Annotated in this window: 54 protein-coding genes (1 of these 54 only partly in view); 26 read left to right on the forward strand and 28 right to left on the reverse strand. The window is 72.0% G+C overall.

Going from position 1 to position 54,756, the window contains the following annotated elements; genetic code table 11:
• Window positions 1–416 precede the first annotated feature (416 nt).
• Window positions 417–1,067 (reverse strand): DNA-3-methyladenine glycosylase, encoded by a 651-nt coding sequence (locus ABZ490_RS24390; RefSeq protein ID WP_358993506.1) that lies wholly within the window; start codon window positions 1,065–1,067, stop codon window positions 417–419.
• A 150-nt stretch (window positions 1,068–1,217) separates the two neighbouring features.
• Here ABZ490_RS24390 and ABZ490_RS24395 point away from each other — a divergent pair, with 150 nt between their 5' ends.
• From ABZ490_RS24395 to ABZ490_RS24405, 3 genes are all read left to right on the forward strand, one after another.
• Window positions 1,218–2,000: a sporulation protein gene (locus ABZ490_RS24395; protein WP_358993509.1), complete on the forward strand. Its 783-nt coding sequence runs from the start codon at window positions 1,218–1,220 to the stop codon at window positions 1,998–2,000.
• A gap of 45 nt (window positions 2,001–2,045) precedes the next feature.
• The gene (locus ABZ490_RS24400; RefSeq protein WP_358993512.1) at window positions 2,046–2,579 is read left to right on the forward strand and encodes a YbhB/YbcL family Raf kinase inhibitor-like protein; all 534 of its coding nucleotides are present in this window, start codon (window positions 2,046–2,048) and stop codon (window positions 2,577–2,579) included.
• 159 nt (window positions 2,580–2,738) lie between these two features.
• A complete protein-coding gene (locus tag ABZ490_RS24405) occupies window positions 2,739–3,245 on the forward strand; it encodes an HNH endonuclease (RefSeq protein WP_067258807.1) in 507 nt (168 codons plus the stop codon).
• Window positions 3,246–3,362: 117 nt separating this feature from the next.
• Here ABZ490_RS24405 and ABZ490_RS24410 read toward each other — a convergent pair whose 3' ends face one another.
• From ABZ490_RS24410 to ABZ490_RS24420, 3 genes are all read right to left on the reverse strand, one after another.
• The gene (locus ABZ490_RS24410; RefSeq protein ID WP_358993516.1) at window positions 3,363–4,304 is read right to left on the reverse strand and encodes an SPFH domain-containing protein; all 942 of its coding nucleotides are present in this window, start codon (window positions 4,302–4,304) and stop codon (window positions 3,363–3,365) included.
• A 150-nt stretch (window positions 4,305–4,454) separates the two neighbouring features.
• A complete protein-coding gene (locus ABZ490_RS24415) occupies window positions 4,455–4,889 on the reverse strand; it encodes an NfeD family protein (protein WP_358993519.1) in 435 nt (144 codons plus the stop codon).
• Window positions 4,890–4,978: 89 nt separating this feature from the next.
• On the reverse strand, window positions 4,979–5,776 hold the full coding sequence (locus ABZ490_RS24420; RefSeq protein WP_067258801.1) for an ABC transporter ATP-binding protein: 798 nt from the start codon (window positions 5,774–5,776) through the stop codon (window positions 4,979–4,981).
• 152 nt (window positions 5,777–5,928) lie between these two features.
• On the opposite strand from ABZ490_RS24420, the gene ABZ490_RS24425 reads away from it, so the two are divergent.
• Window positions 5,929–6,711, forward strand: a complete 783-nt coding sequence (locus tag ABZ490_RS24425; protein ID WP_358993523.1) for a hypothetical protein — start codon at window positions 5,929–5,931, stop codon at window positions 6,709–6,711.
• A 66-nt stretch (window positions 6,712–6,777) separates the two neighbouring features.
• On the opposite strand, the gene ABZ490_RS24430 is transcribed toward ABZ490_RS24425, so the two are convergent.
• Both ABZ490_RS24430 and ABZ490_RS24435 read right to left on the reverse strand, forming a co-directional pair.
• Window positions 6,778–7,419 (reverse strand): response regulator transcription factor, encoded by a 642-nt coding sequence (locus ABZ490_RS24430; RefSeq protein WP_358993526.1) that lies wholly within the window; start codon window positions 7,417–7,419, stop codon window positions 6,778–6,780.
• On the reverse strand, window positions 7,412–8,557 hold the full coding sequence (locus ABZ490_RS24435) for a GAF domain-containing sensor histidine kinase (protein ID WP_358993529.1): 1,146 nt from the start codon (window positions 8,555–8,557) through the stop codon (window positions 7,412–7,414). Before ABZ490_RS24435 ends, ABZ490_RS24430 begins: the two co-directional genes overlap by 8 nt.
• 240 nt (window positions 8,558–8,797) lie before the next feature.
• On the opposite strand from ABZ490_RS24435, the gene ABZ490_RS24440 reads away from it, so the two are divergent.
• From ABZ490_RS24440 to ABZ490_RS24450, 3 genes are all read left to right on the forward strand, one after another.
• Window positions 8,798–9,496 (forward strand): SDR family oxidoreductase, encoded by a 699-nt coding sequence (locus tag ABZ490_RS24440; RefSeq protein WP_358993532.1) that lies wholly within the window; start codon window positions 8,798–8,800, stop codon window positions 9,494–9,496.
• Window positions 9,493–10,632 (forward strand): S-adenosylmethionine:tRNA ribosyltransferase-isomerase, encoded by a 1,140-nt coding sequence (locus tag ABZ490_RS24445; protein ID WP_358993535.1) that lies wholly within the window; start codon window positions 9,493–9,495, stop codon window positions 10,630–10,632. The genes ABZ490_RS24440 and ABZ490_RS24445 overlap by 4 nt, the downstream gene beginning before the upstream one ends.
• Before the next feature lie 299 nt (window positions 10,633–10,931).
• Entirely contained in the window at window positions 10,932–11,678 is a 747-nt protein-coding gene (locus ABZ490_RS24450) for a transglycosylase SLT domain-containing protein (protein WP_358993538.1), read from the forward strand.
• A 69-nt stretch (window positions 11,679–11,747) separates the two neighbouring features.
• Here the strand turns inward: ABZ490_RS24450 and ABZ490_RS24455 are convergent, their stop codons facing one another.
• The gene (locus ABZ490_RS24455; RefSeq protein WP_358993540.1) at window positions 11,748–14,300 is read right to left on the reverse strand and encodes an FHA domain-containing protein; all 2,553 of its coding nucleotides are present in this window, start codon (window positions 14,298–14,300) and stop codon (window positions 11,748–11,750) included.
• A 233-nt stretch (window positions 14,301–14,533) separates the two neighbouring features.
• On the opposite strand from ABZ490_RS24455, the gene ABZ490_RS24460 reads away from it, so the two are divergent.
• On the forward strand, window positions 14,534–16,573 hold the full coding sequence (locus ABZ490_RS24460; protein ID WP_358993543.1) for a streptophobe family protein: 2,040 nt from the start codon (window positions 14,534–14,536) through the stop codon (window positions 16,571–16,573).
• A 147-nt stretch (window positions 16,574–16,720) separates the two neighbouring features.
• Window positions 16,721–17,941 carry a phosphoserine phosphatase SerB gene (gene serB / locus ABZ490_RS24465; RefSeq protein WP_358993546.1) on the forward strand — a complete coding sequence of 407 codons (1,221 nt, stop codon included), beginning with the start codon at window positions 16,721–16,723 and terminating at the stop codon, window positions 17,939–17,941.
• Window positions 17,942–18,052: 111 nt separating this feature from the next.
• Here the strand turns inward: serB and ABZ490_RS24470 are convergent, their stop codons facing one another.
• The 4 genes from ABZ490_RS24470 to ABZ490_RS24485 form a co-directional block, all read right to left on the reverse strand.
• Window positions 18,053–18,571, reverse strand: coding sequence for a histidine phosphatase family protein (locus tag ABZ490_RS24470; RefSeq protein ID WP_358993549.1), 519 nt, complete (start codon window positions 18,569–18,571; stop codon window positions 18,053–18,055).
• Between the two features lie 100 nt (window positions 18,572–18,671).
• The gene (locus tag ABZ490_RS24475) at window positions 18,672–18,887 is read right to left on the reverse strand and encodes a hypothetical protein (protein WP_358993552.1); all 216 of its coding nucleotides are present in this window, start codon (window positions 18,885–18,887) and stop codon (window positions 18,672–18,674) included.
• A gap of 151 nt (window positions 18,888–19,038) precedes the next feature.
• Complete coding sequence (locus ABZ490_RS24480; protein ID WP_099054046.1) at window positions 19,039–19,152, reverse strand: SGM_5486 family transporter-associated protein; 114 nt, start codon at window positions 19,150–19,152, stop codon at window positions 19,039–19,041.
• A 43-nt stretch (window positions 19,153–19,195) separates the two neighbouring features.
• Window positions 19,196–20,530, reverse strand: a complete 1,335-nt coding sequence (locus ABZ490_RS24485; RefSeq protein ID WP_358993556.1) for an MFS transporter — start codon at window positions 20,528–20,530, stop codon at window positions 19,196–19,198.
• A 56-nt stretch (window positions 20,531–20,586) separates the two neighbouring features.
• On the opposite strand from ABZ490_RS24485, the gene ABZ490_RS24490 reads away from it, so the two are divergent.
• Window positions 20,587–21,279, forward strand: a complete 693-nt coding sequence (locus ABZ490_RS24490; protein ID WP_358993559.1) for a FadR/GntR family transcriptional regulator — start codon at window positions 20,587–20,589, stop codon at window positions 21,277–21,279.
• A gap of 25 nt (window positions 21,280–21,304) precedes the next feature.
• Here ABZ490_RS24490 and ABZ490_RS24495 read toward each other — a convergent pair whose 3' ends face one another.
• The 3 genes from ABZ490_RS24495 to fabG form a co-directional block, all read right to left on the reverse strand.
• Entirely contained in the window at window positions 21,305–21,628 is a 324-nt protein-coding gene (locus ABZ490_RS24495) for a hypothetical protein (protein WP_358993562.1), read from the reverse strand.
• A 125-nt stretch (window positions 21,629–21,753) separates the two neighbouring features.
• Window positions 21,754–22,521 carry an enoyl-ACP reductase FabI gene (gene fabI, locus ABZ490_RS24500; protein WP_358993565.1) on the reverse strand — a complete coding sequence of 256 codons (768 nt, stop codon included), beginning with the start codon at window positions 22,519–22,521 and terminating at the stop codon, window positions 21,754–21,756.
• A 5-nt stretch (window positions 22,522–22,526) separates the two neighbouring features.
• Window positions 22,527–23,246 carry a 3-oxoacyl-[acyl-carrier-protein] reductase gene (gene fabG, locus ABZ490_RS24505; RefSeq protein ID WP_358993567.1) on the reverse strand — a complete coding sequence of 240 codons (720 nt, stop codon included), beginning with the start codon at window positions 23,244–23,246 and terminating at the stop codon, window positions 22,527–22,529.
• A gap of 255 nt (window positions 23,247–23,501) precedes the next feature.
• Between fabG and ABZ490_RS24510 the strand changes: the two genes are divergently transcribed.
• From ABZ490_RS24510 to tyrS, 3 genes are read left to right on the forward strand one after another with little or no spacing between them, the layout of a single operon-like run.
• Window positions 23,502–25,025: a TldD/PmbA family protein gene (locus ABZ490_RS24510; RefSeq protein WP_358993570.1), complete on the forward strand. Its 1,524-nt coding sequence runs from the start codon at window positions 23,502–23,504 to the stop codon at window positions 25,023–25,025.
• Window positions 25,022–26,416 (forward strand): metallopeptidase TldD-related protein, encoded by a 1,395-nt coding sequence (locus tag ABZ490_RS24515; RefSeq protein WP_358993573.1) that lies wholly within the window; start codon window positions 25,022–25,024, stop codon window positions 26,414–26,416. Before ABZ490_RS24510 ends, ABZ490_RS24515 begins: the two co-directional genes overlap by 4 nt.
• Window positions 26,417–26,459: 43 nt before the next feature.
• On the forward strand, window positions 26,460–27,728 hold the full coding sequence (gene tyrS / locus ABZ490_RS24520) for a tyrosine--tRNA ligase (RefSeq protein WP_358993576.1): 1,269 nt from the start codon (window positions 26,460–26,462) through the stop codon (window positions 27,726–27,728).
• Between the two features lie 99 nt (window positions 27,729–27,827).
• Here the strand turns inward: tyrS and ABZ490_RS24525 are convergent, their stop codons facing one another.
• On the reverse strand, window positions 27,828–28,106 hold the full coding sequence (locus ABZ490_RS24525; protein ID WP_358993919.1) for a GlsB/YeaQ/YmgE family stress response membrane protein: 279 nt from the start codon (window positions 28,104–28,106) through the stop codon (window positions 27,828–27,830).
• Between the two features lie 202 nt (window positions 28,107–28,308).
• Here ABZ490_RS24525 and ABZ490_RS24530 point away from each other — a divergent pair, with 202 nt between their 5' ends.
• Window positions 28,309–28,674: a DUF3099 domain-containing protein gene (locus ABZ490_RS24530; protein ID WP_358993579.1), complete on the forward strand. Its 366-nt coding sequence runs from the start codon at window positions 28,309–28,311 to the stop codon at window positions 28,672–28,674.
• Between the two features lie 196 nt (window positions 28,675–28,870).
• A complete protein-coding gene (locus ABZ490_RS24535; RefSeq protein WP_358993582.1) occupies window positions 28,871–29,086 on the forward strand; it encodes a hypothetical protein in 216 nt (71 codons plus the stop codon).
• Window positions 29,087–29,152: 66 nt separating this feature from the next.
• Here ABZ490_RS24535 and moaA read toward each other — a convergent pair whose 3' ends face one another.
• The 3 genes from moaA to ABZ490_RS24550 form a co-directional block, all read right to left on the reverse strand.
• Entirely contained in the window at window positions 29,153–30,142 is a 990-nt protein-coding gene (moaA, locus tag ABZ490_RS24540; protein WP_358993586.1) for a GTP 3',8-cyclase MoaA, read from the reverse strand.
• 147 nt (window positions 30,143–30,289) lie between these two features.
• Complete coding sequence (locus ABZ490_RS24545; protein ID WP_358993588.1) at window positions 30,290–31,930, reverse strand: cation acetate symporter; 1,641 nt, start codon at window positions 31,928–31,930, stop codon at window positions 30,290–30,292.
• Window positions 31,927–32,283, reverse strand: a complete 357-nt coding sequence (locus tag ABZ490_RS24550) for a DUF485 domain-containing protein (RefSeq protein ID WP_358993591.1) — start codon at window positions 32,281–32,283, stop codon at window positions 31,927–31,929. The genes ABZ490_RS24545 and ABZ490_RS24550 overlap by 4 nt, the downstream gene beginning before the upstream one ends.
• Window positions 32,284–32,540: 257 nt before the next feature.
• Here ABZ490_RS24550 and ABZ490_RS24555 point away from each other — a divergent pair, with 257 nt between their 5' ends.
• Entirely contained in the window at window positions 32,541–34,082 is a 1,542-nt protein-coding gene (locus ABZ490_RS24555; protein WP_358993594.1) for a S8 family serine peptidase, read from the forward strand.
• Window positions 34,083–34,170: 88 nt separating this feature from the next.
• Window positions 34,171–35,535 carry a CoA transferase gene (locus tag ABZ490_RS24560; protein WP_358993597.1) on the forward strand — a complete coding sequence of 455 codons (1,365 nt, stop codon included), beginning with the start codon at window positions 34,171–34,173 and terminating at the stop codon, window positions 35,533–35,535.
• Between the two features lie 97 nt (window positions 35,536–35,632).
• On the opposite strand, the gene ABZ490_RS24565 is transcribed toward ABZ490_RS24560, so the two are convergent.
• Genes ABZ490_RS24565 through ABZ490_RS24575 form a run of 3 tightly spaced genes read right to left on the reverse strand, consistent with a single transcriptional unit; the run spans window position 35,633 to window position 38,280 of the window.
• Window positions 35,633–36,676 (reverse strand): zinc-dependent alcohol dehydrogenase family protein, encoded by a 1,044-nt coding sequence (locus ABZ490_RS24565; protein ID WP_358993599.1) that lies wholly within the window; start codon window positions 36,674–36,676, stop codon window positions 35,633–35,635.
• Window positions 36,677–36,712: 36 nt separating this feature from the next.
• Window positions 36,713–37,357, reverse strand: coding sequence for a lysoplasmalogenase (locus ABZ490_RS24570; protein ID WP_358993922.1), 645 nt, complete (start codon window positions 37,355–37,357; stop codon window positions 36,713–36,715).
• 44 nt (window positions 37,358–37,401) lie between these two features.
• Window positions 37,402–38,280 carry a sterol desaturase family protein gene (locus ABZ490_RS24575; RefSeq protein ID WP_358993602.1) on the reverse strand — a complete coding sequence of 293 codons (879 nt, stop codon included), beginning with the start codon at window positions 38,278–38,280 and terminating at the stop codon, window positions 37,402–37,404.
• A 164-nt stretch (window positions 38,281–38,444) separates the two neighbouring features.
• Here ABZ490_RS24575 and ABZ490_RS24580 point away from each other — a divergent pair, with 164 nt between their 5' ends.
• Complete coding sequence (locus ABZ490_RS24580) at window positions 38,445–41,516, forward strand: NACHT domain-containing protein (RefSeq protein WP_358993605.1); 3,072 nt, start codon at window positions 38,445–38,447, stop codon at window positions 41,514–41,516.
• A gap of 7 nt (window positions 41,517–41,523) precedes the next feature.
• Here the strand turns inward: ABZ490_RS24580 and ABZ490_RS24585 are convergent, their stop codons facing one another.
• Window positions 41,524–42,258 (reverse strand): VIT family protein, encoded by a 735-nt coding sequence (locus ABZ490_RS24585; RefSeq protein WP_358993608.1) that lies wholly within the window; start codon window positions 42,256–42,258, stop codon window positions 41,524–41,526.
• Between the two features lie 62 nt (window positions 42,259–42,320).
• Between ABZ490_RS24585 and ABZ490_RS24590 the strand changes: the two genes are divergently transcribed.
• From ABZ490_RS24590 to ABZ490_RS24600, 3 genes are all read left to right on the forward strand, one after another.
• Complete coding sequence (locus tag ABZ490_RS24590; protein WP_358993611.1) at window positions 42,321–43,322, forward strand: DEDDh family exonuclease; 1,002 nt, start codon at window positions 42,321–42,323, stop codon at window positions 43,320–43,322.
• Between the two features lie 80 nt (window positions 43,323–43,402).
• Window positions 43,403–43,636 (forward strand): hypothetical protein, encoded by a 234-nt coding sequence (locus ABZ490_RS24595; RefSeq protein ID WP_079061473.1) that lies wholly within the window; start codon window positions 43,403–43,405, stop codon window positions 43,634–43,636.
• A gap of 70 nt (window positions 43,637–43,706) precedes the next feature.
• Window positions 43,707–44,501 carry an SURF1 family protein gene (locus tag ABZ490_RS24600; RefSeq protein WP_358993615.1) on the forward strand — a complete coding sequence of 265 codons (795 nt, stop codon included), beginning with the start codon at window positions 43,707–43,709 and terminating at the stop codon, window positions 44,499–44,501.
• Between the two features lie 6 nt (window positions 44,502–44,507).
• On the opposite strand, the gene ABZ490_RS24605 is transcribed toward ABZ490_RS24600, so the two are convergent.
• From ABZ490_RS24605 to ABZ490_RS24615, 3 genes are all read right to left on the reverse strand, one after another.
• Window positions 44,508–45,461: a hypothetical protein gene (locus tag ABZ490_RS24605; RefSeq protein WP_358993618.1), complete on the reverse strand. Its 954-nt coding sequence runs from the start codon at window positions 45,459–45,461 to the stop codon at window positions 44,508–44,510.
• Between the two features lie 76 nt (window positions 45,462–45,537).
• Window positions 45,538–45,729: a YbdD/YjiX family protein gene (locus ABZ490_RS24610; RefSeq protein ID WP_358993621.1), complete on the reverse strand. Its 192-nt coding sequence runs from the start codon at window positions 45,727–45,729 to the stop codon at window positions 45,538–45,540.
• The gene (locus ABZ490_RS24615; protein WP_358993623.1) at window positions 45,726–47,879 is read right to left on the reverse strand and encodes a carbon starvation CstA family protein; all 2,154 of its coding nucleotides are present in this window, start codon (window positions 47,877–47,879) and stop codon (window positions 45,726–45,728) included. Before ABZ490_RS24615 ends, ABZ490_RS24610 begins: the two co-directional genes overlap by 4 nt.
• 259 nt (window positions 47,880–48,138) lie before the next feature.
• Between ABZ490_RS24615 and ABZ490_RS24620 the strand changes: the two genes are divergently transcribed.
• The 5 genes from ABZ490_RS24620 (at window position 48,139) to ABZ490_RS24640 (ending at window position 53,230) form a co-directional block, all read left to right on the forward strand.
• Window positions 48,139–49,695, forward strand: coding sequence for a sodium:solute symporter (locus ABZ490_RS24620; protein ID WP_358993626.1), 1,557 nt, complete (start codon window positions 48,139–48,141; stop codon window positions 49,693–49,695).
• Between the two features lie 62 nt (window positions 49,696–49,757).
• The gene (locus ABZ490_RS24625) at window positions 49,758–50,273 is read left to right on the forward strand and encodes a sigma-70 family RNA polymerase sigma factor (RefSeq protein WP_358993925.1); all 516 of its coding nucleotides are present in this window, start codon (window positions 49,758–49,760) and stop codon (window positions 50,271–50,273) included.
• 44 nt (window positions 50,274–50,317) lie between these two features.
• Window positions 50,318–50,647: a hypothetical protein gene (locus tag ABZ490_RS24630; protein WP_358993928.1), complete on the forward strand. Its 330-nt coding sequence runs from the start codon at window positions 50,318–50,320 to the stop codon at window positions 50,645–50,647.
• 34 nt (window positions 50,648–50,681) lie between these two features.
• Complete coding sequence (locus ABZ490_RS24635) at window positions 50,682–52,469, forward strand: glycoside hydrolase family 15 protein (protein WP_358993629.1); 1,788 nt, start codon at window positions 50,682–50,684, stop codon at window positions 52,467–52,469.
• Between the two features lie 5 nt (window positions 52,470–52,474).
• Window positions 52,475–53,230, forward strand: a complete 756-nt coding sequence (locus ABZ490_RS24640) for an SDR family oxidoreductase (protein WP_358993631.1) — start codon at window positions 52,475–52,477, stop codon at window positions 53,228–53,230.
• Window positions 53,231–53,334: 104 nt separating this feature from the next.
• Here the strand turns inward: ABZ490_RS24640 and amaP are convergent, their stop codons facing one another.
• The 3 genes in view from amaP to ABZ490_RS24655 are tightly spaced (at most 5 nt apart) and all read right to left on the reverse strand, a layout consistent with a single transcriptional unit that may run on beyond the window.
• Window positions 53,335–53,913, reverse strand: a complete 579-nt coding sequence (gene amaP, locus ABZ490_RS24645) for an alkaline shock response membrane anchor protein AmaP (protein ID WP_358993634.1) — start codon at window positions 53,911–53,913, stop codon at window positions 53,335–53,337.
• Between the two features lie 5 nt (window positions 53,914–53,918).
• Window positions 53,919–54,557, reverse strand: a complete 639-nt coding sequence (locus ABZ490_RS24650; RefSeq protein ID WP_358993636.1) for a DUF6286 domain-containing protein — start codon at window positions 54,555–54,557, stop codon at window positions 53,919–53,921.
• On the reverse strand, window positions 54,554–54,756 hold the final stretch of the coding sequence (locus ABZ490_RS24655) for a hypothetical protein (RefSeq protein WP_358993639.1). It continues 208 nt past the right edge of the window; the window shows 203 of its 411 coding nt (coding positions 209–411); its start codon lies off the right edge, out of view; its stop codon occupies window positions 54,554–54,556. Before ABZ490_RS24655 ends, ABZ490_RS24650 begins: the two co-directional genes overlap by 4 nt.

The raw sequence follows: 54,756 nt of genomic DNA on the forward strand, positions 1-54,756 counted from the left end.
TCGGCTATCACTGCCGGGGACGGGGTATCAACTAATCTGGCGTTGATTTTTGGCACGCTGTTGAGTTCTCAAGGAACGAAAGCTTCCTTTGTACTCACCCTCTCGGGCTTTCCTCCGGGCTTCCCTTCGGTGTTTCCGACTCTATCAGACCTTTTCGGTGTCCGATTCCCTGTCGGCGGGATTGTCTTCGGGCTTTTGGCTTTCGCCTGTCGGCCTTTCGACATTCACTACGTTAGCCGATTCCCTCGGCAACTCATAATCGAGTTCCTGCGAGTTCGAATTCAGGCATGCAGGCATGCCGAAAGCGATCCCGCTGAGGGATGTCGTAGGTAGTGGGTTGGCCACTTCCGGCTGCTGGCGAATGCCGTACCCGGTTCAAGCGGCTCGGGCTACGTTACGCCCCCGCCAAAGGCGAGTCAACTTCGGCGGCGCCTGGGGACGTGTGCCCGGTAGGGGCTCACCGTCGGGTCGCCGGCCGCCCAGAAGCGCCAGGGGTGGACGTCCCCGTTGCCGCCCTCGCCGGCGACCCCGGTGCGCGGACCATTGCTCACCTGGTCGGAGGGGATCGGGGTGCCGGTCAGCAGTCCGAGGGGGCCGCCCTCCGGGGCGCACGCGTCCATGCCGTCGAGGGTGCGGTCCACGTCCAGGGCCGTGGCCAGGCGGGCGGGGCCTTTGGCCAGTTCTTTGTCATGACGGGCCGAGAGTCGACGTTTACGGGCCAGGTCCGCGCCCTCGATCACCTCGCCGGCGCGGAGCAGGACCGCGCTCGCCCTGCCGTCGGGGCCGCAGACGAGGTTCATGCAGTGCCACATGCCGTAGGTGAAGTAGACGTACACATGTCCGGGGGGACCGAACATCACCTCGTTGCGGGGTGTGCGGCCGCGGTAGGCGTGGGAGCCGGGGTCGTTCGGGCCGTCGTAGGCCTCGACCTCCGTGAGGCGGAGAGTGATCGGACCGTCGGGCGTCGTACGGACGAGGAGGCGGCCGAGGAGATCGGGGGCGACCTCCAGGACAGGGCGGTCGAAGAAGGCCCTGGAGACAGGCGTACGGTCGGGGGTCGCGATCATGCCCTCCGAGCGTAGTGGAGAACCGCGGGTGCGCCGGGGTGGTCAGCGGGCACTGGGCTTGCCAGGGTGTGGGGCGCGGAACCGGCCAGGTCCGGATCGCGTTTCTAGGGATCAAGGGATCCCGTCAGAAGTAGTCGTAGAGGGAGAGTCATGGCGTTCAAGAAGCTGCTCGCGAGTCTCGGGGCCGGCGGGGCTTCGGTCGAGACGGTGCTGACTGAGGTCAACGTCGTCCCGGGCGGTGTGGTCCAGGGCGAGGTGCGGATCCAGGGCGGTTCCGTCAACCAGAACATCGAGGGACTGTCCGTCGGGCTGCAGGCCAAGGTCGAGGTCGAGAGCGGCGACCAGGAGTACAAGCAGGACATCGAGTTCACCAAGCTCCAGCTGGGCGGTGCCTTCGAGCTCCAGGCGGGTGCGGTGCACGCGGTCCCGTTCGGACTGGAGATCCCCTGGGAGACCCCCGTCACGATGATCGACGGGCAGGCGCTGCGCGGGATGCACATCGGTGTCACGACCGAGCTGGCGATCGCCCGCGCGGTGGACTCCGGTGACCTGGACCCCATCAACGTGCACCCGCTGCCGGCGCAGAAGGCGATCCTGGACGCGTTCCTCCAGCTGGGCTTCCGCTTCAAGAACGCGGACATGGAGCGCGGGCACATCCGCGGCACCCGGCAGAAGCTGCCGTTCTACCAGGAGATCGAGTTCTTCCCGCCGTCGCAGTACCGGGGGCTGAACCAGGTCGAGCTGAGCTTCGTCGCCGACGAGCACGCGATGGACGTCGTGCTGGAGATGGACAAGAAGCCGGGGCTGTTCAGTGAGGGCAGCGACACCTTCCGTTCCTTCCAGGTGGGTCTGAACGACTATCACGCGACCGACTGGGCGGCGTACCTCAACCAGTGGCTGTCCGAGGTCGGCAGCAAGCGCAACTGGTTCTAGGCTCGGCGTCACCGAGTCCATCAGCATCGTTCAGGAGGTACCGAGGTGACCGAGCTCAAGCGCCGGCCGCTCCCCCATGACTTCCACCCGCCCGTGCCGTCGTTCACGGTGACGAGCGAGGACGTCGAGGAGGGGGCGACGCTCAAGGCCGCGCAGGTCCACGCGGAGGGGAACACCTCGCCGCAGCTGCGCTGGGAGGGTTTCCCGGCCGAGACCAAGAGCTTCGCCGTGACCTGCTACGACCCGGACGCCCCGACGGGCAGCGGGTTCTGGCACTGGGTCCTGTTCGACGTACCGGCCTCGGTGACCGAGCTGCCGGCGGGGGCGGGCAGCGGCACGTTCGAGGGGCTGCCGGAGGGTGCCGTACAGGCGCGCAACGACTACGGCGGCAAGGACTTCGGCGGTGCCGCGCCGCCGCCCGGGGACGGGCCGCACCGGTACGTCTTCACGGTGTACGCGGTGGATCAGGAGAAGCTCGGTCCGGATGCCGACGCCTCGCCCGCCGTCGTCGGGTTCAACCTGCGGTTCCACGCGATCGCGCGCGCTCAGCTGATCGGTGAGTACGAGAATCCCGCGTAGGGACAATCAGCTCATCGTTCATTGAACGTTTGCCCGCCTCTGGTCTTGGAAGTGATCAGAGGCGGGCATTTTTTATTGCGTTGTCCATCTCGGCGTGCCCGTCCAGAGTTGATCCGAGCCCGCCGGAGGGCGGGCAGATGCAATGGGGAGGTGGGCTGGATGCGTGACACGCTGGTCCTGAACGCGAGCTTCGAGCCGCTGTCTACGGTGACGTTGAACCGCGCTGTCGTCCTGGTGCTCCAGGACAAGGCCGTCGTCGAGCAGGCCCACCCCGAACTGCGTATGCGGGGCGCCGATGTGGACATCCCGGCGCCTCGGGTGATCAGACTGTGCAGGTACGTACGGGTGCCGTTCCGAAGACAAGCGCCATGGTCGCGGAGGGGGGTGCTGGTCAGGGACCGGCACCGGTGCGCGTACTGCGGTCGCCGGGCGACCACGGTGGACCATGTGGTGCCGCGCGCGCAGGGCGGTCAGGACACCTGGCTGAACACGGTGGCGTCCTGCTCGGAGGACAACCACCGCAAGGCGGACCGGACTCCGGACCAGGCGGGGATGCCGTTGCTGCGGGAGCCGTTCGAGCCGACTCCGCAGGACGCGATGCTGTTGGCTCTGGGCCAGGACGACTTGGCCGCGCTGCCGGAGTGGCTGTCCCTGGACGCGGCTTAGCGGTTCGCCGTCGGGGTTCCTGTCCCTCGTCGGCTGCAGGTCCGTTGCGGCCGATCGCGCAGTTCCCCGCGCCCCTGAGAAGCAGGTGGGGTGCGGGGAACTCTGCTGTGAGGGGCCTCAGTCGATCGAGGGCTTCTCTCGGCGTTCCGGGATCTTCTTGTCGTTGGAGCTGGAACCGCCGCCCATCGCGCCGAAGTTGCCCATCGCGCCGGAGAGGCCCTTGAGGGCGTCGCCGATCTCGCTGGGGACGATCCAGAGCTTGTTGGCGTCGCCCTCGGCGATCTTCGGAAGCATCTGGAGGTACTGGTAGCTGAGGAGCTTCTGGTCCGGGTCGCCGGCATGGATGGCCTCGAAGACCGTGCGGACTGCCTGGGCCTCGCCCTCGGCGCGCAGGGCGGCGGCCTTGGCCTCACCCTCGGCGCGCAGGATCTGGGACTGCTTCTCGCCCTCGGCGGTGAGGATCGCGGCCTGGCGCGTACCTTCGGCGGTGAGGATCGCGGCGCGCTTGTCACGGTCGGCACGCATCTGCTTCTCCATCGAGTCCTGGATGGAGGTCGGCGGCTCGATCGCCTTCAGTTCCACGCGGTTGACGCGGATGCCCCACTTGCCGGTGGCCTCGTCGAGGACGCCGCGCAGGGCCGCGTTGATCTCCTCGCGGGAGGTCAGGGTGCGCTCCAGGTCCATGCCGCCGATGATGTTGCGGAGGGTGGTGACGGTGAGCTGCTCGATCGCCTGGATGTAGCTGGCGACCTCGTAGGTCGCGGCACGGGCGTCGGTGACCTGGTAGTAGATGACCGTGTCGATGTTGACGACCAGGTTGTCCTGGGTGATCACCGGCTGCGGCGGGAAGGGGACGACCTGTTCACGCAGGTCGATGCGGTTGCGGATGGTGTCGATGAACGGGACCACGATGTTGAGGCCCGCGTTCAGTGTGCGTGTGTAACGGCCGAAGCGCTCGACGATCGCGGCGCTCGCCTGTGGGATGACCTGGATGGTCTTGATCAAGGCGATGAAGACCAACACCACCAGAATGATCAAGACGATGATGACCGGTTCCATCGTGCGTCCCCGTCCCCTTCTCCGCTTCTCCGCCTCGAGCGCTTTCGGAAGATCCTACGTTTGTGAAGATCTTGCTGGTCGAGTCTGACAGACCGTCGCGTACCTCGGGAGGCCTTCGCCTCACTTGCGTAGTACGGGAGTTGTGCAAGGTCAGATGACGATGGCCGTGGCCCCCTCGATGTCCACGACGTCGACTTGCTCACCGACTTCGTACGCGCGGTCCGTGTCGAGGGAGCGGGCCGACCAGATCTCTCCGGCGAGTTTGATCCGGCCGTTCCCGGAACCGTCGACGCGCTCCAGCACGACCGCCTGTTTGCCCTTCAACGCGTCCACTCCGGTGGCGAGTTGGGGGCGCTGTGCGCTGTGCCGGGCCGCGATGGGGCGCACCACGGCGATGAGGGCGACCGAGACGACGATGAAGAGGAGGACCTGGGCGACCGCGCCGAGGCCGAGACCGGCGCCGATCGCGGCGGCGACCGCGCCCACGGCGAGCATGCCGAACTCCGGCATCGCGGTGACCACGAGCGGGATTCCGAGCGCTGCCGCGCCGACGAGCCACCAGACCCACGCGTCGATGTCGTTCACAGGGTCATGGTAGGACCGTATGTCCCGTTGCGGACAGGGCGCACGGGGTCAGGGACGGGGCAGGGCCGCCGTGGGGTCCTGGGGCGGGGTCAGGACAGCGGCAGGCCCTGGGCCGTCCAGCGGTCGCCGACCTGTTCCACGACGAGCGGGAGGCCGAAGCAGAGGGAGAGGTTGCGGGAGGTGAGTTCGAGTTCGACGGGGCCGGCGGCGAGGACCTTGCCCTGGCGGATCATGAGGACGTGGGTGAAGCCGGGGGCGATCTCCTCGACATGGTGGGTGACCATGATCATCGAGGGGGCGATGGGGTCGCGGGCGAGGCGGCCGAGACGGCGTACGAGGTCCTCGCGGCCGCCGAGGTCGAGGCCGGCGGCGGGCTCGTCGAGGAGGAGCAGTTCGGGGTCGGTCATCAGGGCGCGGGCGATGAGGGTGCGCTTGCGCTCGCCCTCGGAGAGGGAGCCGAACGTGCGGTCGAGGTACTCGCTCATGCCGAGGCGGTCGAGGAAGGCGCGGGCGCGCTGCTCGTCGACGGCCTCGTACTCCTCCTGCCAGGCGGCCGTCATGCCGTAGGCGGCGGTGAGGACGGTCTGCAGGACGGTCTGGCGCTTGGGGAGCTTCTCGGCGAGGGCGATGCCGGCCATGCCGATGCGGGGGCGCAGCTCGAAGACGTCGGTGCCGGGGGCGCCGAGGGTCTCGTCGAGGACGGAGACGGTGCCCGAGCTGGGGAAGAGGTAGGTGGAGGCGATGTTGAGGAGGGTGGTCTTGCCCGCTCCGTTGGGACCGAGGATGACCCAGCGCTCGCCTTCCTTGACGGACCACGAGACCTGGTCGACCAGAGCCCTGCCCTCGCGGACCACCGATACGTCCTGAAGCTCCAGAACATCGCTCATGAGCGCGTTGTCTCCCCTTGCAGTGTGGCCGGTCTCGGTTGTCGCGGGTGCCTGTGGTGGACCGCCGCGCGCGGGTGGGCGCGGCCCCTCGGGAAAATCTACGCCACCGGCCGGGTGGGCCGTTCCATCGGTCCGGTCCTTAGGGTGGGGGGATGTTCTCGGAACCGCGCTCTGGTCGCCTCGCCGCTTGGGGAAATGCCCTGTTGGCCGGACTTGTCTCGCCGGACGACGCCGTCCTCGCCGTCGTCGGGGAGGACGCCGTGCACCGGGTGGAGGGGCTGCCCGGTGAGCCGGCGCCCGTGGGGCTGACGCTGGCGCTGGGCCGGCTGCGGGCCCTGGGGGTGCGGGGTCTGCGGGTGGCGCTGCCCGCGCCGGGGCATCCGCTGGGGCTGAGCGGGCCGCCGGAGTTCAACGCGCGGGCGCTGGAGGCCGAGGAGGCGGTGATCTGCCACGGGGTCGCGCTGGGGCTGGTGCCGGAGGTGTACGAGGCCGGGCCCGCGGGCGACGTCCATGTCGAGGTGGTGTGGCACTGTCTGCCGGTGCGGGAGGCTCCGCCGGCCGATGTGCCGTCGCTGGGTGAGGCCGAGCGGGAGCTGGCGGAGGCGTTGCGGGAGGCCACGGCGGTGCTGTCGCAGCTGGATGTGGCGGGGTCGGGGCCGGCGGCGGAGGCGGCGATCGACGCGTACCGGGCGCGGGCCGAGCGGGGGCGGGAGGTGCTGGCGCCGGGGTATCCGCCGCGGGCGGTGCGGGTGCTGGAGCTGGCGCGGCGGGTGGGGTTGCTGGTGTCGCTGGCGGTGGACCGGGGGCACGGGGGTGCGGTGAGTTCGTCCGAGATGGCGGCGCGGGCGGAGGCCTTGCGGCCGGTGGAGCGGACGGCTCGGCGGGCGCAGGTCGCCGCGTACAACGCGTATGTGGAGGAGCGGGAGCGGGGGTGAGCGTCGGGGACGGCTGAGCGGTGTCGGTGCTCGCGTCTCCGGGGGCGCTGTCCGCGGGCCGGCGGCTCAGCCGGCCATCCCGTGCCGTACGGCCCACAGCGCGGCCTGGGTGCGGTCGGCGAGGTCGAGTTTCATCAGGATGTTCGAGACGTGGGTCTTGACGGTCTTCTCGGAGAGGACCAGGGCGCGGGCGATCTCGCGGTTGGAGCGGCCGTCCGCTATCAGGCCGAGCACCTCGCGCTCCCGTTCCGTGAGGGAACCGCCTCTGCCCTGGCCGGAGTTGGTCTCCTCCTGGGAGAGCAGCGCGCCGGCGACCTCGGGCTGGAGCAGGATGTGGCCGGCGTGGACGGAGCGGATGGCGCCGGCGAGGGCGTCGGGGTCCACGTCCTTGTAGACGTATCCGGCGGCGCCGGCGCGCAGCGCGGGGACCACCGTGCGCTGTTCGGTGAAGCTGGTGACGATCAGCACGCGCGCGGGGTTGTCGAGTCCGCGCAGGCGGCGCAGGGCCTCGACGCCGTCCATGCCGGGCATCTTGACGTCCATGAGGACGACGTCGGGCTGGAGCTCCTGGGCGCGCTGGACTCCCTCGGCGCCGTCGGCGGCCTCGCCGACGACCTCGATGTCGTCCTGGACCTCGAGGAAGGTGCGCAGACCGCGGCGGACGACCTGGTGGTCGTCGACGAGCAGCACCTTGATTGCGTCAGCCACCGGGGGCCTCCATCTCGATCGTGGTGCCCTTGCCGGGCGCCGATTGCACCGTCAGGGCGCCGCCGATCCCGCTCGCCCGGTCCCGCATGGAGACGAGGCCGAGGTGGCGGCCGGCTCTGCGGATCGCCGAGGGGTCGAAGCCGGTGCCGTCGTCGGTGACGCGCAGGACCGTGTCGGGGCCGCGTTTGCGCAGGGTCACGTCGACGTGCCGGGCGCCGGAGTGGCGCAGGGCGTTGTGCAGGGCCTCCTGGGCGACCCGGAGCAGGGCCTCCTCCTGGGCGGCGGGCAGGGCGCGCACGCCGTGGCTGGTGAAGGTGACGCGCGCGGTGTGGGCGCGGTCGAGGACCTGGACCTGGGTGCGCAGGGTGGCGACGAGGCCGTCCTCGTCGAGGGCGGCGGGGCGCAGTTCGACGACGGCGGCGCGCAGTTCGTCGGCGGCCTCGGCGGCGAGGGTGGCGACCTGGTGGAGTTCGCCCTTGGCGCGGGAGGGGTCGCGGTCGACGAGGGCGGCGGCGGCCTGGGCGGTCAGGCGCAGGGAGAACAGTTTCTGGGCGACCGCGTCGTGCAGTTCGTGGGCCAGCCGGGAGCGCTCCTCCGCGATGGTGAGTTCGCGGCTGCGTTCGTAGAGGCGTGCGTTGGTGAGGGCGATGGCCGCGTGCTGGGCGAGGATGGCGAGGAGTTCCTCGTCCTCCTCGGTGAAGCCGCAGCCGCCCTCGGGCTTGCGGCAGTTCTTGTTGGCGAGGAACAGGGCGCCGATGACCTCGTCACCGTCGCGGATGGGCAGGCCCAGGAAGTCGGACATGTCGGGGTGGGCGGAGGGCCAGCCCTCGAAGCGGGGGTCCCTGCGCACGTCGGCGAGGCGCTCGGGGCGGGCCTCCTGGAGCATCGCGGCGAGGATGCCGTGCTGGCGGGGCAGGGGGCCGATGGCCTTCCACTGCTCGTCGGTGACGCCGTCGACGACGAACTGGGCGAAGCCTCCGTGGTCGTCCGGGACGCCCAGGGCGGCGTACTGGGCGTCGAGCAGCTCGCGGGCGGAGGCGACGATCGTCTTGAGGACGTCGCGCACCTCGAGATGCCTGCTCATGGCCAGCAGCGCGGAGCTCACCGCGGCGAGGCCGGACCGGGGACCTTGACTCATGTCCTCACGGTACCGGCGGGGGGTGACAGCCCGGATCCGACCTGTGACGGCCGGGGGTAGGGCGGGGGTCCTAGGCCGCAGGTCCTCGGTACGGCGGCGTAGGGCGCCGGGAGGGGGCGTGCGGGCGTACGTCGAAGGGCCCCGGCGGTCCCGGTCCCGCGTCGGAGGCGGGGGCGTGGGAGCGGTTCCTAGGTTGGGGTCACCGCCGAGCGGAGGCGGGCTGACGAGGGGACGGTTGTCATGCCGGTAGCGATCATCACGGGGGCCTCGAAGGGGCTGGGGCGGGCGCTGGCCGAGGCGCTGGCCGCGCGGGGCTGGGATCTGGTGCTGGACGCCAGGAACGAGGGGGTGCTGAAGGAGACGGCGGACTGGGTGTCGGGGCACGGGACGGGGGTCCGGGCGCTGGCGGGTGATGTCACGGACGCGGCGCACCGGTCGGCGCTGGTGGCGGAGGCCCGGCGGCTGGGCGGGTGCGATCTGGTGGTGAGCAACGCGAGCGCGCTGGGTGCCGAGCCGCTGGTGCGGCTGGACGGGCTGCCGTTGGAGGGGCTGCGGCGGGCGCTGGAGGTGAACGTGGTGGCGGCGCTGGGGCTGGTCCAGGAGGCGCTGCCGCTGCTGCGGGCGGCGCGGGCGGGCGCGGTGGTCACCGTGAGCTCGGACGCGGCGGCGGAGGCCTATGAGACCTGGGGCGGCTACGGGGCGTCGAAGGCGGCCCTGGACCATCTCGCGGCGGTGCTCGGCGAGGAGGAGCCTGGGCTGCGGGTGTGGGCGGTGGATCCCGGGGACATGGGGACGGACCTGTACGCGGCGGCCGTACCGGACGACGACGATCCGCGTCCGGAGCCGGGCAGTGTGGTGCCGGCCTTCCTGCGGTTGCTGGACGAGCGTCCGGCGAGCGGGCGGTACGGGGCTCCGGCGTTGCTGGAGGGACGGCGATGACGCTGGCGGTGAGGGTGCCGGAGGAGTTGTCGGCGCGGGTGCCGGCCGAGCAGCGCGGGGCGGGGCTGGCCCGGGACGACGTACGGCTGCTGGTGTCGCGGGGGACGGAGGCGGCGCATCACGTGTTCCGGGAGCTGCCGTGTCTGCTGCGGGCCGGGGACCTGCTGGTGGTGAACACCTCGCCGACGCTGGCGGCGGCCGTGAACGGGCGGATCGGGCACGCGCGTGTGGTGGTGCACTTCTCGACGCGCGGGGACGGGGCGCACGGTGGTGCGGGGCGGTGGGCGGTCGAGCTGCGGGATCCGGACGGCAGGGGGACGACACGCGCGCGGGCGGGCGGGCCCGCCGGGGCGGAGGTGCGGCTGCCCGGGGGTGTGCGGCTGACGCTGGAGGAGCCGCTGAGTCCGGGGAGCGGGCGGCTGTGGTGGGCGCGGGCGGCCGGCGGGGCGGGGGGTGACGGCCGGGGCGGGGCCGACGTGCCGGGGGTGTTGCGGGAGCACGGGCGGCCCATCCGTTACGCCTATACGGAGCGGGACCAGCCGTTGTCCGTGTATCAGACGGTGTTCGCGCTGCCGTCGGCCGACGGGGCGGGGAGCGCGGAGATGCCGAGTGCGGCGCGGCCCTTCACGGCGGGGCTGGTGGCGGAGCTGGTGAGCCGGGGGGTGCAGTTCGCGCCGGTCGCGCTGCACACCGGGGTGGCCTCGGCGGAGGTGCACGAGCCGCCGTATCCGGAGCGGTTCTCGGTGCCGGAGGCCTCGGCGCGGCTGATCAACGCCGTGCGGGCCGGGGACGGGCGGGTGATCGCCGTGGGGACGACGGCCGTGCGGGCGGTGGAGTCGGTGGCGGGGCCGGACGGGGTCGTACGCGCGCGTGAGGGGTGGACGGACCTCGTGGTGACGCCCGGGCGCGGGGTGCGGGTGGTGGACGGGCTGCTGACCGGGCTGCACGAGCCGGAGGCCTCGCATCTGCTGATGCTGGAGGCGGTGGCGGGGCGGGCCGCGATCGACCGGGGGTACGAGGAGGCGCTGCGGGGGCGCTATCTGTGGCACGAGTTCGGGGACGTCCATCTGCTCCTGCCGGAGGAGGGTCGGGCGGCGGGCCCTCACACAGAGCATTGCTTCAGCAACCGTCCGTGAGAACAGGGGTGGGGCAATGTGAGGCCCCACATAGGGCGCACATCACGTACGAAGGGGCATAGGAGACGCAGCGGTCCCTTGCGAACGGGGCAGACATTCCAGTCTGTCCCGTTTTGCCCTCCCCTGATCCACTACCGGGGATCGTAGGTCACACCTTTGCCTGGGCATTTTGCGGCCGCTAAGAATGGCTCTCGTCGCTCAGCGCCGCGGGTTACCGCCGCCGCGTTCGTTCGTGCCAGGAGCACCGCGTCCACCGTCGGACGAGCGACCTCCGCGCTATTTCGAAGAGGTCATTCGCCATGCCCAAGAACACCCACAAGATCGCGATCGCCGGTGCCGCCACCCTCGGTGCGGCCGCCCTCGCCTTCTCCGTGGTGCCGGCCGACGCGCACACGAACACGACGGACGCCGTCTCCTCCGCCCGGGTCGCGTACAGCACCGAGCCGGTGCAGGGCGTGAAGGGCACGGTGACCGACCAGCTCGCCGGTTCGAACCTGAAGATCGAGGCCATCGAGGCGAAGAAGAAGGCCGCCACGGACGCCGCCGCGCAGAAGAAGGCCGCCGCCGAGGCCGTGCGCAAGGCCGTCGCCGCGAAGAAGCAGGCGGCCGCCGAGGCTGCCCGCAAGGCCGCCGCCGCGAAGGCCGCCGCCGCGCACAAGGCGAAGCAGGCCGCGAGCCGCTCCACGCACCGCGCCACGGTGAAGCCGGTCTCCGCCAAGAGCTACGCCAACAACCTCAACGGCTGGATCCGCGAGTCGCTCGACATCATGAAGAAGCACGGCATCCCGGGCTCCTACGAGGGCATCAAGCGCAACGTCATGCGGGAGTCCTCCGGCAACCCGAACGCCATCAACGACTGGGACGTCAACGCCGTCAACGGCGTCCCGTCGAAGGGCCTGCTCCAGGTCATCCCGCCGACCTTCAGCGCGTACCACGTCGCCGGCACCTCCTGGAACATCTACGACCCGGTCGCCAACATCACCGCCGCCTGCAACTACGCGGCCGACAAGTACGGCTCCATGGACAACGTCAACAGCGCGTACTGACGCCGTCACCGCACGCCGAAGGGCGGCACCCTCTCGCGGGGTGCCGCCCTTCGCGTCGTACGGGACGGACTACTTGCGCATGACCTCGGGCTCGTGCCGGCGCAGGAAGCGGGCCACGAAGAAGGCGCAGATCACGCCGAGGGCGATCAGCGCGATCATGTCCAGGCTCCAGGCGCCGACCGTGTGCTCCCACAGCGGGTCGTTGTCGCCGCCGTCCTTCGGCGGGCTGATCTTGTTGAAGTCCAGCGTGGCGCCGGCCGCGCCGACCGCCCAGCGCGAGGGCATCAGGTACGAGAACTCGTTGACGCCGATCGAGCCGTTCAGGGCGAACAGACAGCCGGTGAAGACCACCTGGATGATCGCGAACATGACCAGCAGCGGCATGGTCTTCTCGGCCGTCTTCACCAGCGAGGAGATGATCAGGCCGAACATCATCGAGGTGAAGCCCAGCGCCATGATCGGCAGGCACAGCTCGACCAGCGGGGCGCTCTTGAGGATCAGGCCCTCCGTCGGGATCTCCCGGCTGGAGAAGCCGATGACACCGACCAGCAGCCCCTGGACCACGGTGACCACGCCGAGCACGAACACCTTGGACATCAGGTACGCCGAGCGCGACAGACCGGTGGCGCGCTCCCGCTCGTAGATGACCCGTTCCTTGATCAGCTCACGGACGGAGTTCGCCGCGCCCGCGAAGCAGGCGCCGACCGCGAGGATCAGCAGGACCGTGGTGGCCGTGCCGTTGGGGATGATCCGGCCGCTCTTGGGGTTGACCGGGTTGGGCAGCAGGCTGTTGCCGGAGTCGATGAGCAGGCTCACCGAGCCGAGCACGACCGGCAGGATCACCGACAGGGCGAGGAAGCCCTTGTCCGACACGATCACCGAGGTGTAGCGGCGCACCAGCGTCATGAACTGCGACATCCAGCCCTGCGGCTTCGGCGGCTTCATGGCCTGCATGGGCGGCATCTGTACGGACTGCGGCGCGACGGCGTCGATGTCCGCGGCGTACATCTGGTAGTGCTGCGAGCCCTTCCAGCGGCCCGCCCAGTCGTAGTCGCGGTAGTTCTCGAAGGCGGAGAAGACATCGGCCCAGGTGTCGTAGCCGAAGAAGTTCAGCGCCTCCTCCGGCGGGCCGAAGTAGGCGACCGCGCCGCCCGGCGCCATCACCAGCAGCTTGTCGCAGATCGCCAGCTCGGCCACCGAGTGGGTGACCACGAGGACCGTACGGCCGTCGTCGGCGAGGCCGCGCAGCAGCTGCATGACATCGCGGTCCATGCCCGGGTCGAGGCCCGAGGTGGGCTCGTCCAGGAAGATCAGCGACGGCTTGGTGAGGAGCTCCAGGGCCACCGAGACCCGCTTGCGCTGGCCGCCGGAGAGGGAGGTGACCTTCTTCTCCTTGTGGATGTCCAGCTTCAGCTCGCGCAGCACCTCGTCGATCCGGGCCTCGCGCTCGGCGGCCGTGGTGTCGGCCGGGAAGCGGAGCTTGGCCGCGTACTTGAGGGCCTTCTTGACGGTCAGTTCCTTGTGCAGGATGTCGTCCTGCGGGACCAGACCGATGCGCTGGCGCAGCTCGGCGAACTGCTTGTACAGGTTCCGGTTGTCGTAGAGGACGTCGCCCTGGTTGGCCGGGCGGTAGCCGGTCAGCGCCTTGAGCAGCGTGGACTTGCCGGAACCGGACGGTCCGATCACCGCGATCAGGGACTTCTCCGGGACGCCGAAGGAGACGTCCTTGAGGATCTGCTTGCCGCCGTCGACCGTGACGGTGAGGTGGCGCGCGGAGAAGGAGACCTCACCGGTGTCGACGAACTCCTCGAGCCGGTCGCCGACGATCCGGAACGTCGAGTGGCCGACGCCGACGATGTCGGCCGCGCCCAGGAGCTGGGTGCCGCCCTTGGGGATCGGCTGGCCGTTGACGTAGGTGCCGTTGTGCGAGCCGAGGTCGCGGATCTCCATGCTGCCGTCGGGCATGGAGCGGAACTCGGCGTGGTTGCGCGACACCTGAAGGTCGGAGACGACCAGCTCGTTCTCCAGGGCACGGCCGATGCGCATGACACGGCCGATGGAGAACTGGTGGAACGTGGTCGGGCTGCGGTCGCCGTAGACCGGCGGCGCCCCCGCGCCCCCGCCGGACCCGTTCTGCGCGTACGGCTCGTTCGGCCCCTGCTGCTGCGGGACCTGCGGCGCGGCCTGCTGCGGCGGCTGCCAGCCGGCCTGCGCGGCCTGCGGCTGGGCGGCCGGCGGGGCGGCCCAGCCCGCGTTCGCGCCCTGCGCGGCGTACGGCTGCTGCTGCGGCTGCGCCGCGGGCTGCGCGACCGGCGCCTGCGCGCCCGACAGGGTCACGCGCGGGCCGTCGTTGGCGTTGCCCAGGTGCAGCGCCGAACCGGGGCCGATCTCCAACTGGCCGATCCGCTGCCCCTGCGCGAACGTGCCGTTCGTGCTGCCGTGGTCCTCGACGACCCAACTGCGGCCGTTGAAGCTGACCGTGGCGTGGCGCCAGGAGACCCTGGCGTCCTCGAACACGATGTCCCCCTGCGGATCACGTCCGAGGGTGTATGGCCTGGACGGATCGAGCGTCCAGGTACGTCCGTTCAATTCCAGTACGAGTTCCGGCACTCCATGCCCCATGAGTAGTCCCCCGAGTTACCCCCATCACAGGGAGTCTAGGGATGTCGAACATCGTCGGGAACTATTTCAGTACCGGCCCCCTGACCGAAAGTCGGGCCTGGGGAGGACCTTGCACGAGCACATCGGCCGTTCCCGTTGACGGGGTTGAAATCGCCCCGGAGAGTGGTAAACGCACGCGAGGGGGACGGATCCGGCGATCTTCGCCGAACCGCGCCGCGGATCGGGGGGTCTGCATGAGTGCCGGCACTGGGGTGGAGAGCAACGGGCGCGCGCGGTACGGCGGTGGTGTGCCGTGGCTGGACGTGGGGCTGGCCGCGATCGCCTCCGTGAGCTGGGCGTTGATCGGGATGGCGGGGACGGCGGCGCTCGGTCTGCATCTGCTCGGGGCGGACGCGGCGGGCTCGTTGGGCCCGATGACGGCGGCCGTGGTGGCGCTGGGGGCGGGCGGATCCGTCACGCCGTCGGGCGATGTGTCGGCCTTCGGCCTCACCGGAGCCGCGGCAGACACCGCCATCGAGATCACGCCACTGGGGGTGAGCCTGGTCGGCGCGCTGCTGCTGTCGTGGTTGTTCCTACGGTCCCTGCGCGCGGCCGGGGTGGTCGTCGCGCCGGGCGAACTCCTCGCCCGGGCGGGCGCGGTGGTCGCGCTGTTCGTGGCGATGCTGGGCGGGCTGGCCTGGGCGGGGCACGACGTGATCACGCTCGACGGCGGCGCGCTGGGGCTGGACGACCTGCCCGGCGGGGGCGGCGGCGGGGGCGGCGGCCTGGAGATCCCCGGGATCGGTGACATCGGAGGGCTGCTGCCCGACCGGATCGGGGATCTGGTCGACGCGAAGGCTGCGGTCGGCTTCACCGTCGACACGGTGCCGACCCTGCTGGGCGGGCTCCTCTGGTCGGCGGGGATCCTGCTGATCGCCCTGCTGGCCTCGCGGCGCACCCCGCTGCCGCGCGGGTGGGAGGCGGTGCACCGGGTGGTGCGGCCCGCGGTGTCCGCCGTGGTCACCGTGGGGCTGGTGGCCGTGGCGGCCGGGCTCGCGGCGGCGGCGTACGCGGCGATCGGCGACGCCCATCCGCGACGGATCGCGGGAGCGGCGCTGCTCGGCGCGCCGAACGGGGTGTGGCTGGGCGTCTCGATCGGTCTGTTCGTCCCCTGGGACGGTCGCGCGACGGGGGCCCTCACGCATGTCCTGCCGGCCCCCCTCGACAGACTCCTCTCCGTCGGCACCGACCAGCCGGTCACCGTCGGCCGCCTCGCGGACCTGGACGGCCGTGTGTGGCTGCTGGCGGTGGCCATGGCCGTGACGATGCTGTTCGCGGGGGTGCTGGTGGCGGTGCGGACGCCGTTCGGGGTGGCGGCGGGGGCGCGAGGGGCCGGGGTCGGGGTCGGGGGTTTCGTCGGGGGGTGCGCCGTACGGCTGGGGGTCGTGACGGCGGTGGCGTTGCCGTCCCTCGGGCTGCTGACGGGGATCTCCGCGGACGCTTCGCTGTCCGTGCTGGGGTTCGACGCGTTCGGGGCGGGGATCGAGCTGCACGAACACCTCGGCGCGGCGCTGCTCCTCGGGGCGGCCTGGGGAGCCGGAGCGGGGGCGGCGGGGGCGCTGCTGGCGTGCGCCACGGGGGCGGCGGGACGGCGGGCCGCGCCCTTGGCACTCGGTGACGCGCGGGCGGCGCGTGGGGCGCACGTGGGGGCGGGCGGGGCCGCACGACACGCCGGGGCGGAGGCGGAGGCGGGGCCGTACGCCCCGAGCGCGTCGTACCGGGCGCCCAACCCCGCGACCAATCCGTATCTCCGGGTGCCGGAGGGGTTGCGGGAGGGCTTACGGGAGCCGGACGGACCACCGGAGCCGGAGCCTGAGGACGCCCGGCCCGGCGAGCAGCCCGGCGGGGCGGGTGGCCCGGGGCGGCGGTACCGGGACGACCCTCCGGGTGGGTCCCCGCCCGGGGAGGGGCGCGGAACGGGCGGATCCCCGTCCCGGGAGGGGCGCGGAACGGGCGGTCGGCCGGGACCCCGTGGGAGCGAACGGCCCGGCGGGGCCCCCACGGGCCCGGCGCAGGGATCGGGCGAGTCCCAGGTCGGTGAGCGGCGGGCCGGCGGCGGGCGGGGGACGGGAAGCCGGGGCAATGCCGGACAGGGGAAGGGCGACCAGGGGAAGGGTGGCCCGGGGAATGTGTACGGTGCGCCGACCGTCGTGGGCCCGGTCGGGCCGCCTGCGCCTCCACCGCCGCCGCCCCCTCCCCCGCTGCCACCGAAACGGCCGAAGCGGCCCCGGTGACCGGCTCGACGACGGCCCGGCGCTCGGCTCGCGCGACAATGAAGGGACTTCATACGACCGACATCACCGGTTCGCCCACTGTTCCGTGTCCGCTAGACGGACCTCTGCGGCGAAAGGCACTGGGTGCCGGATACGGTGGGATACATCATGAGAGCTTCGCAGACTTCGCCGACCTCGTCCTCTGATGCCCCCACGCTCCTTGTCAAGATCTTCGGCAAGGACAGGCCCGGCATCACGGCCGGTCTCTTCGACACCCTCGCGGCCTACTCCGTCGACGTGGTCGACATCGAGCAGGTGGTCACGCGCGGCCGGATGGTGCTGTGCGCGCTCGTGACCGCGCCACCGCGGTCGCAGGAGGGTGACCTCCGCCGCACGGTCCACAGCTGGGCCGAGTCGATCAAGATGCAGGCAGAGATCATCTCGGGTCTCGGTGACAACCGTCCGCGTGGTCTCGGCCGCTCCCTGGTGACCGTCCTCGGCCATCCGCTGACCGCGGAGGCCACCGCCAAGGTCGCCGCCAAGATCACCAAGGCCGGCGGCAACATCGACCGTATCTTCCGGCTCGCCAAGTATCCCGTCACGGCCGTCGAGTTCGCGATCTCCGGAGTGGAGACCGGGCCGCTGCGCACCGCGCTGGTCACGGACGCGCGGGCGCTCGGGGTGGACGTCGCCGTGGTGGACGCGGGTCTGCACCGGCGGGCCCAGCGGCTGGTCGTCATGGACGTCGACTCGACCCTGATCCAGGACGAGGTGATCGAGCTCTTCGCGGCGCACGCCGGCTGCGAGGACAAGGTCGCCGAGGTGACGGCGGCGGCGATGCGCGGCGAGCTGGACTTCGAGCAGTCGCTGCACGCGCGGGTGGCGCTGCTGGAGGGGCTGGACGCCTCGGTGGTGGACAAGGTGCGCGCCGAGGTCCGGCTGACGCCGGGCGCGCGCACGCTGATCCGTACGCTGAAGCGGCTCGGCTACCAGGTGGGTGTCGTCTCCGGCGGCTTCACCCAGGTCACCGACGATCTGAAGGAGCGGCTGGGGCTGGACTTCGCCCAGGCCAACACGCTGGAGATCATCGACGGCCGGCTGACCGGCCGGGTCACCGGCGAGATCGTGGACCGGGCGGGCAAGGCGCGGCTGCTGCACCGGTTCGCCGCGGAGGCGGGCGTACCGCTCTCGCAGACCGTGGCGATCGGTGACGGCGCCAATGACCTGGACATGTTGAACGCGGCCGGTCTCGGGGTGGCCTTCAACGCCAAGCCGGTGGTGCGCGAGGCGGCGCACACGGCGGTGAACGTGCCGTTCCTCGACACGGTCCTGTATCTGCTGGGCATCACCCGCGAAGAGGTCGAGGCGGCGGAGACCCACACCGAGTAGGACCTCGTACGTCGAGGAGTCCTCGTACGCGTCGAGGAGTCCTCGTAGGACGAGCAGGGCCCGGTACCGAAGGGTGCCGGGCCCTCGCGCGTTCGCTCGCGGCCGGACGGGTTACTCCTCGGGCGCCCAGTAGTCGGTGAGCGTGGAGACGGCCGGCTCCAGGGACTTCCAGGAGCCGTCGAAGGTGAGGACGGCGAAGGAGGAGGCCGGGAAGCCGCGGCGGGTCATCCGGTCGTGCGCCTCGCCCGCCGCCGAGTCGGTCAGGATGTCGGTGAGGGCGTGGACGCCGGGGTTGTGGCCGATCAGGATGACGCTGCGCACGTCGTCCGGGGTCTCGTTGAGCAGGGCGATCAGCTCGCCCGGGGAGGCCTCGTAGATCCGCTCCTCGTAGACCGTTTTCGGCCGGTGCGGGAGTTCGTGGACGGCGAGCTTCCACGTCTCCCTGGTCCGGGCCGCGGTGGAGCACAGCGCCAGGTCGAGGGGGATGCCGCTGTCGGCCAGTCTGCGTCCGGCGACGGCGGCGTCCATCCGGCCCCGCTCGGCGAGCGGGCGCTCGTGGTCGGTCACCTGAGGCCAGTCGGCTTTCGCATGCCGGAAGAGGACGATCCTGCGGGGTTCTGCGACGCTCATGCGTCCCAGCTTCGCATGAAACAGGCCATGGGGCGCAGGGAGTTGACATGGGGCTTTGCCGCTCGTCCCGGGGGTGCGGAGTGCGTCCGGGGCGTGCTCGTCACGGCTGGCGCGCGAGCAGGAGCTGCACGCGCTCGACGAGGTGGGTGATCGCCGGGTCGCTGCCGGCGGCGTGGGCGTCGGAGGGGTTCAGTATCAGGACGAGCAGCGTGATGAAGGCGAGGGTCGGCAGGGCGAGGGCCCACCAGGGCAGCCGGGCGTCGATCCGGGCCCGGGCGGCGGTCGGGCGGGGCCGGGTGAGCACAGGGGCCGACATGGATGCCTCCGGTCGTCTTCGAGCGGTCCGTGGTCCGCGTCGTGCGGCCACATCTCGAAGCTACGGAATCGGCGGCCCGCAACCCATCCGGTGATCCACCCACTTGACCCTGACCCTCACCCCCTAGGGGACAGGGGGGTTAACCCCACCCTCAGGGTGCGGCGATCGTGGCGATGACGGCGATGATCACGAAAATGGCGAGGAACGAGCCGAAGACCATCAGCATCTTCTTCTGGCCGTTCTGGGGGTTCGGGTCGAGCACCATGCGCCCAGTGTCGCACCCGTGGTCCACCGGACGGCCGCCGGGGTCAGCGGGCGGCCGCCTCGTCCTCCACCGTGCGGGGGCGGCCCGCCAGGACGCCCACGGCCATCTGCGGGAGCATGAGCGCCGCCATGAGCGCCAGGGGCAGCCCCCAGCCGCCGCTGTGCTGGTAGAGCACGCCGACCAGGAGGGGGCCCGGGATCGAGATCAGATAGCCGGTGCTCTGCGCGAAGGCGGACAGCTGCGCCACGCCCGCGCCGGTCCGGGCGCGCATGCCGACCATGGTGAGGGCCAGCGGGAAGGCGCAGTTCGCGACGCCGAGCAGCAGGGCCCAGGCCCAGGCTCCCCCGGCGGGCGCGAGGTACAGCCCGGTGTAGCCGGCGAGGCCGCAGACGCCGAGCACGACGACGATCGGGCCCTGCCGCGGCAGCCGGGAGGCGACGCGCGGGATGACGTAGGCCAGGGGCACGCCCATCGCCATGGTGACGGCGAGCAGCAGTCCCGCCTCTCCGGCGGACACGCCCGCGTCCCGGAAGATCTGGGCCATCCAGCCCATGGTGATGTAGGCGGCGGTGGCCTGGAGCCCGAAGAAGACGGCGAGCGCCCAGGCGGTGCGGCTGCGGGTGATGCGCAGTCCGTCCGGTCGCTCACCGCGCGCGTGCGGGGCGGCCGGGCCGCCGGGCGCCGGCTGGGCCGGGGCGGGTGTCCCGGGCCGCCGCCGGTGGTCCCGGGCGAAGAACAGCCACGGCGGTACGGCCGCGGCGGCCAGGCCCGCCCACAGGGCGAGGCCGGGCCGCCAGCCGCCGCCCAGGGCCCCGGTCAGCGGGACCGTGATCGCGGCGGCGGCCGAGGTGCCGAGGGCGAGGGCCATCGAGTAGAGGCCGGTCATGGAGCCGACCCGGTCGGGGAAGTGCCGCTTGACGATGACCGGCATCAGGACGTTGCTGACGGCGATGCCCATCAGGGCGAGGGCGCTGGCGGCCAGGAACCCGGCCGTGCCGCCCGCGTACGGCCGTATCAGCAGGCCCGCGGTGATCGCCACCATGCCCGCGCACACCACGGCGCCCGGGCCGAAGCGACGGGCGAGGCGCGGGGCCATGACGCCGAACACGGCGAAGCACAGCGGGGGCACGGAGGTGAGGAGCCCGGCCGTGCTGCCGCTCATGCCGAGCCCGTCGCGCACCTCCTCCAGGAGCGCGCCGAGGCTGGTGATGGCCGGCCGGAGATTGAGCGCGGCCAGCACGATGCCGGCCATGAGCAGCGGGGTGCGCCACGCGCGCGTGGTCGGGTGCGGGGGCTCGGCGGCCGCCGGCGTGCGGGTGGGCGGGGGTGTGGTCGTCCTGGTGGTCCTGGTGTCCTCACTGGCCATGCCGCCCATCATAGAATCATAGGATGATTGTCTGTCCAGTCCTGTGAAGCCCTGTGAGAAGGTGTGCCATGCCCCTGAGCCATCCCCGTCGGTCGGCCCTCTCCGAGCAGGTCATCGCCGAGCTGCGCCACCAGATCACCTCGGGTGAGTGGCCGGTCGGCTCGCGGATCCCCACCGAGCCCGAGCTGGTCGAGCAGCTGGGCGTCGCCCGCAACACGGTCCGTGAGGCCGTCCGCGCCCTCGCGCACAACGGGCTGCTGGCCATCCGGCAGGGGTCGGGGACGTATGTCGTGGCGACGAGCGAGCTGGCGGGCGTGATGCACCGGCGGTTCGCGGACGCCGACCCCCGGCACATCGCCGAGCTGCGCTCCAACCTGGAGTCGGGGGCGGCGCGGCTCGCGGCCGAGCGGCGCACGGAGAAGGACCTCAAGCAGCTGGACGCGTTGCTGCTGCGGCGCGAGGAGGCCTGGGAGTCGGGCGACGCGGAGGCCTTCGTGGCGGCCGACGCGACCTTCCACCTGGCGGTGGTGGCCGCCTCCCACAACGACGTCATGACCGCGCTCCACGCCGACCTGGGCGAGGTGCTGCGGGACTGGCTGCGCGGGGACGTCGGCGACGAGCTGACGCCGGAGACGTACATGGACCACACGCGGCTGGTGGACGCGATCCGCGCGGGCGACGCGGAGACGGCCGCGGCGCAGGCGGCCGGCTATCCGCTGTCCTGCCGTCCGGGGCGGACCACCGGGTCCGGCGCGGGCTGAGGGCCCGGGCCGAGCGGCGCCCGGCTCACACCTTCTCGTGGGTGACCCAGGCCCGGTCGACCTCCATCCAGCAGCGCCCGGTGAGCCGTACGGTCAGGGCGGGGCCGGTGTCGACGGGGGTGCCGTCGGTGTCGAGGTCCCACCAGCGCGCGCACTCGATGTGCAGCGTGACACGGTCGATGTCGGCGTAGGGGTTGTGGCAGTGGGCGACGACATGGGAGCCGTCGACGGCGATGCGGCACTCCGCGCCGAAGGGGTCGGGATACTCGTGGGGCAGCGCCTCATGGGGCGTGCCGAGCACGAGCGCGACGGCGGCGGTCACTGGGGCGAGAGCACGGAACAGACGCACAAGGGAACCTCCTCGGCAGAGCTGGGGAGGGCTGCGCGGAGGTGGACGCGCACTTCATCGTGCCTGTTCGCGGGCGTGCCCCGCCCGGCCTGGTAGGCCGGACGGGTGACACCGAAGGGGTGGCGTCAGGCGCCGATGGCGTGCAGACCGCCGTCGACGTGGATGATCTCGCCGGTGGTCTTCGGGAACCAGTCGCTGAGCAGGGCGACGACGCCCTTGCCGGCCGGCTCCGGGTCCTTCAGGTCCCACTCCAGCGGGGAGCGGGTGTCCCACACCGCGGCCAGGTCACTGAAGCCCGGAATGGACTTGGCGGCCATGGAGCCCAGCGGGCCCGCGGAGATCAGGTTGCAGCGGATGTTCTGCTTGCCCAGGTCACGCGCGATGTAGCGGCTGGTGGCCTCCAGGGCGGCCTTGGCGGGGCCCATCCAGTCGTACTGCGGCCAGGCGTACTGCGCGTCGAAGGTGAGACCGACGACCGCGCCGCCGTTCTGCATGAGCGGCAGGCAGGCCATGGTCAGCGACTTCAGCGAGTACGCCGAGACGTGCATGGCCGTGGCGACCGACTCGAACGGCGTGTTGAGGAAGTTGCCGCCGAGCGCGTCCTGCGGCGCGAAGCCGATGGAGTGCACGACGCCGTCGAGGCCGCCGAGCTCCTCGCCGACGACGTCGGCCAGGCGGCCCAGGTGCTCGGCGTTCGTCACGTCGAGCTCGATGACCTTGGTGGGCTTCGGCAGCTTCCTGGCGATGCGCTCGGTCAGCGTCGGCCGCGGGAACGCGGTCAGGATGATCTCGGCACCCTGCTCCTGGGCCAGCTTGGCGGCGTGGAACGCGATGGAGGACTCCATCAGCACACCGGAGATCAGGACGCGCTTGCCCTCGAGAATTCCGCTCATGGTGATCAGTGACCCATTCCCAGTCCGCCGTCAACGGGGATGACGGCTCCAGTGATGTACGAGGCGTCGTCCGAGGCGAGGAACCGCACCGTCGCGGCGATCTCCTCCGGCTGCGCGTACCGGCCGAGCGGGACCTGCGAGACGATGCCCGCGCGCTGCTCGTCGGTGAGCACCTTGGTCATGTCGGTGTCGACGAAGCCGGGCGCGACGACGTTGAACGTGATGTTGCGCGACCCCAGCTCACGGGCGAGGGAGCGCGCGAAGCCGACGAGGCCGGCCTTGGACGCGGCGTAGTTGGCCTGACCGGGCGAGCCGTAGAGCCCCACGACCGACGAGATGAGGACGACCCGGCCCTTCTTGGCGCGCAGCATGCCGCGGTTGGCCCGCTTGACGACGCGGAAGGTGCCGGTGAGGTTGGTGTCGACGACCGAGGTGAAGTCCTCCTCGGACATGCGCATCAGGAGCTGGTCCTTGGTGACGCCGGCGTTGGCGATCAGGACCTCGACGGGGCCGTGCTCGGCCTCGATCTCCTTGTAGGCCTGCTCCACCTGCTCGGCGTCGGTGATGTCGCACTTGACGGCCAGGCAGCCCAGTTCGACGAGCGCCTGCGGCGGTTCGCCCGAGCGGTATGTGATCGCGACCTTGTCGCCGGCGTCGGCGAACGCGCGGGCGATGGCGAGGCCGATGCCCCGGTTTCCTCCGGTGACGAGAACCGAGCGGCTCAACGGATCACCCTTTCGATAGGGGTCTGACACACCTGCCCGGGACCTGGACGGCAGGCGGCTTCCCTCGAAACCTATCGGTCCGGCCACGCCCGCGGACATTCGGGCACCGACAGTGGGGCACGGGGCTGACTGTGGGGTCCCTACAGAAACTTTGCGGCGGGCGCTCCGAAAGGTGTGGTCCGACGGCCGCCCGGCGCGACATGATCGGGGCCACACGCGCGACGACACACGCGACGACACCAGGGAGATACGTAGGTGCCTCATACCATCGACGAAAGCTTCACGGCCCTACCCCTACGCGCCCTCGCCGACGCCGCTCTCGCACGTGCGCGTGCGCTCGGGGCGGAGCACGCGGACTTCCGGTTCGAGCGGGTGCGCAGCGCGTCGTGGCGGCTGCGGGACGCCAAGCCGTCCGGGTCGTCGGACACCACCGACCTGGGGTACGCGGTGCGGGTGGTGCACGGCGGTACGTGGGGGTTCGCGTCCGGCGTGGATCTGACGATGGACGCGGCCGCCCGGGTGGCCTCGCAGGCCGTGGCGATGGCCAAGCTGTCCGCGCAGGTCATCAAGGCCGCCGGGTCCGATGAGAGGGTGGAGCTGGCCGACGAGCCCGTGCACACCGACCGGACGTGGATCTCGTCGTACGCGATCGATCCGTTCACCGTGCCGGACGAGCAGAAGACCGCGCTCCTGGCCGACTGGAGCAACCGGCTGCTGGCGGCCGACGGCGTCAACCATGTCGACGCCTCGCTGCTCACCGTCCACGAGAACAAGTTCTACGCGGACACGGCGGGGACGGTGACCACCCAGCAGCGGGTGCGGCTGCACCCGTCGCTGACGGCGGTCTCGGTCGACGAGTCCAGCGGCGAGTTCGACTCGATGCGGACGCTCGCGCCGCCGGTCGGCCGGGGCTGGGAGTACCTCACCGGGACCGGCTGGGACTGGGACGGCGAGCTGGAGCGGATGCCGGAGCTGCTCGCCGAGAAGATGCGGGCGCCCAGCGTGGACGCCGGGCTGTACGACCTGGTCGTCGACCCGTCCAACCTGTGGCTGACCATCCACGAGTCCATCGGGCACGCCACCGAGCTGGACCGGGCGCTCGGCTACGAGGCCGCGTACGCCGGCACCTCCTTCGCCACCTTCGACCGGCTCGGCAAGCTGCGCTACGGCTCCGACCTGATGAACGTCACCGGTGACCGCACCGCCGAGCACGGCCTCGCGACGGTCGGCTACGACGACGAGGGCGTGGAGGGCCAGTCCTGGGACCTGGTGAAGGACGGCACGCTCGTCGGGTACCAGCTGGACCGGCGGATCGCGAAGCTGACCGGCCTGGGCCGCTCCAACGGGTGCGCCTTCGCCGACTCCCCCGGGCACGTCCCGGTGCAGCGGATGGCGAACGTGTCGCTGCGGCCGGATCCGGCGGGGATGTCGACCGAGGACCTGATCGGGAGCGTCGACCGCGGGATCTACGTCGTCGGGGACCGGTCGTGGTCCATCGACATGCAGCGGTACAACTTCCAGTTCACCGGCCAGCGGTTCTTCAGGATCGAGAACGGGCGGATCACCGGGCAGCTGCGGGACGTGGCCTACCAGGCGACGACCACCGACTTCTGGGGGTCCATGGCAGCGGTGGGCGGTCCGCAGACCTATGTCCTCGGCGGCGCGTTCAACTGCGGCAAGGCCCAGCCCGGACAGGTCGCGGCGGTGTCGCACGGCTGCCCGTCGGCCCTGTTCAAGGGCGTCAACATTCTGAACACCACACAGGAGGCCGGTCGATGAGCGCCCGTACCAACAAGCCGCACGAGGTCGTCGAGCGCGCCCTCGCGCTGTCGCGGGCCGACGGGTGTGTGGTGATCGCCGACGAGCAGTCGACGGCGAATCTGCGCTGGGCCGGCAACGCGCTGACGACGAACGGCGTCACGCGCTCGCGCACGCTCACCGTGATCGCGACGGTCGACGGCAAGGAGGGCACCGCCTCCGGGGTCGTCTCGCGGGCCGCCGTGACCGCGGACGAGCTGGAGCCGCTGGTACGGGCCGCCGAGGCCGCCGCGCGCGGTGCCGGGGCCGCCGAGGACGCGCAGCCGCTGGTCACCGGTGACGTGGTGGCCCCGGAGTTCACCGAGGCGCCCGCGGAGACCTCGTCCGCGGTGTTCGCCGACTTCGCGCCCGCGCTGGGCGAGGCCTTCGCACGCGCGCGTGCGGGCGGCCGTGAGCTGTACGGCTTCGCCAACCACGAGCTGGTGTCGTCGTACCTGGGCACGTCCACGGGGCTGCGGCTGCGGCACGACCAGCCGAACGGCACGCTGGAGCTCAACGCCAAGTCCCCGGACCGTACGCGCTCGGCCTGGGCGGGGCACTCCACGCGGGACTTCAAGGACGTCGACCCGGCGGCGCTCGACGCCGAGCTGGCCGTACGTCTCGGCTGGGCCGAGCGGCGGATCGCGCTGCCGGCGGGGCGGTACGAGACGCTGCTGCCGCCGACCGCCGTCGCGGACCTGCTGATCTACCAGATGTGGTCGGCGTCGGGCCGGGACGCGGCCGAGGGCCGGACGGTGTTCTCCAAGCCCGGCGGCGGTACCCGGCTCGGCGAGAAGCTGTCCGAGCTGCCGCTGACGCTGCGCAGCGACCCGAACGAGCCGGGCCTGGAGTCGGCGCCCTTCGTCCTCGCCCACTCCTCCGGGGGCGACTCGTCGGTGTTCGACAACGGGCTGCCGCTGGCCGCCACCGAGTGGGTCGGCGAGGGGGTGCTGAAGAACCTGATCACCAGCCGGCACAGCGCCGGCCTGACCGGGCTGCCGGTCGCGCCCGCGATCGACAACCTGATCCTCGACGGCGGCGCGGACCGCTCCCTGGAGGAGATGGTCGCGAGCACCACGCGCGGGCTGCTGCTGACCTGTCTGTGGTACATCCGCGAGGTCGACCCGGCGACCCTGCTGCTGACCGGTCTGACCCGGGACGGCGTGTACCTCGTCGAGAACGGCGAGGTCGTGGGCGAGGTGAACAACTTCCGCTTCAACGAGTCGCCGGTCGGTCTGCTGGGCCGGGCCGTGGAGGCCGGGCGCACGGAAAAGACGCTGCCCCGGGAGTGGAGCGACTGGTTCACCAGGGCCGCGATGCCCGCGCTGCGGGTGCCGGACTTCAATATGAGCTCTGTCAGTCAGGGCGTATAACCTCGTACTGACCACGAGCCCACCACAAGGAGATACGAGAACCGTGACGGACATCGTCGACGAGCTGAAGTGGCGGGGCCTGTTCGCCCTGTCCACCGACGAGGACGCCTTGCGCAAGGCGCTCGCGGACGGCCCCGTCACGTTCTATTGCGGCTTCGACCCGACCGCGCCGTCGTTGCACGTGGGGCACCTGGTGCAGGTGCTCACCGTGCGTCGGCTCCAGCAGGCCGGTCACCGGCCGCTGGCGCTGGTCGGCGGGGCCACGGGGCTGATCGGCGACCCGCGCCCGACGGCGGAGCGCACGCTGAACGACCCGGAGACGGTCGCCGGCTGGGTCGGCAAGCTGCGTTCCCAGATCGAGCCGTTCCTGTCCTTCGAGGGTGAGAACGCGGCCGTGATGGTCAACAACCTCGACTGGACCGCGGGGCTGTCCGCGATCGAGTTCCTGCGGGACATCGGCAAGCACTTCCGCGTCAACAAGATGCTGACGAAGGACTCCGTGGCCCGGCGCCTGGAGTCCGACCAGGGCATCAGCTACACCGAGTTCAGCTACCAGATCCTCCAGGGCATGGACTTCCTCCAGCTCTACCGGCGTCACGGCTGCACGCTCCAGCAGGGCGGCAGCGACCAGTGGGGCAACCTCACGGCCGGTCTGGATCTGATCCACCGGCTGGAGCCGCAGGCCGACGTCCACGCGCTGGCGACGCCGCTGATGACCAAGGCGGACGGCACCAAGTTCGGCAAGACCGAGGGCGGCGCGGTCTGGCTCGACCCCGAGATGACGACGCCGTACGCGTTCTACCAGTTCTGGCTGAACGTGGACGACCGGGACATCTCCGGCTACCTGCGGATCCTGTCCTTCAAGTCCCGTGCGGAGCTGGAGGAGCTGGAGCGGGATACCGCGGAGCGGCCGCAGGCGCGGGCCGCCCAGCGGGCGCTGGCGGAGGAGCTGACCACGCTGGTGCACGGCGCCGACCAGACGGCCGCGGTGATCGCCGCGAGCCGGGCGCTGTTCGGGCAGGGCGAGCTGGGCGACCTCGACGAGCGGACGCTGACCGCCGCGCTCTCCGAGGTGCCGCACATCCGGGTCGCCGAGCCGGGTCCGGTCGTGGACCTGTTCGCGGAGGTCGGGCTGGTGGCCAGCAAGTCGGCCGCGCGCCGGACCGTGAAGGAGGGCGGGGCCTACGTGAACAACGTGAAGGTCACGGCCGAGGACGCGGTGCCCGCGACGGAGGAGCTCCTGCACGGGCGGTGGCTGGTGCTGCGGCGGGGGAAGAAGAGTCTGGCCGCCGTCGAGGTGACGGGAGCGTAGGGCGCCGCCCGGTGCGGGTGCGTTGCGGGTGCCGGTTCGCTGTGGCCTGTCGCGCAGTTCCCCGCGCCCCTGAAGGGGCAGCCCCTGTGGGGCGCCCCTTCAGGCCCGCTGTTTCCTCTTGCCCAGGGTCGCCACGTACGCCCGGTCCCCCAGGGCCACCACCACGACCGCTGCCACCAGCTGGAAGAGGTGGCGCCACCAGTCGATGCCGGCGGTCTCCTCGACGCCGAAGCCGCGGGCGATCGCGTTGCCGATGACCGCGCCGATGATGCCGAAGATGGTGGTCAGCCAGAGCGGGCTGTGCTGCTTGCCCGGGAGGATCGCCTTGGCGATCAGACCGAGTACGAATCCCACGATGATCGCCCACAACCAGCCCATGGCTGCCTCCTCGTACGGCTCGACGTGAGCATTGCCCACAGTCTTGTTCCATGACCCGTACGGCGCATGTCGGGTGCGGCCGTACGCGGTACGGCGCAGGAGGTTCGCCGGGGCGGGAGGCGACCCGGTCTCGAAGGCGGCGCAGCCGCGGCGTAACGTGGAGTGCCGGGGAGTGTTCGATGTGGGTGGACGGTGGAATGCGATGCGGAAGCAGGGTGGCGGCGGAAAAGCCCAGGTGTTCCGGATCACCGGGGCCCGGCAGGGCCTCCAGGAGGATGTGCGCGGCCGGCAGCGGCGGTACGTGATCTCGATGACCGTCCGTACGGTGGCGGTGATCCTCGCGGCGACCCTCTGGAACGTGGAGCGTCATGTGGCCCTCGTGGCCCTGGTGTTGGGGGCGGTCCTGCCGTACATCGCGGTGGTGATCGCCAATGCGGGGCGGGAGAACGCGCCGGGTCTGCCCTCCACGTTCGTCACCGCGCAGGTGCCGCCCATGATCACGCCGCCCCCGGCGGATGGCTCCGGGACGGAATCGGTTCCGGAGGACCGGGCTGAGCGGCGGCCATGACGGGCCTGTGCGACAAGCTCAGGAAAAGCTCAGATCAATCATGCTGTTCCAGTGCCCTGCGAAGGGTCGGCCGTGACATACTTCGTACGCGCTCCGCATCCCCCGTCGGAGCGACGGACCGACGCCGGGCAGCTCCCCCCGTGGCTGCTCGGCGTCGCCTTTTGTGTGGGTATCTGTGGGACGGAACGACGCAACTGTGACTGACGAGACGCCTGTCTGTTCCGCCAAGGGGTGCCGGGTCGCCGCGGTGTGGGTGCTGGCGTGGAACAACCCGAAGATCCATACGCCGGAGCGGCGGAAGACGTGGCTGGCGTGCGAGGAGCACCGGGAGCATCTGTCGCAGTTCCTCGGTGTCCGGGGGTTCCTGAAGGACGTGGTCCTGCTGGAGGACTGGGAGCCGCAGGACGCCTGAGGTTCTCGGCTGCGGGCCGGTGGGGGCTGGTCGCGCAGTTCCCCGCGCCCCTCTCGGGGCGCTGCCCTAGCCCCCGATCGCCGACATCGGGCGGTCCGGCTGGACGAACGACGGGTCGTCCAGGCCCGCGCCCGCCTTCTTGCCCCACATCGCGAGGCGCCAGCGGCGGGCTATCTCCTCGTCGGGGGCGCCGGAGCGCAGGGCCTCGCGCAGGTCGGTCTCCTCGCGGGCGAAGAGACAGGTACGGATCTGGCCGTCGGCGGTGAGACGGGTGCGGTCGCAGGCCGCGCAGAACGGGCGGGTGACGGAGGCGATGACGCCGACGCGCTGGGGGCCGCCGTCGACCAGCCAGCGTTCGGCGGGGGCGGCGCCGCGCTCGTCCTGGCCCTCGGGGGTGAGGTCGAAGCGGGTGCGGAGCGAGGCGAGGATGTCCCCGGCGGTGACCATGTCGTCGCGCTTCCAGCCGTGCTGGGCGTCCAGGGGCATCTGCTCGATGAAGCGCAGTTCGTAGTCGTGCTCCAGGGCCCAGGCCAGGAGGTCGGGGGCCTCGTCGTCGTTGAGGCCGGGCATGAGGACGGTGTTGACCTTGACCGGGGTGAGGCCGGCGTCGTGGGCGGCGCGGAGGCCGTCGAGGACGTCCCGGTGGCGGTCGCGGCGGGTGAGGGTCTTGAAGACGTCCGGGCGGAGCGTGTCCAGGGAGACGTTGACCCGGTCCAGACCGGCCGCCTCGAGCGCGGTCGCGGTGCGCCCCAGACCGATGCCGTTCGTCGTCAGGGACATCCGGGGGCGCGGGGTCAGGGCCGCGACGCGTTCGACGATGCCGACCAGGCCGGGGCGCAGCAGCGGCTCGCCGCCGGTGAAGCGGACCTCCTCGATACCGAGCGAGGAGACCGCGATGTCGATCAGGCGGACGATCTCGTCGTCCGTGAGGAGGTCGGGCTTGGCCAGCCACTGCAGGCCCTCCTCGGGCATGCAGTACGTACAGCGCAGGTTGCAGCGGTCGGTCAGCGAGACTCTCAGGTCGGTGGCCACCCGGCCGTAGGTGTCGATGAGCACGTGGGCCCCCTCCCCGTTGCGGATCGTGTTTCTTCTGTCGTCACCTGCGAGCCTACGTGACGCCACTGACAGCGGAAGAGGCCGATCCAGGACTGGGACGCGGCCGCGTCGTGGCGATCCACGACGCGGCCGCGCTCCCGGAGGGGATCAGTGGGCTCCGGTGCCCGTCAGGGAGCGGACCTCCAGTTCGGCGTACTTGCCGTGGTCGGGCTCCTCCTTCGACAGGAGGGTGCCGAGGATGCCGAGGAGGAAGCCGACGGGGATGGAGATGATGCCGGGGTTCTCCAGCGGGAACCAGTGGAAGTCGGCGTCCGGGAACATCGAGGTGGGCTTGCCGGAGACGACCGGGGAGAACAGCACCAGGCCGACCGCGGTGACCAGGCCGCCGTAGATCGACCAGAGGGCCCCGGAGGTGGTGAACCGCTTCCAGAAGAGGCTGTAGAGGATGGTGGGGAGGTTGGCGGAGGCGGCGACCGCGAAGGCGAGGGCGACCAGGCCGGCGACGTTCAGGTCGCGGGCCAGGGCGCCCAGGAGGATGGAGACCGCGCCGATGCCGACCGTGGCGTAGCGGGCCGCGTTGATCTCCTGCTTCTCGGAGGCCTGGCCCCTCTTGATGACGTTGGCGTAGATGTCGTGCGCGAAGGAGGAGGACGAGGCCAGGGTCAGGCCGGCGACGACCGCGAGAATGGTGGCGAAGGCGACCGCCGAGATGGTGGCGAGCAGGATCGCGCCCCAGTTGGAGTCGACGCCGCCCAGGTGGAGGGCGAGGAGCGGTGCGGCCGTGTTGCCGGCCTTGTTCGACGCGACGATCTCGTCCGGCTTGATCAGCGCGGCGGCGCCGAAGCCGAGGGCGAGGGTCATCAGGTAGAAGGAGCCGATCAGGCCGATGGCCCAGATGACCGACTTACGGGCGGCCTTCGCGGTGGGGACCGTGTAGAAGCGGATCAGGATGTGCGGCAGACCGGCGGTGCCGAGGACCAGGGCGATGCCGAGGGAGATGAAGTCCAGCTTGGTGGTGCCGGTGGCGCCGTACTTCAGGCCTGGCTCCAGGAAGGCGGCGCCCTTGCCGCTGTTGTCGGCGGCCGAGCCCAGCAGGTCGGAGACGTTGAAGTCGAACTTCAGCAGGACCAGGAAGGTCAGCAGCAGGGCGCCGGCGATCAGCAGGACCGCCTTGACCATCTGGACCCAGGTGGTGCCCTTCATGCCGCCGATGGTGACGTAGACGATCATCAGTACGCCGACCAGGGCGACGATGCCGATCTTGCCGCCGTCGCTGGTGATGCCGAGGAGCAGGGAGACCAGGACGCCGGCGCCCGCCATCTGGGCGAGCAGGTAGAAGATCGAGACGACGATCGTGGAGGTGCCGGCGGCGGTGCGGACCGGGCGCTGGCGCATGCGGTAGGCGAGGACGTCGCCCATCGTGTAGCGGCCGGAGTTGCGCAGCGGCTCGGCGACCAGGAGGAGGGCGACGAGCCAGGCGACGAGGAAGCCGATGGAGTAGAGGAAGCCGTCGTAGCCGAAGAGGGCGATGGCGCCGGCGATGCCGAGGAAGGACGCGGCGGACATGTAGTCGCCGGAGACGGCGAGTCCGTTCTGGAATCCGGTGAACTGGCGTCCGCCCGCGTAGAAGTCGGCCGCGTCCTTGGTCTGACGGCCCGCCCAGACCGTGATGACGAGGGTCGCCGCGACGAAGACCGCGAACAGGGTGATGATCAGCGGCCGGTGCTCGCTCGCCTCGCCCGCGGCGAGCAGGGCGGTGTGCTGGGCGGTGTGCTGTGCGGGGCTCATGCGCCGCCCTCCATCCGGGACTTGATGGCGTCGGCCTTGGGGTCGAGCTTGGCGGCGGCGGTGCGCGCGTACCACCAGGCGATGAGGAACGTGGTGAGGAACTGGGCGAGTCCCAGGACCAGGGCCACGTTGATGTTGCCGAAGAGCTTGGTGCCCATGAAGTCGCCCGCGTAGTTGGAGAGCAGGACGTACAGCAGGTACCAGGTGATGAAGCCGACGGTCAGCGGGAAGGCGAACCCGCGGTAGGAGCCGCGCAGTTCACCGAACTCCGCGCTCTCCTGCACCGCGACGAACTCCTCGGTGGAGGGGAGTTGGGCTTGGGTCTTCGAGGGGGGCGGTGTCTCGGTGGCCACGGAGTCTCCTCGCTTGCGGACGGTGGGTCGGGCGGGGGCTCGATCGTGCACGGGCTCCCTGTCCAAGGGCACGGCGGCACGCTAGGGCGGGTTCAACCCGATCGGGTTCTTTCGTAAGTCGTCGCCTTGATCGCCCTAGGGGCGTTGCTGGGCGGTGAGTCGGGGAGATAGCTTCGGCGCAGCACCACCCGTCATGTACCTGCCCAGGCACGACCCGTGTCCGGGCCGGACTCGTTTCCGGATGATGTGGAGACCCCATGGCTCATCTGCCTTCCAGACGCCGCCTCGCTCTCGCGGTGCCCGTCGTGCTGTCGTTGACGGCCGCCGTCGGCTTCCTGCCGACGACCGCCGGCGCGGCGCCCGCCACGGCTTCGGCCGCGGTGTCGACCGCCGAGGCGGCCGAGGCCGGGACGTTGGCGTATGTCGTCAACACGAAGGTGGACCACCGCACGATCGCGTCGGTGAAGAAGGCGATCGCCGCGGCCGGCGGCACCCTGGTGGCGTCGTACGACAGGATCGGTGTGCTCGTCGTGCACTCGGCGAACCCCGACTTCGGGCCGCGGATCCGCGCGGTGCGCGGGGTGCAGTCGGCGGGTGCGACGCGCACCGCCCCGCTGAGCGCGGCCGGGACCACCGACGAGGGGGCCGCGCAGGTCCTGTCGAAGGCGGAGGCCGCGAAGATCGAGAAGGCGTCCGACGCGGCCGGCCAGAGCGAGCCGCTCGAGGCCGACCAGTGGGATCTGCGCGCGATCGGCGCCGACAAGGCGGCCACGGTCAACCCGGGCAGCAGGAAGGTCACGGTCGCCGTGATCGACACCGGCGTCGACGACACCCACCCGGACCTCGCGCCGAACTTCTCGGCGTCCCAGTCGGCCAACTGCGTGGGCGGTGTCGCGGACACCAGCGAGGGCGCCTGGCGGCCGTACACCGCGGACGACTACCACGGCACGCATGTCGCCGGTGAGATAGCCGCGGCCCGCAACGGCATCGGCGTGGCGGGTGTCGCTCCCGGCGTGAAGGTCGCCGGCATCAAGGTGAGCGACCCGAAGGACGGCCTCTTCTACCCGGAGAACGTCGTCTGCGCGTTCGTGTTCGCCGCCGACCACGGCGTGGAGATCACGAACAACAGCTACTACGTGGACCCGTGGCTGTACAACTGCATGGACGACCCCGACCAGCGGGCCATTGTGGACGCGGTCAACAGGGCTCAGCTGTACGCCCAGAAGAAGGGCACGCTCAATGTGGCCTCGGCGGGCAACTCCAACCACGACCTGGACGCCGACGCGCTGGAGGACTCGTCCAGCCCGGACGACTCCACGCCGGTGACGCGGACGGTCGACCCGCACGAGTGCTTCGACGTGCCGACCCAGCTGCCGGGTGTGGTCACGGTCAGCGCCACGGGCGTCAAGGGCACCAAGTCGTACTACTCCAGCTACGGTCTGGGCGCCGTCGACGTGGCCGCTCCGGGCGGCGACAAGTACCAGATCCCGGAGACGCCGTCGGCCAACGGCCGCATCCTGTCGACGCTGCCGAACAACACGTACGGCTTCCTCCAGGGCACGTCGATGGCGTCCCCGCACGTGGCCGGCGTGGCCGCGCTGCTGAAGTCGACGCACCCGTTCGCGTCCCCGGCCCAGCTGCAGGCGCTGCTCAAGGCGCAGGCGGACAACCCGGGCTGCCCGGCCGAGCCGTACGACGGCAACGGTGACGGCGTGGTGGACGCGACCTGCGTGGGCGGCAAGCGCGTGAACGGCTTCTTCGGGTACGGCGTGGTGAACGCGCTGCGGGCCGTCAAGTAGCCCATACGTGTAGCCATACATGTAGCCATACACGGCACCCATATATTGATTGAGTCAATACTGTAAATCAATACTGCACAATACAGTCATGACATCAATCAATGACGTGTGGTCGGAGCTGGGCGGCGATCCCGTCCAGCTCGCACGCGTGTCGACGGTCGTACGCGACGGCGCGCCGGCGTCGCGGCTGCCCGTGCGGGAGCTGGCGCGGGCCTGTGTGGGCGCGTGTGCGCTGGCCGGGGCGGAGCTGGGGGCGCTGCGGGCGGGGCTCGCGCGGGTGCCCGGGGTGCGGGTGGACGACGGGGCGGTGGCGACCGCGTTCACCAGTGAGCGGCTGCTGCTGGTCGACGGGCGGGCACCGGAGCTGTTCGCGCCGCTGTCGCGGTTCTGGCGGACGGCGGACGGATGGGTGCGCACGCACGCCAACTATCCGCACCACCGCGAGCGGCTGCTCATCGCGCTGGACGTGCCGGACGACCCGGCCGCCGTGGAGGCCGCGATGGCCGGGCGGTCCGCGCAGGACGTCGAGGACGCGGTGTACGCGGCCGGGGGTCTCGCGGTCGCGCTGCGCACGCCCGAGGAGTGGGCGGCGCACGCGCAGGCGGCCGAGGTCGCCGCGCGCCCGCTCGTCGAGCGTCGGCGGCTGGACGGCGCCCGCGCGCGGACGTTCCCGGATCTCGCCGGGGCTCCCCTGCTGCCCGCCGCCGGGCTGCGGGTCCTGGACCTCACCCGGGTGCTGGCCGGGCCGGTCGCCACCCGCACGCTCGCCCTGCTGGGCGCGGACGTGCTGCGCCTCGACGCGCCCGGACTGCCGGAACTCCCCGACCAGCACGCCGACACCGGGTTCGGGAAGCGCTCCGCTTTGCTGGACCTGGCCGCGGACCGGCGCCGCTTCGAGGAGCTGCTCGCGGACGCGGACGTCGTCGTCACGGGGTACCGGCCGGGCGCCCTCGACCGGTTCGGCCTCTCGCCCGAGGCGCTGGCCGGGCGGCGGCCCGGGCTGGTGGTGGCGCAGGTGTCGGCGTGGGGTGCGTACGGGCCGTGGCGGGACCGGCGGGGGTTCGACAGCCTCGTCCAGGTGGCCACCGGCATCGCGGCCGTCGAGGGGTCGGGCGGGCGGCCCGGTGCGCTGCCGGCGCAGGCCCTCGACCACGGTACGGGCTATCTGCTGGCGGCGGGCGTGCTGCGGGCGCTGACCGAGCAGGCGTACGACGGCGGGAGCCGGCTCGTGCGGGTGGCGCTGGCGCGGAGCGCTGCGCTGCTCATGCGGGGGGCCGGGAGTGAAAGTGAGGTCGGGGAGGCCGGTCCCCGGGCCGAGGGGTGGCTCGGGGAGACGGACAGTGCGGTGGGGCGGCTGCGGTATGCGAGGTCGCCGGTGGCCTTCGAGGGCGGCCCGAGCGACTGGACGCGGCCGCCGGGCCGTTGGGGAAGCGATGCGGTGGGGTGGGTCTGAGCGCCTCTGAGAGTGCCGCGCTGTGCCGTCCTGCGTCGGATGCGCCATCGTGGCTTGTCGCGCAGTTCCCCGCGCCCCTTCTCGGCGCACCCTCTGTTCAGTTGGTGACCAGGACCTTCAGTGCCGTGCGTTCGTCCATCGCCCGGTAGCCGTCCGGTACCGACTCGATGTCCACCGTGAGGTCGAAGACGGGGGACGGGTCGATCGTGCCGTCGAGGACGTCGGGCAGGAGGTCGGGGATGTAGGCGCGGACCGGGGCGACGCCGCCGCGCAGGGTGAGGTTGCGGTCGAACATGACGCCCAGGTCGAGTCCGGTGCCGCTGCCGTGCGGGACGCCGACATAGCCGATGGCGCCGCCGTCGCGGGTGATGCCGACCGCCGTACGCATGGACTGTTCCGTGCCGACGGCCTCGACGACGGCGTGGGCGCCCTGGCCGCCGGTGAGTTCACGGACGGCGGCGACCGCCTCGTCCCCGCGCGCGGCGACGACGTCCGTGGCGCCGAAACGGCGCGCGATGTCCGTGCGGACCTGGTGGCGGCCGAGCGCGATGATCCGCTCGGCGCCGAGCCGCCGGGCGGCGAGGACCGCGCACAGTCCGACCGCGCCGTCCCCGACGACCGCGACGGTGGCGCCGGGACGGGCGCCCGCGCCGAGGGCGGCGTGGTGGCCGGTGCCCAGCACGTCGGAGAGGGTGAGCAGCGCGGAGAGCAGGTGCCCGTCGGAGGCGGCCTCCTTCGGCAGCCGGACGAGGGTGCCGTCGGCGAAGGGCACGCGGACGGCCTCGCCCTGGCCGCCGTCGTAGCCGACGGAGCCCCAGAAGCCCCCGTGCTCGCAGGAGGTGGTGAGGCCCTCGCGGCAGTAGGCGCACACGCCGTCGGACCACATGAACGGCGCGACGACCAGGTCACCGGCGCGGACCGTGCCCACCTCTGAGCCTGCCTCCTCGACCACGCCGAGGAACTCGTGCCCGATCCGCTGCCCCGGCTGCCGGGCCGCCTCGCCGCGGTACGCCCACAGGTCGCTGCCGCAGATACAGGCGCGCAGCACGCGTACGACGGCGTCGGTGGGCAGCTGCACCACCGGGTCGGGCACGTCCTCCACCCGCATGTCGTAGGGGGCGTGGATGGTGGTGGCGCGCATGGCGAGGGTCCTTCTCGTGCGGGTGCGTGAGTGCGCTCAGGGGGTGGTCGAGCGCACTTCACGGTACGCCGTCCGCGGCGCCGCGCGTTCCCGTGGGGCGCCCCGGACCAGCAGGAACTGTGCGGCGGCGTACGTCAGCATGATCCACAGGTCGGGGCGCGGGGGCTGCGGCCAGTCGGCGACGCCGGTGGCGATGAGGGTGTCGGAGAGCAGGAAGAGCACCCCGCCGGCGCCGGCGAGGGGGCCGAGGCGGGCGGCGGCGGTGTACGCCATGGCGGTGAGGAGGGTGCTGTAGCCGGCCACGGGGACGCGCAGGTCCGGTGGGAGACCGGGCCACAGCAGGGTGAGGGTGGCGATGAGGACGGCGGCGTAGGCGGGGGCGAGGAGGCCGGCACGCGCGCGGGGGCGGCCGTACCGCGTGAAGAGCACGAGGTAGCAGATGTGCCCGGCCGCGAAGCTCGCCATGCCGGCGAGGAAGGCGGGGTCGGCGTCGGACAGCAGGAGGACGTCGCCGCCCCAGCCGAACAGCAGGGCGGCGAGGAGCGGGCGTGGGGCGCCCCGCACGGCCGCCCAGAGGGCGAGGAGGGGCATGAGGAGCGGCTTGGCGACGAGGTGCCCCGGGTGCCAGCCGACCGCGAGGGAACCGAGGTCGACGGCGGTGGCGAGGAGGAAGGCGGCCAGGAAGGGGCGGGAGTGGAGGCGGCTGAGGTGGAGGCGGCCGGGGGTCACGCGGGGCTGCTCTCCTCGACCGGCGCGGCCTGGCCGGCGACGGGTCGGGCCGGTTGCCATCCCGGCCCCCCGAACACCCGCCCCGCGCGCTCGCGCCAGCTGCTCGCCGTCTTGATGTCCTTGACGATCGCCGCGTACTCATGGGTGGCGACCTTGATCGGGTTGAACGTGTTGATGTTCTTCGTCAACCCGTAGACGGGCCGCTCCACCTCCGGGACGTAGGAGCCGAAGAGCCGGTCCCACACGATGAGGATGCCGCCGAAGTTGCGGTCCAGATAGCCGCCCTGGGAGGCGTGGTGGACGCGGTGGTGTGAGGGGGTGTTGAACACGGCCTCGAACCACCGGGGCATCCTGTCGATGCGCTCGGTGTGGATCCAGAACTGGTAGACGAGGTTGGCGGAGGAGCAGAACGCGAGCGCGGCGGGGTGGACGCCGAGGGCGATGAGCGGGACGTAGAACGGCCAGACGGTGAGGGTCGTCCAGGGCTGGCGCAGCGCCGTCGTGAGGTTGAACTTCTTGCTGGAGTGGTGGACGACATGACAGGCCCACAGGATGCGGACGACATGGTGGCCGCGGTGGGACCAGTAGTAGAAGAAGTCCTGCGCGAGCAGCATCAGCGGGACGGTCCACCACAGGACGGGCACGCGCAGCGGGGTCAGTTCGTGGATCGCCGTGTAGAGGGCGACGATGGGGATCTTCCAGAAGAAGTCGAAGACCAGGCTCCCGAGCCCCATGCCGACGCTCGTCGCGGCGTCCCTCGCCTCGTATCCGGCGGCCTCCTCGTCGGGGTGGATGCGGACACTGATCATCTCGACCACGGTGAGCAGCACGAAGGCGGGTATCGACCACAGCACGACATCGGGCAGGTTCGGCATGTGGGCACCGTAGAACCGCAGGTCGGCCGGGGCTAGACGTTGTTACCCACAAGTATTTGCGGGGGTATGCGCTTGCTTGTTGGCGATCTCCGCCAAGAGCCGGGCGGGTGCTGCCTACGATGCGACGGGCGAACGGACGGGGCGGCGGACGGGGAGGCCGGGGGATGCAGGGGCTCGAGGTCGTGGTGGTGCGGCTGGCGTCGACGGTGGCCTCGACGGTCGCCCGGTCGGTGCTGAAGCCGGGTCCGGGCGCGGGACTGGTACCGGATCCGGTGCGTCCGCTGCCGAGGCCCGCGGGTCCGGAGAAACTGGCCCGGGTCCTCGGCGGGCGGATCGCCGACGGCCACCCGGGGCTGCCGGAGCACGAGCGGCTGGCGGCGGTCGCGGCGGTGCAGGACACGTTCGCGGCGGCCGCCCAGCTCGACGCGGAACGCCTGTTCGCCGCGGATCTCGACCCGGAGCGCCTGGCCGACGGACTGCGCCGCCCCGTCCCGGACCTCGCCGAAGGCGCCCAGCGCCTGTACGCCGAGCTGCTGGGGCTGTGCTGCGCGCATGTCGTCGAACAGCTCACCGCGCAGCCGTCGTTCGCGGCGCGGGCGGCGGTGGAGCAGACCCGGCGCACGGGCGCGCTGCTGCGGGAGCGGACCACCGTGCGGCACGGTACCGACGGGCGCTTCGAGCAGCGGTACGCGGACTTCGTCGCCGCGACCCACTCCCGGCTGGAGCTGTTCGGGGTCACCCTGGGCGGTCGGCGCCGCGCGGAATGGCCGCTGGACACGGCGTATCTGAGCCTGACGGTGAGCGGGCCACGGCACCACGCCTCCTCGGGCGAGGGGCTGCCCGGCGGCGCGCCCGTGCCGGTGCGGGTGGAGCAGGCGCTCGCGGAGCACCGCAGGCTGCTGCTGCGGGGCCCGGCCGGGTCGGGGAAGTCGACCCTGATGCAGTGGCTGGCGCTGAACGCGGCCCGCCGCACCTTCGGTCCGGAGCTCGCGGACTGGAACCTGTGCGTGCCGTTCGTCCTGCGGCTGCGCTCCTTCACGGGACCGGACGGGCTGCCGCTCCCCGAGGACTTCCTGCCGGCGTCGGGCGTACCGCTGCGGGCACCGGCCGGATGGGCCGAGGAACTCCTCGCCGGCGGCCGGGCGCTGGTCCTCGTGGACGGGGTCGACGAGGTGCCTGCGCGTCTGCGCGACCGTACGGAGAACTGGCTGACGTCACTGATCACGGCCTTCCCGCAGGCCCGTTACGTCGTGACGACCCGCCCCTCGGCGGTACCGGAGGACTGGCTGGCGCACCGGCGCTTCACCGCGTACTCCCTGCTGCCCATGGAACGCGACGACATCGGGGCGTTCGTCCGGCACTGGCACGACGCGGCGCGGCTGGAGTGCGGCCCGGGCGGCGAGCGGGAGGCGCTGGACCGGTACGAGGCGCATCTGGGCCGGGCGGTGGCGACCCGCCGTGACCTCGGGCGGCTGGCGACCAATCCCCTGATGTGCGCCCTGCTGTGCGCGCTGAACCGGGACCGGCGCATGCAACTGCCCCGGGCCCGCAAGGAGTTGTACGACGCCGCGCTCGACATGCTGCTGGTGCGGCGGGACACCGAGCGGGAGATCGCCTCGGTGGAGGGCGTGGTCCTCTCCCGCGACGAACAGACGGCCCTGCTCCAGCGCCTCGCGTACTGGCTCATCCGCAACGGCCAGGTGGAGGCCTCCCGGGACGAGGTCGTCGCCCTGCTCGACGAATGGCTGGCGGCGATGCCGCAGGTGCGGGAGCAGGGGGACGCCGAACAGGTCTTCGCCCACCTCCTGATCCGCAGCGGGCTGCTGCGCGAACCGGTCCCGGGATACGTCGACTTCGTCCACCGCACCTTCCAGGACTACCTGGGCGCGAAGGCCGCGGTCGAGGCACGCGACTTCGGGGTGCTGGTGCGCAACGCCCACGACGACCAGTGGGACGACGTGGTCCGCATGGCCGTGGGGCACGCGCGCGTGGAGGAACGGGGGCGGCTGTTACGGCAGTTGCTGCGCCGCGCGGACAAGGTGCGGCGGCACCGGGAACGGCTGGTGCTGCTGGCGGCGGCGAGCCTGGAGCACGCACCGGAGCTGGATCCGGCGGTGCGGGGGGAAGTGGAGGCGCGGACGGGGGAGTTGATGCCGCCGCGGACGCAGAGGCAGGCGGAGTCCCTGGCGAGGGTCGGGGAGCTGGTGGTGGAGCTGCTGCCGGGGCCGGAGGGGTTGACGGCGTGGGAGGCGGCGGCGGTGATCCGTACGGCGGGACAGATCGGGGGCGTTGCCGCGCTGGGAGTCGTGGCACGTTTCCGGGCCGATGGGCGGTGGCAGGTGCGGTCCGCGCTCGACTTGGCCTGGCAGCGCTTCGACGTCGTCGAGTACTTCGAGACGGTCCTCGAAGGCACGGTGGCGGCCGGACAGGCGCTCAATCTGCGCGATCCGCAGTCTGTGGCGCTGCTCCCCCGTCTGCCGCAGCTCACCGAGGTGAGCCTGATCGGAGATCACGGCATCCCTGACGTGGTCCTGCGCCACTCGGGGTTGGAGTTCCTCGCACTGTCCCGCAACGACCTGGTCGACGACCTCTCTCCGCTGAGGGGACTGCCTCACCTGAGGCAGCTCTCGCTCGACCACTGCCGGAACGTCTCCGATCTGGCTCCGCTCTCCGGCCTCCCGCTGACCCATGTGTATCTGTACGGCTTCCCCGCGGGATTCTCCCTCGCACCCCTGGCGGACCTGCCCGAACTCCAGCACGTGGTCTTCGACTTCGCGGCGGCCGAGACCCGTCTCGACGCACTGCCCTTCGCGTCCCGGCTGACCGGCTTCGGCTGTTTCCTCCAGGCCTGTGTCACTGAGTTGACCGGCCTCGAAGCCCTGACCTCCCTGGAGTGGCTCACCGTCAACGAGGAACACCAGTGGCGGGCCTTCCTCACCGCGGGGGCTTTCTCTCCGCTGAAGAAGCTCCAGATCCTGGACGTACCCGATGTCGACGCCGCCGGGTTGGTGCCTCACCAAGGCCTGAACGAGCTCTATATCGGCAAGGCCCAGCGAATCGACCACCTCGCCGCGCTGACCGAGCTGCCCGCCCTCAAGCTCGTCGAGATATCCCGCTGCGGCCCCCTGGACCTCACACCCCTCGCTCCCCTCCAGCACCTGACCATCAATCTCTACGACTGCCCCCAGATCCTCGGCGCCGACCTCTTCCCCCCGGACCGTCTGCACATCGACTAACCGAAGATCACACCCCCGCCGCCCCCAGCAAGGCCCCCACCGCATACGTCACCCCCATCGCCAGCGCACCCCCGCACACGTTCCGCAGAACCGCCCGCCGAGGTGCCGCGGCCCCCAGCCGGGCGCTGCTCCAGCCCGTGCAGACCAGCGCGACCAGGACCGACACCACCGTCACCGGCACGCGCCAGTCGGCCGGCGGGAGCACGATCGCGAGCAGGGGCAGCAGCGCGCCTGCGGTGAAGGCGAGGAAGCTGGCCCAGGCCGCGTGCCAGGGGTTGGTGAGGTCGTCGGGGTCGATGCCGAGCTCCACGCGCGCGTGGGCCCGCAGGGCGTCGCGTTCCGTCAGCTGGACGGCGGCCTCGCGGGCCACCTCGCGGGTGAGGCCGCGCTCCTCCAGCAGCTCGGTGAGTTCCTCCAGTTCGGCCTCCGGCTGTTCGCGCAGCTCGCGTCGCTCCTGCGCGAGGGCCGCCTTCTCGGAGTCGCGCTGGGTGGACACCGACACGTACTCCCCCGCCGCCATCGACAGGGAGCCGGCCAGCAGACCGGCCAGACCGGCCGTCAGCAGCGCCGAGCGGTCGTCGGTGGCGCCGGCCACGCCGACGACCAGGCCCGCGGTGGAGACGACGCCGTCGTTGGCGCCGAGCACGGCGGCGCGCAGCCAGTTCAACCGGGAGCCGAGGCTGCCCTCGTGGGTCTCGCGGTGGGGTGGTTCCGCCTCGGGTCGCGTCTCACGTTCCGTCACGGGAGGGAGGATGACATCAGGTGGGTCACCGGTGTCGGCGGCGCCCCGTATCCTCAATGACCATGCTCGCAGACCAGACGACCGCAGCGTCCTCCCCCACGGAGTGGCCGGCCGCGTATCCCCAGGGGTACGCGGTCGTTGACGTGGAGACCACCGGACTGGCCCGGGACGACCGGATCATCTCGGCCGCCGTGTACCGGCTGGACGCGCGCGGTGAGGTCGAGGACCACTGGTACACGCTGGTCAACCCGGAGCGCGACCCGGGTCCGGTGTGGATACACGGTCTGACGAGCGAGGTGCTGGAGGGCGCGCCCCTCTTCCAGGAGGTGGCCGAGGAGTTCGCGGAGCGGCTCGCGGGGCGGGTGCTGGTGGCGCACAACGCGGTCTTCGACTGGCAGATGATCGCCCGGGAGTACGCGCGCGCGGAGCGCGAGGCGCCGGTGCGGCAGCGGCTGTGCACGATCGCGCTCTCCAAGGAGCTGCGGCTGCCGCTGCCCAATCACAAGCTGGAGTCGCTCGCGGCGCACTTCGGTGTGGTCCAGCGGCAGGCGCACCACGCCCTCGACGACGCGCGGGTCCTCGCGGAGGCGTTCCGGCCGAGTCTGCGGGCCGCGGCGGCGGGCGGGGTGCGGCTGCCGCTGCTCGAGTGCCGGCCGCTGACGGAGTGGACCGACGGTCCCTCGGCCCGCATCGGACGCCAGGGCGGCGGGGGTTACGGCGGCGGCTACGGCGGCCGGTCGAGCAGCTGGCGGCCGTCGCGCAAGCGGCCCGTCTGTCCGCACCCGAACCCCGGGCGGTACGAGGACGGCAGAAGGCTCAAGCAGGGCATGCGGGTCGCCTTCTCGGGCGACACGTCCGTGGACCGCGAACTGCTGGAGGACCGGGCCACCGAGGCGGGGCTGCATGTGGCGACCAGTGTGTCCCGGCTGACCAGCCTGCTGGTCACCAACGATCCCGACTCGGGTACGTCGAAGGTGGTGAAGGCGCGGCAGTTCGGGACGCCGGTCCTGGACGAGGCGGCGTTCGGGCAGCTGCTGCGCGATGTCGAGGCCGCCGACGGGTGAGCCGTACGTACGGGTGATTGCCGGGCGACTCGCCCGCCGCCCGCTCGCCCGCACGGGGGTGAGCGCTCACCCTGTGGCGCATGGCGAGATGCGAAGTTTGCGGCAATGACTACGGAATGACCTTCGAGGTGCACGCGCAGGGCGCCGTGCACGTCTTCGACTGCTTCTCCTGTGCGATTCATCGCATGGCCCCGATCTGCGAGCACTGCCGGGTCCAGATCATCGGCCAGGGCGTCGAGGTCGAGGGCCACTGGTACTGCGGCGCCCACTGCGCGCGGGCCGAGGGGAAGGCGGGCATCATCGACCGCGTCTGACGGCCCCCGGCCTCGGACGATCGGCACCCCCTGCGACAGCGCCCCACGGCCCGAGAGGTACGGTCGTGGGGTGTACCGCTTCCTGTTGTCCCGGCAGTGGGTGATCCTCACGCTGGTCGCCCTGCTGCTCATCCCCACGATGATCCGGCTGGGCTTCTGGCAGATGCACCGCCACGACGAGCGCGCCGCGCGCAACCAGCTCGTCACCGACGCGCTGTCCGCCAAGCCGGTGCCGGTGGAGCGGATGACGTCCCCGGGACACACCGTCACCCGTGACCAGCGCTACCGCGCGGTGACCGCGACGGGCACCTTCGACACCGCGCACGAGGTCGTCGTACGGCGCCGGGTCAACGCCGACGAGACGGTCGGCTTCCACGTCCTGACCCCGTTCGTGCTGACGGACGGCAAGGTGCTGCTGGTCAACCGGGGGTGGATCCCGGCGAACGGCGCGAGCCAGACCGCGTTCCCGAAGATCCCCGCGCCGCCCGCCGGCGAGGTCACCGTCACGGGGCGGCTGATGCCCGACGAGACGACCGCGGCGAGCGGCATCAAGGACCTCAAGGGGCTGCCGGACCGGCAGATCATGCTGATCAACAGCGAGGAGCAGGCCCGGCGGCTCGGTGCGCGGGTGCTCGGCGGGTACATCGCGCAGACGGCGCCCGAGCCGAAGGGGGACACCCCGCAGCTGGTCGGGAAGCCCGGCAGCGAGGACGCGGCGCTGAACTACGCGTACGCCATCCAGTGGTGGCTGTTCGCCGCGGGCGTCCCCGTGGGCTGGGTGGTCCTGGTGCGCCGGGAACGCCGGGAGCGTGACGCGGCGGCCGCCTCGGCCCAGGAGAAGGAAGCGGCGCCGACCGCGGTGTAGCGGCCCTCAGGCCCGGCGGTGGTGCGCCAGGCTGTCCCGCCAGTACCCGAAGGTGCGTTCCGGATCGGGCAGCAGGTCCCACGGGTGGCGGGTCATGTGGCGGCCGATGCGCCGGAAGACGGGGGCGGCCTCGTCCGGCCGGTGGGCGCGGGTCAGCGCGAAGGCGAGGAGATTGAGGTCGGCGACGGCCTCGGCGTGGGCCGGGGCGGCGGTGTCGAACCAGCCCGTGAGGGCCAGGTCGATCTCCTGGACCGCGCGCGGTTCGCTCCAGTTGACATGCGCGCCGAGGGCGTCGAGGGGGGACGCCGCGCCCCGATGGGCCGTCAGCTCGACGCGGGCGGCGACGGGGAGCAGGGCCACGGGTGACCCGTGCGGTGCGCGGGCGGCGGCCTGCCAGGCGAACTCCATCATGTCCGGGAGCGTCCCGTGTCCGCGCGGGGAGAGGTATCCCAGCAGCCGGTGGTAGGCGGTCCGGTGCCAGGGCGCCCGTCGGACGGCCTCGCGCCACACGGGCACCGCGTCCTGCACGGGTACGGCGCAGGAGTGCATCAGGGACAGCAGGGCCAGCCACGGCGTCGGGTCCTCGGGGCAGGTGTCGGCGGCCCGCAGACAGGTCCGTTCGGCCGCGCGCACGGCGGCGCGGCCCTCGGCGGGCGCGCGGATCGTCTCCACGTGGGCCCGCAGGACCAGGGCGTCCCCGTCGTCGGGCCGGTCGGCGGACCAGCGCTGCGAGACCACGGCCGGGGCGTGCCCGGCCAGGACCGGGACCCGATGCGCCCTGCGGTCCCAGTCCCGTCCGGTGCCGCGCAGCAGCCGGGCCGCCGGCTCCCAGACGGGGCGCGTGGTGCCCGCGCCGAGCCCGTGGAGCTGCTGGGCGGGCCGGAGTTCGGCGAGGGTCGCGTGGAGCGGGTCGTCGTCGAGCGCGGGACGGATCAGCAGGGAGGACCGGCGTCTGAACATGTTTTCGTTCCCCGGGTGACGGAGGGCGGTGGAGCGGGCGGGCGTGCCTGCGCAGGCACGCCCGCCCTTCGGAGCGTCAGCAGCAGCGGCCGGGGGACTCGGCCTCGCGCCCCCGCGTGCGCATCCGCTGGTACTCCCGGCGGGTCGGTACCGGGGCCTGCGGATGGTGGCGGCGGTGCCGGGCGCAGTAGCGGTCGTACTCGGCCTCGCCGGTCAGTTCGCGCACGTACCAGCGCAGGACGTCCACCGCCCTGCGGACGACGGTCATGAGCCGGCCCCCACCAGCGGCTCACTGTCGCGGGACGCCGGTCCCTCGATCCGGGAGGCGACGTACGGCGTCTCGGTCGTCGGCAGCGGCCCGCCCGCCCCGAGGGCCCGTACGCAGACCACCGCGCAGTTGACCAGGACGATCGTGACCAGCAGCAGGAAGACCGCCATGAGGACGCCGTCGACGGTGTTGTTGAGGACGATGGTGTGCATGTCGTCCAGGTCGGTGGCGCCGGGCAGGAGCTTGCCCGCGTCGGCGGCGTCGGCGTAGACGTCGCGCTGGGCGAAGAATCCGATCTTCGGGTTGTCGGAGAACACCTTCTGCCAGCCGGCCGTGAAGGTGACGGCCACGACCCAGGCCAGCGGGGCGCCGGTCACCCAGGCCCAGCGTGCCTTGCCGGCCTTGACGAGCATGGTCGTGGTGACGGCGAGGGCGACCGCGGCGAGCAGCTGGTTGGCGATGCCGAAGAGGGGGAAGAGCTGCTTGATCCCGCCCAGCGGGTCGGTGACGCCGGCGTAGAGGAAGTAGCCCCAGGCGCCGACGACGAGGGCGCTGGTGATCCAGATGCCGGGCTTCCAGGTGACGCGGCCGATCGGCTTCCAGACGTTGCCGAGCATGTCCTGGAGCATGAAGCGGCCCACCCGGGTGCCCGCGTCGACGGTGGTGAGGATGAACAGCGCCTCGAACATGATCGCGAAGTGGTACCAGAAGGCCTTGAGGCCGCTGCCGAACACGCTGGAGAAGATCTCCGACATGCCCACCGCGAGGGTGGGGGCGCCGCCGGAGCGGCCGACGAGGGTCTGTTCCTCGACGGCCTTGGCGGCCGCGGTCAGCTGGTCGGGGGTGATGGCGAAGCCGAGGCCCTTGACCGCCTCGGCGGCGCTCTGCGCGGTGGGGCCGAGCAGGGCGGCCGGGGAGTTCATGGCGTAGTACAGGCCGGGTTCGAGGACGCACGCGGCGATCAGCGCCATGACGGCGACGAAGGACTCCGTGAGCATCGAGCCGTAGCCGATGAGCCGGACCTGGGACTCCTTCTGGATGAGCTTGGGGGTGGTGCCGGAGGAGACCAGGGCGTGGAAGCCGGAGAGGGCGCCGCAGGCGATGGTGATGAAGAGGAAGGGGAAGAGGGATCCGGCGAAGACGGGTCCGGCGCCCGTGGAGGCGAACTCGGTGACCGCGCCCGCCTTGAGGGTCGGGGCCGCGACCACCACGCCGACGGCCATGAGGGCGATGGTGCCGACCTTCATGAACGTCGACAGGTAGTCCCGGGGCGCCAGGAGCATCCACACCGGGAGCACGGAGGCGACGAAGCCGTAGCCGACCAGGCAGAGGACGAGGGTCTCGGGGCTCCAGACGAAGTAGTGGGCCAGGGAGGAGTTCTGGATCCAGCCGCCGCCGAGGAGGGCGAGCAGCAGCAGGGCCACGCCGATGACACTGGTCTCCACGACCCGGCCGGGCCGCAGATAGCGCAGGTAGAAGCCCATGAAGAGGGCGATCGGGATGGTCATGGCGACCGAGAAGGTGCCCCAGGGGGACTCCGCCAGGGCGTTGACGACGACCATCGCCAGCACCGCGAGCAGGATGATCATGATGGCGAAGACGCCGATCAGGGCGGCGGCGCCGCCCACCCTGCCGATCTCGTCCCGGGCCATCTGCCCGAGGCTCTTGCCGTCCCGGCGCATCGAGAGGAACAGCACGATCATGTCCTGGACGGCACCGGCGAAGATCACCCCGCTGATGATCCAGATCGTGCCCGGCAGATAGCCCATCTGCGCGGCGAGCACCGGGCCGACCAGCGGTCCGGCGCCGGCGATGGCCGCGAAGTGGTGGCCGAACAGCACCCGGCGGTCGGTGGGGTGGTAGTCCACCCCGTCCTCCAGCCGCTCGGCCGGGGTGGCCCGGCCGTCGTCGACCTGGAGGACCCGGCGGGCGATGAACCGCGAGTAGAAGCGGTAGGCGATGGCGTACGAGCCGAGCGCGGCCACCACCAGCCAGACCGCGGAGATCTCCTCGCCCCGGGAGAGCGCGAGGACGCCCCAGGCGACGGCGCCGAGCAGGGCGACACCGGTCCACAGCGCGAGGGACTTCAGTGACATACGTGATTTTTCCGGCGTGGGACGGCCGGTTTCGGGCAGGGCTGACGCAGGCATGGCGGCTCCTCACCTGGGCGGTGCGGTACGCCTCGGGACCCGAGGCGGGCGAGATCGGCGACCGGTGCCAGCGGTGACGGCTCTCCCGTCCGCTGTCGGTCTGTGCAAGAGTTGCCCACCCCCCGGCACCGGTTGACAGCGCATCCCCGAGCAATGTCCAGAAGATTTCCCGCAGGATTTCCCGCCGTTCCCGTCAACCGGGCGGGCCCCTCGCGCAACTGGACCGGTGAGGGCTCAGGCACACCAAAGGCGGTGACCCATGGCCGACGGCGCCATGACGACGACGTTCCTCGCCGTGATCGGCGGGGCGTCGCTGCTCGCCGTGACCGCGCGCCGGCTGCGCCCCCGTGACCGGCTGCCCGACCTGGAGGGCTGGGCGCTGGCCGACCGTTCCCTCGGCCCCGTGTGGACCTGGCTGCTGCTCGGCGGCACGATCTTCACCGCGTACACCTTCACCGCCGTGCCGGGACTGGCGTACGGCAACGGGGCGCCCGCGTTCTTCGCGGTGCCGTACACGGTGATCGTCTGCCCGCTGGCCTTCGTGCTGCTCAGCCGGTTGTGGGAGGTGGCCCGGCGGCACGGCTACGTCACCGCCGCCGACTTCGTACGGGGCCGCTACGGCTCGCCGCCGCTGGCCCTCGTCGTGGCGCTCACCGGGATCCTCGCCACCATGCCGTACCTGGCGCTGCAACTGCTGGGGATACGGGCGGTGCTGACCGCCGGGGGCGTGTACCCGCGCGGCGCGGCCGGGGACCTGGTGATGGTGGCGCTGTTCGCGGGGCTGGCGGTGGCGACGTACCGGCACGGACTGCGGGCACCGGCGGTGATCTCGGCGCTGAAGGCGGTGGCGGTGTTCGTGTCGCTGACCGCCGTGTGCTGGCTGGTGCTGCGGCGGCTCGGCGGGCCCGGCCCGGTGTTCGAGGGCGCGGCCCTGCGACTCGGCGGCACGGACGTGGCCCACTCGCCGCTGGTCCTCACCCCCGCCCAGCAGCCCGCGTACGCCACCCTCGCGCTCGGCTCCGCGCTGGCGCTGCTGATGTACCCCCATGTGCTCACCGCCGGGTTCGCCGCCGACGGACCGCGCACCCTGCGCAAGGTCGCGGTGGCCCTGCCCGCGTGGACGGGGCTGCTCGCCCTGTTCGGCTTCCTCGGGGTCGCGGCGCTCGCGGCCGGGGTGCGCGCCCCGGCGGGCGGCGCCGAGGCCGCCGTACCGATGCTGGTCGACCGGCTGATGCCGGGGCCGCTGGCCGGGCTGGTGTTCGCCGCGATCACCGTGGGGGCGCTGGTGCCGGCCGCCGTGATGTCGATCGCGGCCGCCACGAGCTTCGTCCGCAACGTCTACGTCGAGTACGTCCAGCCCACCGCCACCCCCAAGCGACAGGTGCGGATCGCCAAGGCGGTGTCACTGACCGCGAAGGCCGGGGCGGTGGCGTTCGTGTTCGGGCTGCGCGACCAGGACGCCGTCAATCTGCAGCTGCTGGGCGGGGTGTGGATCCTGCAGATCTTCCCGGCCGTGGCGGTGGGACTGTTCACCGGACGACTCCATCCGCGCGCGCTGCTCGCCGGCTGGGCGGCCGGCATGGCGGCCGGGACCGTCCTGGTCGTCCGCGAGGGCTTCTCCTCCATCGTGACCCTCGGGTTCGGACCGCTGGAGATCTACGCCGGGCTCGCCGCCCTGCTGCTCAATCTGACCGTCGCGGTGACCGGCACCGCGGTCCTGGAACGCCTCGGCGTCACCCGCGGCGCCGACACCACCGACCTGCCCTCCCGCCTCACCGTCAGGCGGCCCCGTACGACGGGAGCGAACCACCCGTGAGACGCAGACAACCCCTCCCGGCGCACGTCGCGGAGACCTACGCCGAGCCGCTCGCGCCCGTCGTGAGCGACCCGGCGGAGCGGGAACGCGAGGCCGGGCTCGCCCGGCTGTTCGAACTGCACTACGCCTCGATGCTGCGGCTCGCCGTACTGCTCGGCGCCGACGACCCGGAGAACGTGGTCGCCGAGGCCTACTACCAGATCTACCGGAAGTGGCGGCGGCTGCGGGACGTCCAGGCCGCCGAGGCCTATCTGCGCTCCACGGTCTGCAATCTGACCCGGATGCGGATACGGCACCTCCAGGTCGCCCGCCGGCATGTCGAGAGCCCGCCGGAGCTCCCCGACGAGACGGTCGCCTCCGCCGAGAGCGCCGCGCTGCTCCGTGACGACCAGCGCGTCCTGATCGACGCCCTGCAACAGCTTCCCGCCCGGCAGCGCGAGGCGCTCGTGCTGCGCCACTGGCTGGGCCTGAAGGAGAGCGAGATCGCCGCCGCGATGGGCATCTCCTGCGGGTCGGTCAAGACCCACACCTCACGCGGCCTCGCCGCACTCACCCAGGCGATGGAGGCCCGGCGATGAAGGACACCGGACCCGACGCGATGAACGACACCGGACCCGACTCGATGAAGCACACCGGACCCGAGGCCGTGAACGGCACCGGCCCCGGACCCACCCGGACCGAGCGGGAGCTCCAGGACGCGCTGGACGCGCTCGCCGGAGGGGTGCGGCCCGCGCGCCCCCTGCCCGACGCCTACCGCACCGCGCGCGGTGAGTGGCTGCGGCGCGAGCGGCGGCGCAGGCTCGTGCTGGCGGTGCTGATCGCCGTCGTCTTCACGCTGGCCACCCTGATCGGTCTGTGGGTCCTGAACCAGGCGCCCGCCCATCCCGGGGTGATCTTCTCGGGGACGGGTGACGCGGTGGGCCGGGCGTCACTCCCCCGGCCGCACCCGTGATTGCCGGCCCGGCCCGCCGGGAACCCGCAATGGCGTGCACCCCCGCATCGAGGACTACGCCCTCATCGGCGACGAACAGACCGCCGCCCTGGTCGGCCGGGACGGCTCGGTCGACTGGCTCTGTCTGCCCCGCTTCGACTCCGCCGCCTGCTTCGCCCGGCTGCTCGGCGACCGGCGCAACGGCCACTGGCGCATCGCGCCCAAGGGCGTCGAGGGTGTCTGCACCCGCCGCGCCTACCGCCCCGACACCCTCGTCCTGGACACCGAGTGGGAGACCGACGGGGGCGCGATCCGGGTCACCGACCTGATGCCGCAGCGCGACCGCCATCCCGATCTGGTCCGGATCGTCGAGGGGCTGCGCGGCCGGGTCGCCGTCCGCAGCGAACTGCGGCTGCGCTTCGACCACGGCTCGATCGTGCCGTGGATGCGCCGCGCGGACGGCCACCGGGTGGCGATCGCCGGGCCGGACTCGGTCTGGCTGCGCAGCGAACCGGCCGTGCGCACCTGGGGCGAGGACTTCGCCACCCACTCCGAGTTCACCCTCGGGGCGGGCGAGTCCGTCGCGTTCGTCATGACCTGGCACCCCTCGCACGAACGGCGTCCCCCGCTGATCGACCCGCGGGAGGCGCTGCGCTCCAGCGTCGAGGACTGGCGGGCGTGGGCCGCGCGCTGCCGCTACGACGGCCCGCACCGCGACACCGTGGTCCGCTCCCTGATCACCCTGAAGGCGCTGACCTACCGGCCCACCGGAGGCATCGTCGCCGCCCCCACGACCTCCCTGCCCGAACAGCTGGGCGGGGTGCGCAACTGGGACTACCGCTACTGCTGGCTGCGCGACTCCACCCTCACCCTGGGCGCGCTGCTGGAGGCCGGCTACCACGACGAGGCGGAGGCCTGGCGGGACTGGCTGCTGCGGGCCGTCGCGGGCGACCCCGCCGATCTTCAGATCATGTACGGGCTCGGCGGCGAGCGCCGGCTGCCCGAGTTCGAACTGCCCTGGCTGTCCGGCTACGCGGGCTCCAGCCCCGTACGCGCCGGCAACGAGGCCGTGAACCAGCTCCAGCTCGACGTCTACGGCGAGGTCATCGACTCGCTGGCGCTGGCGCGCGCCGCGGGCCTGCCGACGAAACCTCATGTGTGGGCGATCCAGTGCGCGCTGATGAGCTGGCTGAGCGAGAACTGGCGGCAGCCGGACGAGGGGCTGTGGGAGGTGCGCGGGGGCCGCCGCCAGTTCGTGCACTCGAAGGTGATGGTGTGGGTGGCCGCCGACCGGGCGGTCCGCGCGATGGAGGAGAACCCGGCGCTGCGCGGGGACCTCGCGGGCTGGCGGGCGATGCGCGACGAGGTGCACCGGGAGGTGTGCGAGAAGGGCTACGACCCCGAGCGCAACACCTTCACCCAGTCCTACGGCTCGCGTGACCTGGACGCCGCGCTGCTGCTCATCCCGCGTCTCGGGTTCCTGCCGCCGGACGATCCGAGGGTGGTCGGCACGGTCGACGCGGTCCGCGCCGAGCTGGGGCACGGCGGTCTGGTGCGCCGCTACAGCACCGACGGGACGACGGTCGACGGTCTGCCCGGGGACGAGGGGACCTTCCTGGCCTGCTCGTTCTGGCTGGCGCACGCGCTCCAGGAGACGGGCCGCCCCGAGGAGGGGCGGGAGCTGTTCGAACGGCTGGTCGGCCTCACCAACGACGTGGGTCTGCTGGCCGAGGAGTACGACCCCGTCGCCGGCCGTCATCTCGGCAACTTCCCGCAGGCCTTCAGCCACCTCGGCCTGGTGAACACCGCCCTCGCCCTGTACGGGGGCGAGCAGGCAGGATAGGGGCCATGGATCTTGGACTGAAGGACCGGGTGTACGTCGTCACCGGGGCCACGCGCGGGCTGGGCAACGCGGCGGCACGGGAGCTCGTCGCGGACGGCGCGAAGGTGGTCGTGACGGGGCGGGACGCCGAGCGGGTCGCGCACGCGGCGGCCGAACTGGGGCCGAACGCGGTCGGGGTGGCCGTGGACAACGCCGATCCACAGGCGGCGGAGCGGCTGATCGCCACCGCCCGGGAGACCTTCGGCGCCCTCGACGGGGTGCTGGTGAGCGTGGGCGGGCCGCCGCCGGGGTTCGTCGCGGACAACACCGACGAGCAGTGGCGGTCGGCGTTCGAGTCGGTGTTCCTCGGGGCGGTGCGGCTGGCACGGGCGGCGGCGGCCGAGCTGGAGCCGGGCGGGGTGATCGGGTTCGTGCTGTCCGGGTCGGTGCACGAGCCGATCCCGGGGCTGACGATCTCGAACGGCCTGCGGCCGGGTCTCGCGGGCTTCGCCAAGTCGCTCTCCGACGAGCTGGGGCCGCGCGGCATCCGGGTCGTGGGGCTGCTGCCGGCGCGGATCGACACGGACCGGGTGCGGGAGCTGGACGGACTGTCGGCCGACCCCGAGGCGACGCGGGCGGCGAACGAGTCCCGGATCGCGCTACGGCGGTACGGCAGGCCGGAGGAGTTCGGAAGGACGGCGGCGTTTCTTCTGTCTCCGGCCGCGTCCTACCTCACCGGGATCATGGTGCCGGTGGACGGGGGGATGCGGCACGGGTTCTGAGCGTTGCGTTGCCGGGTGCGGGTGTGTGGGGGCTTGTCGCGCCCGCGCGGCGGAGCCGCAGATCGACACAGCCCCGCGCCCCTGGAAGCCACAGGCCAAAAGCCTCAGCTCACCCTTGCCGCCTTGTGCTTGGCCGCCTTCATCGTGACGTCCGCGGGGAGTCTCTTCAGGGCCGCCGAGTCCCGGGCGTGGGCCAGGGACTCGTTGGTCAGTTGGTTCAGGGCCGACCCTGGGTCCACATGGGGTTCCAGGCGCAGGCGTACCCGGGTCTCGGGGGCGTCCCTGCGACCCGTCAGGTGGACCTCGGCGTGGGCCACCCCCTCCAGACTGCCCGCGTCGGCCGCGAGCACGGACTGCAGGGCACGGCCCCGCAGCAGGGCGCCCGCGCCGTCGCCGGTGTCGACCAGGACCTCGGCGAGCCGGCGGCGGCGCAGCACGGACGTGAGCCACCACAGGGCGAGCAGGACGAGGACAGCGAGGACGGCGATGACCGTCGGCCACCACCAGTCCTCGTCCCTCCACTTGGTGCGTTCGGCGGTGCTGAGCAGGACGTCGTGGGGGCCGTCGTGGATCCACCAGGAGGGCGGCCGGACCCCAAGGCCCACGGCCAGCACCGCGCCGCCGACGGCGAGGAGCACCAGCCCGAGGAGACCGAGCAGCACCCGGTTGACGGTCCTGAGCATGCCCCTCACCCCTTCTTCCCGGGCCGCCGCACATGCACCGTCAGATGCGGCGGCCGTACGAGGCCCAGTCCCCGGATCGCCCGGGTCAGCACGGTGTCGAGGTCGGCGTACACGGCGTCCAGGTCGCGGAAGTGGGAGAGCACGCGGACGTCGGCCCTGCGCCGGTGGGCGCGGACCCGCACCGACTGGACTCCGGCGACCTCCATGGCCCGGTCGCGCAGCACCAGCGCCACGGCGTCCCGGTGCAGGCCGGCCCGTACGTCGGGGTGGATGCGGCGCATCGGCAGGACGGCCCGCAGGCCCGGGGTGACGGCGAGCAGGATCAGCCACAGGCCGAGGGCCGCCGCGACACCCGCGCCGACGAGCACCCAGGTGTCGTCGAGAGGGCGTTCGGCGAGCTGGGTGGCGAGTTCGCGGCGCCAGGCGAGCGCGGCCCGGCCGGCCCGGACCGCGCAGACGTCGTAGAGGAAGGCGCCCGTGACGACGAACAGCACGGCCGCCACGATCGCCGCCGGGACGCGGCGCGCGGACCAGAAACGGTGCACCTCGCCGGTGCCGTGCGCCTCGGGCGGGTCGCCCGCCCGTGGGGGTTTCTCCAGGACGGGCAGGGGGGTGGTGGCCTCCGAGCCGCGGGGCTCGCTCATCGCGTCCTCCCGTGTGGCGCGCCGTGGGCCTCCGTCAGATGCAGCTTCTCCACCTGGACGGCGACCTCCGGAACCTGCATTCCCACCAACGCGCCTACCCGCTCGGCGACATGTCGACGCACCGCCTGGCAGCGGGGGCCGATGTCGGTGGGGTAGTCGAGTTCGAGGTGGACTCGGAGGTGCGCGGCGTCGATGGGGG

This window comes from Streptomyces sp. NPDC005811 (assembly GCF_040630405.1).
Taxonomy (GTDB): Bacteria; Actinomycetota; Actinomycetes; order Streptomycetales; family Streptomycetaceae; genus Streptomyces.

Coding starts and splice junctions, on each gene's coding strand:
- ABZ490_RS24490 (WP_358993559.1), top strand. CDS start 20,587: ATGCCCCTGAGCCATCCCCGTCGGTCGGCCCTCTCCGAGCAGGTCATC.
- ABZ490_RS24575 (WP_358993602.1), bottom strand. CDS start 38,280: ATGCCGAACCTGCCCGATGTCGTGCTGTGGTCGATACCCGCCTTCGTG.
- ABZ490_RS24530 (WP_358993579.1), top strand. CDS start 28,309: ATGCGGAAGCAGGGTGGCGGCGGAAAAGCCCAGGTGTTCCGGATCACC.
- ABZ490_RS24440 (WP_358993532.1), top strand. CDS start 8,798: ATGCCGGTAGCGATCATCACGGGGGCCTCGAAGGGGCTGGGGCGGGCG.
- ABZ490_RS24410 (WP_358993516.1), bottom strand. CDS start 4,304: ATGGAACCGGTCATCATCGTCTTGATCATTCTGGTGGTGTTGGTCTTC.
- ABZ490_RS24630 (WP_358993928.1), top strand. CDS start 50,318: ATGAAGCACACCGGACCCGAGGCCGTGAACGGCACCGGCCCCGGACCC.
- ABZ490_RS24405 (WP_067258807.1), top strand. CDS start 2,739: ATGCGTGACACGCTGGTCCTGAACGCGAGCTTCGAGCCGCTGTCTACG.
- ABZ490_RS24605 (WP_358993618.1), bottom strand. CDS start 45,461: ATGTTCAGACGCCGGTCCTCCCTGCTGATCCGTCCCGCGCTCGACGAC.
- ABZ490_RS24390 (WP_358993506.1), bottom strand. CDS start 1,067: ATGATCGCGACCCCCGACCGTACGCCTGTCTCCAGGGCCTTCTTCGAC.
- ABZ490_RS24620 (WP_358993626.1), top strand. CDS start 48,139: ATGGCCGACGGCGCCATGACGACGACGTTCCTCGCCGTGATCGGCGGG.
- ABZ490_RS24595 (WP_079061473.1), top strand. CDS start 43,403: ATGGCGAGATGCGAAGTTTGCGGCAATGACTACGGAATGACCTTCGAG.
- ABZ490_RS24460 (WP_358993543.1), top strand. CDS start 14,534: ATGAGTGCCGGCACTGGGGTGGAGAGCAACGGGCGCGCGCGGTACGGC.
- ABZ490_RS24450 (WP_358993538.1), top strand. CDS start 10,932: ATGCCCAAGAACACCCACAAGATCGCGATCGCCGGTGCCGCCACCCTC.
- ABZ490_RS24470 (WP_358993549.1), bottom strand. CDS start 18,571: ATGAGCGTCGCAGAACCCCGCAGGATCGTCCTCTTCCGGCATGCGAAA.
- ABZ490_RS24480 (WP_099054046.1), bottom strand. CDS start 19,152: ATGGTGCTCGACCCGAACCCCCAGAACGGCCAGAAGAAGATGCTGATG.
- ABZ490_RS24485 (WP_358993556.1), bottom strand. CDS start 20,530: ATGATGGGCGGCATGGCCAGTGAGGACACCAGGACCACCAGGACGACC.
- serB (WP_358993546.1), top strand. CDS start 16,721: ATGAGAGCTTCGCAGACTTCGCCGACCTCGTCCTCTGATGCCCCCACG.
- ABZ490_RS24435 (WP_358993529.1), bottom strand. CDS start 8,557: ATGAGTCAAGGTCCCCGGTCCGGCCTCGCCGCGGTGAGCTCCGCGCTG.
- ABZ490_RS24610 (WP_358993621.1), bottom strand. CDS start 45,729: ATGACCGTCGTCCGCAGGGCGGTGGACGTCCTGCGCTGGTACGTGCGC.
- ABZ490_RS24615 (WP_358993623.1), bottom strand. CDS start 47,879: ATGCCTGCGTCAGCCCTGCCCGAAACCGGCCGTCCCACGCCGGAAAAA.
- ABZ490_RS24475 (WP_358993552.1), bottom strand. CDS start 18,887: ATGTCGGCCCCTGTGCTCACCCGGCCCCGCCCGACCGCCGCCCGGGCC.
- ABZ490_RS24425 (WP_358993523.1), top strand. CDS start 5,929: ATGTTCTCGGAACCGCGCTCTGGTCGCCTCGCCGCTTGGGGAAATGCC.
- ABZ490_RS24555 (WP_358993594.1), top strand. CDS start 32,541: ATGGCTCATCTGCCTTCCAGACGCCGCCTCGCTCTCGCGGTGCCCGTC.
- ABZ490_RS24395 (WP_358993509.1), top strand. CDS start 1,218: ATGGCGTTCAAGAAGCTGCTCGCGAGTCTCGGGGCCGGCGGGGCTTCG.
- ABZ490_RS24515 (WP_358993573.1), top strand. CDS start 25,022: ATGAGCGCCCGTACCAACAAGCCGCACGAGGTCGTCGAGCGCGCCCTC.
- ABZ490_RS24525 (WP_358993919.1), bottom strand. CDS start 28,106: ATGGGCTGGTTGTGGGCGATCATCGTGGGATTCGTACTCGGTCTGATC.
- ABZ490_RS24420 (WP_067258801.1), bottom strand. CDS start 5,776: ATGAGCGATGTTCTGGAGCTTCAGGACGTATCGGTGGTCCGCGAGGGC.
- fabI (WP_358993565.1), bottom strand. CDS start 22,521: ATGAGCGGAATTCTCGAGGGCAAGCGCGTCCTGATCTCCGGTGTGCTG.
- ABZ490_RS24560 (WP_358993597.1), top strand. CDS start 34,171: ATGACATCAATCAATGACGTGTGGTCGGAGCTGGGCGGCGATCCCGTC.
- ABZ490_RS24650 (WP_358993636.1), bottom strand. CDS start 54,557: ATGAGCGAGCCCCGCGGCTCGGAGGCCACCACCCCCCTGCCCGTCCTG.
- ABZ490_RS24580 (WP_358993605.1), top strand. CDS start 38,445: ATGCAGGGGCTCGAGGTCGTGGTGGTGCGGCTGGCGTCGACGGTGGCC.
- ABZ490_RS24640 (WP_358993631.1), top strand. CDS start 52,475: ATGGATCTTGGACTGAAGGACCGGGTGTACGTCGTCACCGGGGCCACG.
- ABZ490_RS24445 (WP_358993535.1), top strand. CDS start 9,493: ATGACGCTGGCGGTGAGGGTGCCGGAGGAGTTGTCGGCGCGGGTGCCG.
- ABZ490_RS24590 (WP_358993611.1), top strand. CDS start 42,321: ATGCTCGCAGACCAGACGACCGCAGCGTCCTCCCCCACGGAGTGGCCG.
- ABZ490_RS24455 (WP_358993540.1), bottom strand. CDS start 14,300: ATGGGGCATGGAGTGCCGGAACTCGTACTGGAATTGAACGGACGTACC.
- amaP (WP_358993634.1), bottom strand. CDS start 53,913: ATGCTCAGGACCGTCAACCGGGTGCTGCTCGGTCTCCTCGGGCTGGTG.
- ABZ490_RS24545 (WP_358993588.1), bottom strand. CDS start 31,930: ATGAGCCCCGCACAGCACACCGCCCAGCACACCGCCCTGCTCGCCGCG.
- ABZ490_RS24565 (WP_358993599.1), bottom strand. CDS start 36,676: ATGCGCGCCACCACCATCCACGCCCCCTACGACATGCGGGTGGAGGAC.